This is a genomic window from Cellulomonas xylanilytica (assembly GCF_007989805.1).
GTDB classification, from domain to species: domain Bacteria; phylum Actinomycetota; class Actinomycetes; order Actinomycetales; family Cellulomonadaceae; genus Cellulomonas; species Cellulomonas xylanilytica.
This window is the reverse complement of sequence record NZ_BJUB01000008.1, coordinates 111,561-167,368: the sequence shown is the minus strand read 5'-3', so window position 1 is coordinate 167,368 and position 55,808 is coordinate 111,561. Positions and strand designations below refer to the sequence as shown.

The 55,808-nt window shown below is 73.2% G+C and carries 56 protein-coding genes and 1 pseudogene (2 of these 57 cut by a window edge); 20 read left to right on the top strand and 37 right to left on the bottom strand.

Features of this window, described 5'->3' with window-relative positions; all coding sequences use genetic code 11:
• Positions 1–1,876, top strand: partial view of a collagen-binding domain-containing protein gene (locus CXY01_RS13735; RefSeq protein WP_186813406.1) — the 3' portion only. The gene continues 413 nt to the left of window position 1, outside the view; 1,876 of the gene's 2,289 nt are visible here — the last part of the coding sequence; its start codon lies off the left edge, out of view; it ends in the stop codon at positions 1,874–1,876.
• The gene (gene arfB, locus CXY01_RS13730; RefSeq protein WP_146927980.1) at positions 1,873–2,301 is read left to right on the top strand and encodes an alternative ribosome rescue aminoacyl-tRNA hydrolase ArfB; all 429 of its coding nucleotides are present in this window, start codon (positions 1,873–1,875) and stop codon (positions 2,299–2,301) included. Before CXY01_RS13735 ends, arfB begins: the two co-directional genes overlap by 4 nt.
• Here the strand turns inward: arfB and CXY01_RS13725 are convergent.
• Positions 2,267–3,148 carry an SURF1 family protein gene (locus CXY01_RS13725; RefSeq protein ID WP_246125337.1) on the bottom strand — a complete coding sequence of 294 codons (882 nt, stop codon included), beginning with the start codon at positions 3,146–3,148 and terminating at the stop codon, positions 2,267–2,269. The two genes, arfB and CXY01_RS13725, sit on opposite strands and share 35 nt — an antisense overlap.
• 279 nt (positions 3,149–3,427) lie before the next feature.
• On the opposite strand from CXY01_RS13725, the gene CXY01_RS13720 reads away from it, so the two are divergent.
• From CXY01_RS13720 to CXY01_RS13710, 3 genes are all read left to right on the top strand, one after another.
• Entirely contained in the window at positions 3,428–5,905 is a 2,478-nt protein-coding gene (locus CXY01_RS13720; RefSeq protein WP_146927979.1) for a phosphoketolase family protein, read from the top strand.
• A gap of 76 nt (positions 5,906–5,981) precedes the next feature.
• Positions 5,982–8,054 (top strand): phosphate acetyltransferase, encoded by a 2,073-nt coding sequence (pta, locus tag CXY01_RS13715; protein WP_146927978.1) that lies wholly within the window; start codon positions 5,982–5,984, stop codon positions 8,052–8,054.
• Positions 8,051–9,346 carry an acetate/propionate family kinase gene (locus CXY01_RS13710; protein ID WP_146927977.1) on the top strand — a complete coding sequence of 432 codons (1,296 nt, stop codon included), beginning with the start codon at positions 8,051–8,053 and terminating at the stop codon, positions 9,344–9,346. Before pta ends, CXY01_RS13710 begins: the two co-directional genes overlap by 4 nt.
• Before the next feature lie 82 nt (positions 9,347–9,428).
• Here CXY01_RS13710 and CXY01_RS13705 read toward each other — a convergent pair whose 3' ends face one another.
• From CXY01_RS13705 to CXY01_RS13670, 8 genes are all read right to left on the bottom strand, one after another.
• The gene (locus CXY01_RS13705) at positions 9,429–11,060 is read right to left on the bottom strand and encodes a succinic semialdehyde dehydrogenase (RefSeq protein WP_146927976.1); all 1,632 of its coding nucleotides are present in this window, start codon (positions 11,058–11,060) and stop codon (positions 9,429–9,431) included.
• 40 nt (positions 11,061–11,100) lie between these two features.
• Entirely contained in the window at positions 11,101–12,810 is a 1,710-nt protein-coding gene (gene ptsP, locus CXY01_RS13700) for a phosphoenolpyruvate--protein phosphotransferase (protein ID WP_146927975.1), read from the bottom strand.
• A complete protein-coding gene (locus CXY01_RS13695) occupies positions 12,807–13,085 on the bottom strand; it encodes an HPr family phosphocarrier protein (RefSeq protein ID WP_056023565.1) in 279 nt (92 codons plus the stop codon). Before CXY01_RS13695 ends, ptsP begins: the two co-directional genes overlap by 4 nt.
• Positions 13,086–13,120: 35 nt before the next feature.
• Positions 13,121–14,629: a PTS fructose transporter subunit IIC gene (locus CXY01_RS13690; protein WP_146927974.1), complete on the bottom strand. Its 1,509-nt coding sequence runs from the start codon at positions 14,627–14,629 to the stop codon at positions 13,121–13,123.
• Positions 14,626–15,081, bottom strand: a complete 456-nt coding sequence (locus tag CXY01_RS13685) for a PTS sugar transporter subunit IIA (protein ID WP_146927973.1) — start codon at positions 15,079–15,081, stop codon at positions 14,626–14,628. The genes CXY01_RS13690 and CXY01_RS13685 overlap by 4 nt, the downstream gene beginning before the upstream one ends.
• A gap of 1 nt (position 15,082) precedes the next feature.
• Positions 15,083–16,030 (bottom strand): 1-phosphofructokinase, encoded by a 948-nt coding sequence (gene pfkB / locus CXY01_RS13680; RefSeq protein WP_146927972.1) that lies wholly within the window; start codon positions 16,028–16,030, stop codon positions 15,083–15,085.
• Positions 16,027–16,788 (bottom strand): DeoR/GlpR family DNA-binding transcription regulator, encoded by a 762-nt coding sequence (locus CXY01_RS13675; protein ID WP_146927971.1) that lies wholly within the window; start codon positions 16,786–16,788, stop codon positions 16,027–16,029. Before CXY01_RS13675 ends, pfkB begins: the two co-directional genes overlap by 4 nt.
• A gap of 212 nt (positions 16,789–17,000) precedes the next feature.
• The gene (locus tag CXY01_RS13670; RefSeq protein ID WP_146927970.1) at positions 17,001–18,125 is read right to left on the bottom strand and encodes a GuaB3 family IMP dehydrogenase-related protein; all 1,125 of its coding nucleotides are present in this window, start codon (positions 18,123–18,125) and stop codon (positions 17,001–17,003) included.
• 136 nt (positions 18,126–18,261) lie between these two features.
• On the opposite strand from CXY01_RS13670, the gene CXY01_RS13665 reads away from it, so the two are divergent.
• Positions 18,262–18,981 carry an exonuclease domain-containing protein gene (locus CXY01_RS13665; protein WP_146927969.1) on the top strand — a complete coding sequence of 240 codons (720 nt, stop codon included), beginning with the start codon at positions 18,262–18,264 and terminating at the stop codon, positions 18,979–18,981.
• A 112-nt stretch (positions 18,982–19,093) separates the two neighbouring features.
• Positions 19,094–20,668: a helix-turn-helix domain-containing protein gene (locus CXY01_RS13660; RefSeq protein ID WP_146927968.1), complete on the top strand. Its 1,575-nt coding sequence runs from the start codon at positions 19,094–19,096 to the stop codon at positions 20,666–20,668.
• A gap of 126 nt (positions 20,669–20,794) precedes the next feature.
• Here the strand turns inward: CXY01_RS13660 and CXY01_RS13655 are convergent, their stop codons facing one another.
• Positions 20,795–21,262 (bottom strand): Lrp/AsnC family transcriptional regulator, encoded by a 468-nt coding sequence (locus CXY01_RS13655; protein ID WP_146927967.1) that lies wholly within the window; start codon positions 21,260–21,262, stop codon positions 20,795–20,797.
• Positions 21,263–21,358: 96 nt separating this feature from the next.
• Here CXY01_RS13655 and CXY01_RS13650 point away from each other — a divergent pair, with 96 nt between their 5' ends.
• A complete protein-coding gene (locus tag CXY01_RS13650; RefSeq protein WP_146927966.1) occupies positions 21,359–21,832 on the top strand; it encodes a DUF2000 domain-containing protein in 474 nt (157 codons plus the stop codon).
• A gap of 7 nt (positions 21,833–21,839) precedes the next feature.
• Here CXY01_RS13650 and guaB read toward each other — a convergent pair whose 3' ends face one another.
• The 3 genes from guaB to CXY01_RS13635 all read right to left on the bottom strand — a co-directional run bounded on the left by guaB (position 21,840) and on the right by CXY01_RS13635 (position 25,196).
• Positions 21,840–23,351, bottom strand: a complete 1,512-nt coding sequence (gene guaB / locus CXY01_RS13645) for an IMP dehydrogenase (protein ID WP_146927965.1) — start codon at positions 23,349–23,351, stop codon at positions 21,840–21,842.
• Between the two features lie 41 nt (positions 23,352–23,392).
• Positions 23,393–24,118: a helix-turn-helix transcriptional regulator gene (locus tag CXY01_RS13640; RefSeq protein WP_146927964.1), complete on the bottom strand. Its 726-nt coding sequence runs from the start codon at positions 24,116–24,118 to the stop codon at positions 23,393–23,395.
• A 160-nt stretch (positions 24,119–24,278) separates the two neighbouring features.
• Entirely contained in the window at positions 24,279–25,196 is a 918-nt protein-coding gene (locus CXY01_RS13635; protein ID WP_146927963.1) for a MerR family transcriptional regulator, read from the bottom strand.
• 247 nt (positions 25,197–25,443) lie between these two features.
• Between CXY01_RS13635 and CXY01_RS13630 the strand changes: the two genes are divergently transcribed.
• Entirely contained in the window at positions 25,444–25,740 is a 297-nt protein-coding gene (locus CXY01_RS13630; RefSeq protein ID WP_146927962.1) for a WhiB family transcriptional regulator, read from the top strand.
• Between the two features lie 144 nt (positions 25,741–25,884).
• Here CXY01_RS13630 and groES read toward each other — a convergent pair whose 3' ends face one another.
• On the bottom strand, positions 25,885–26,181 hold the full coding sequence (groES, locus tag CXY01_RS13625; protein ID WP_146927961.1) for a co-chaperone GroES: 297 nt from the start codon (positions 26,179–26,181) through the stop codon (positions 25,885–25,887).
• A 214-nt stretch (positions 26,182–26,395) separates the two neighbouring features.
• Between groES and CXY01_RS13620 the strand changes: the two genes are divergently transcribed.
• The 4 genes from CXY01_RS13620 to CXY01_RS13605 are packed head-to-tail and all read left to right on the top strand — an operon-like array spanning position 26,396 to position 29,642.
• Positions 26,396–27,577: a class I SAM-dependent methyltransferase gene (locus CXY01_RS13620; RefSeq protein ID WP_146927960.1), complete on the top strand. Its 1,182-nt coding sequence runs from the start codon at positions 26,396–26,398 to the stop codon at positions 27,575–27,577.
• The gene (locus CXY01_RS13615) at positions 27,577–28,725 is read left to right on the top strand and encodes a glutamate--cysteine ligase (RefSeq protein ID WP_146927959.1); all 1,149 of its coding nucleotides are present in this window, start codon (positions 27,577–27,579) and stop codon (positions 28,723–28,725) included. The genes CXY01_RS13620 and CXY01_RS13615 overlap by 1 nt, the downstream gene beginning before the upstream one ends.
• Positions 28,726–28,770: 45 nt before the next feature.
• Positions 28,771–29,118 carry a PadR family transcriptional regulator gene (locus CXY01_RS13610; RefSeq protein ID WP_146927958.1) on the top strand — a complete coding sequence of 116 codons (348 nt, stop codon included), beginning with the start codon at positions 28,771–28,773 and terminating at the stop codon, positions 29,116–29,118.
• The gene (locus tag CXY01_RS13605) at positions 29,115–29,642 is read left to right on the top strand and encodes a hypothetical protein (RefSeq protein WP_146927957.1); all 528 of its coding nucleotides are present in this window, start codon (positions 29,115–29,117) and stop codon (positions 29,640–29,642) included. The genes CXY01_RS13610 and CXY01_RS13605 overlap by 4 nt, the downstream gene beginning before the upstream one ends.
• A 3-nt stretch (positions 29,643–29,645) precedes the next feature.
• Here the strand turns inward: CXY01_RS13605 and tsaD are convergent, their stop codons facing one another.
• A complete protein-coding gene (tsaD, locus tag CXY01_RS13600) occupies positions 29,646–30,686 on the bottom strand; it encodes a tRNA (adenosine(37)-N6)-threonylcarbamoyltransferase complex transferase subunit TsaD (protein WP_146927956.1) in 1,041 nt (346 codons plus the stop codon).
• Between the two features lie 87 nt (positions 30,687–30,773).
• Here tsaD and CXY01_RS13595 point away from each other — a divergent pair, with 87 nt between their 5' ends.
• A complete protein-coding gene (locus CXY01_RS13595; RefSeq protein ID WP_146927955.1) occupies positions 30,774–31,415 on the top strand; it encodes a malonic semialdehyde reductase in 642 nt (213 codons plus the stop codon).
• Between the two features lie 10 nt (positions 31,416–31,425).
• Here CXY01_RS13595 and CXY01_RS13590 read toward each other — a convergent pair whose 3' ends face one another.
• The 7 genes from CXY01_RS13590 to CXY01_RS13560 are packed head-to-tail and all read right to left on the bottom strand — an operon-like array spanning position 31,426 to position 37,316.
• Positions 31,426–32,262, bottom strand: a complete 837-nt coding sequence (locus CXY01_RS13590; RefSeq protein ID WP_146927954.1) for a sulfurtransferase — start codon at positions 32,260–32,262, stop codon at positions 31,426–31,428.
• Entirely contained in the window at positions 32,259–32,738 is a 480-nt protein-coding gene (rimI, locus tag CXY01_RS13585; RefSeq protein WP_146927953.1) for a ribosomal protein S18-alanine N-acetyltransferase, read from the bottom strand. Before rimI ends, CXY01_RS13590 begins: the two co-directional genes overlap by 4 nt.
• Positions 32,735–33,478, bottom strand: coding sequence for a tRNA (adenosine(37)-N6)-threonylcarbamoyltransferase complex dimerization subunit type 1 TsaB (tsaB, locus tag CXY01_RS13580; RefSeq protein WP_146927952.1), 744 nt, complete (start codon positions 33,476–33,478; stop codon positions 32,735–32,737). The genes rimI and tsaB overlap by 4 nt, the downstream gene beginning before the upstream one ends.
• A 4-nt stretch (positions 33,479–33,482) precedes the next feature.
• Positions 33,483–34,025, bottom strand: a complete 543-nt coding sequence (tsaE, locus tag CXY01_RS13575; protein ID WP_146927951.1) for a tRNA (adenosine(37)-N6)-threonylcarbamoyltransferase complex ATPase subunit type 1 TsaE — start codon at positions 34,023–34,025, stop codon at positions 33,483–33,485.
• Positions 34,022–35,188, bottom strand: coding sequence for an alanine racemase (alr, locus tag CXY01_RS13570; RefSeq protein ID WP_371862774.1), 1,167 nt, complete (start codon positions 35,186–35,188; stop codon positions 34,022–34,024). Before alr ends, tsaE begins: the two co-directional genes overlap by 4 nt.
• Positions 35,189–35,211: 23 nt before the next feature.
• The gene (locus CXY01_RS13565) at positions 35,212–35,826 is read right to left on the bottom strand and encodes a nucleoside/nucleotide kinase family protein (RefSeq protein WP_146927950.1); all 615 of its coding nucleotides are present in this window, start codon (positions 35,824–35,826) and stop codon (positions 35,212–35,214) included.
• The gene (locus tag CXY01_RS13560; protein ID WP_146927949.1) at positions 35,823–37,316 is read right to left on the bottom strand and encodes a bifunctional ADP-dependent NAD(P)H-hydrate dehydratase/NAD(P)H-hydrate epimerase; all 1,494 of its coding nucleotides are present in this window, start codon (positions 37,314–37,316) and stop codon (positions 35,823–35,825) included. The genes CXY01_RS13565 and CXY01_RS13560 overlap by 4 nt, the downstream gene beginning before the upstream one ends.
• 107 nt (positions 37,317–37,423) lie before the next feature.
• Here CXY01_RS13560 and CXY01_RS13555 point away from each other — a divergent pair, with 107 nt between their 5' ends.
• Positions 37,424–38,410 (top strand): LLM class F420-dependent oxidoreductase, encoded by a 987-nt coding sequence (locus CXY01_RS13555; protein WP_146927948.1) that lies wholly within the window; start codon positions 37,424–37,426, stop codon positions 38,408–38,410.
• A 14-nt stretch (positions 38,411–38,424) separates the two neighbouring features.
• Here the strand turns inward: CXY01_RS13555 and CXY01_RS13550 are convergent, their stop codons facing one another.
• From CXY01_RS13550 to CXY01_RS13540, 3 genes are read right to left on the bottom strand one after another with little or no spacing between them, the layout of a single operon-like run.
• On the bottom strand, positions 38,425–38,778 hold the full coding sequence (locus tag CXY01_RS13550; RefSeq protein ID WP_146927947.1) for a holo-ACP synthase: 354 nt from the start codon (positions 38,776–38,778) through the stop codon (positions 38,425–38,427).
• Between the two features lie 7 nt (positions 38,779–38,785).
• Entirely contained in the window at positions 38,786–40,642 is a 1,857-nt protein-coding gene (glmS, locus tag CXY01_RS13545; RefSeq protein WP_146927946.1) for a glutamine--fructose-6-phosphate transaminase (isomerizing), read from the bottom strand.
• A gap of 44 nt (positions 40,643–40,686) precedes the next feature.
• A complete protein-coding gene (locus CXY01_RS13540) occupies positions 40,687–41,256 on the bottom strand; it encodes a YbhB/YbcL family Raf kinase inhibitor-like protein (RefSeq protein WP_146927945.1) in 570 nt (189 codons plus the stop codon).
• A 77-nt stretch (positions 41,257–41,333) separates the two neighbouring features.
• On the opposite strand from CXY01_RS13540, the pseudogene CXY01_RS21205 reads away from it, so the two are divergent.
• Together CXY01_RS21205 and coaA are read left to right on the top strand one after the other, a co-directional pair.
• Positions 41,334–41,891: pseudogene (locus tag CXY01_RS21205) on the top strand (TetR/AcrR family transcriptional regulator); the annotation flags it as partial.
• A 60-nt stretch (positions 41,892–41,951) separates the two neighbouring features.
• On the top strand, positions 41,952–42,914 hold the full coding sequence (gene coaA, locus CXY01_RS21200) for a type I pantothenate kinase (RefSeq protein ID WP_246125373.1): 963 nt from the start codon (positions 41,952–41,954) through the stop codon (positions 42,912–42,914).
• An 11-nt stretch (positions 42,915–42,925) separates the two neighbouring features.
• Here the strand turns inward: coaA and CXY01_RS13530 are convergent, their stop codons facing one another.
• The 7 genes from CXY01_RS13530 to CXY01_RS13500 form a co-directional block, all read right to left on the bottom strand.
• A complete protein-coding gene (locus CXY01_RS13530; RefSeq protein ID WP_146927943.1) occupies positions 42,926–43,516 on the bottom strand; it encodes a hypothetical protein in 591 nt (196 codons plus the stop codon).
• Between the two features lie 144 nt (positions 43,517–43,660).
• Entirely contained in the window at positions 43,661–44,359 is a 699-nt protein-coding gene (locus CXY01_RS13525; RefSeq protein WP_246125335.1) for a DedA family protein, read from the bottom strand.
• 168 nt (positions 44,360–44,527) lie between these two features.
• On the bottom strand, positions 44,528–45,154 hold the full coding sequence (locus CXY01_RS13520; RefSeq protein WP_246125333.1) for a peptide deformylase: 627 nt from the start codon (positions 45,152–45,154) through the stop codon (positions 44,528–44,530).
• 38 nt (positions 45,155–45,192) lie between these two features.
• Positions 45,193–46,542 (bottom strand): phosphoglucosamine mutase, encoded by a 1,350-nt coding sequence (glmM, locus tag CXY01_RS13515; protein ID WP_146927942.1) that lies wholly within the window; start codon positions 46,540–46,542, stop codon positions 45,193–45,195.
• 136 nt (positions 46,543–46,678) lie between these two features.
• Positions 46,679–47,167, bottom strand: coding sequence for a 30S ribosomal protein S9 (rpsI, locus tag CXY01_RS13510; RefSeq protein WP_056088985.1), 489 nt, complete (start codon positions 47,165–47,167; stop codon positions 46,679–46,681).
• 38 nt (positions 47,168–47,205) lie between these two features.
• Entirely contained in the window at positions 47,206–47,655 is a 450-nt protein-coding gene (gene rplM, locus CXY01_RS13505; RefSeq protein ID WP_055912203.1) for a 50S ribosomal protein L13, read from the bottom strand.
• Between the two features lie 252 nt (positions 47,656–47,907).
• Positions 47,908–48,867: a LysR family transcriptional regulator ArgP gene (locus CXY01_RS13500; protein ID WP_146927941.1), complete on the bottom strand. Its 960-nt coding sequence runs from the start codon at positions 48,865–48,867 to the stop codon at positions 47,908–47,910.
• A 72-nt stretch (positions 48,868–48,939) separates the two neighbouring features.
• Between CXY01_RS13500 and CXY01_RS13495 the strand changes: the two genes are divergently transcribed.
• The gene (locus tag CXY01_RS13495) at positions 48,940–49,536 is read left to right on the top strand and encodes a LysE/ArgO family amino acid transporter (protein ID WP_146927940.1); all 597 of its coding nucleotides are present in this window, start codon (positions 48,940–48,942) and stop codon (positions 49,534–49,536) included.
• Positions 49,537–49,549: 13 nt separating this feature from the next.
• On the opposite strand, the gene CXY01_RS13490 is transcribed toward CXY01_RS13495, so the two are convergent.
• Positions 49,550–51,232 carry an ABC-F family ATP-binding cassette domain-containing protein gene (locus tag CXY01_RS13490; protein ID WP_146927939.1) on the bottom strand — a complete coding sequence of 561 codons (1,683 nt, stop codon included), beginning with the start codon at positions 51,230–51,232 and terminating at the stop codon, positions 49,550–49,552.
• 103 nt (positions 51,233–51,335) lie between these two features.
• On the opposite strand from CXY01_RS13490, the gene CXY01_RS13485 reads away from it, so the two are divergent.
• A complete protein-coding gene (locus CXY01_RS13485) occupies positions 51,336–51,776 on the top strand; it encodes a DUF5709 domain-containing protein (protein ID WP_146927938.1) in 441 nt (146 codons plus the stop codon).
• A 48-nt stretch (positions 51,777–51,824) separates the two neighbouring features.
• Here CXY01_RS13485 and truA read toward each other — a convergent pair whose 3' ends face one another.
• On the bottom strand, positions 51,825–52,760 hold the full coding sequence (truA, locus tag CXY01_RS13480; protein ID WP_246125332.1) for a tRNA pseudouridine(38-40) synthase TruA: 936 nt from the start codon (positions 52,758–52,760) through the stop codon (positions 51,825–51,827).
• A gap of 80 nt (positions 52,761–52,840) precedes the next feature.
• Between truA and CXY01_RS13475 the strand changes: the two genes are divergently transcribed.
• Positions 52,841–53,608: an ROK family protein gene (locus tag CXY01_RS13475; protein ID WP_146927937.1), complete on the top strand. Its 768-nt coding sequence runs from the start codon at positions 52,841–52,843 to the stop codon at positions 53,606–53,608.
• 13 nt (positions 53,609–53,621) lie between these two features.
• On the opposite strand, the gene CXY01_RS13470 is transcribed toward CXY01_RS13475, so the two are convergent.
• From CXY01_RS13470 to CXY01_RS13460, 3 genes are all read right to left on the bottom strand, one after another.
• Positions 53,622–54,380: an alpha/beta fold hydrolase gene (locus CXY01_RS13470; protein ID WP_146927936.1), complete on the bottom strand. Its 759-nt coding sequence runs from the start codon at positions 54,378–54,380 to the stop codon at positions 53,622–53,624.
• A gap of 114 nt (positions 54,381–54,494) precedes the next feature.
• Complete coding sequence (gene rplQ / locus CXY01_RS13465; protein WP_146927935.1) at positions 54,495–55,055, bottom strand: 50S ribosomal protein L17; 561 nt, start codon at positions 55,053–55,055, stop codon at positions 54,495–54,497.
• Between the two features lie 74 nt (positions 55,056–55,129).
• A protein-coding gene (locus CXY01_RS13460; RefSeq protein ID WP_146927934.1) for a DNA-directed RNA polymerase subunit alpha crosses the window boundary here: on the bottom strand, positions 55,130–55,808 show its 3' portion. It continues 332 nt past the right edge of the window; the window shows 679 of its 1,011 coding nt (coding positions 333–1,011); its start codon lies off the right edge, out of view; the stop codon is at positions 55,130–55,132.

Sequence of the window (55,808 nt, the reverse complement as noted above, 5' to 3'; positions counted from 1 at the left end):
GCCGCGGGGCGAGATGTTCGCGGGTGCGCAGACGTGGACGTCCTTCACCCTGCAGGGCCAGGAGGTGTTCGTCTCCGACGCCACCAGCCAGGCGCGTGTCGTGCCGCCGAACCCGCCCGCACCCGCCGACGACCTGGCGGCGTGGGTCGCCGCGAACATCGGACCGGTCGATGTCAGCCCGGTGACCAGCGGCTTCCCGACGCTGGATGCCATGGCGGACGCGGTCGCCGACCTGCCGGGGGCGAACGCCGGGGTCTCGGCCGTGACGCTCACCGGGACGGCACCGGAGAAGCAGCTCGAGCTCGTCGCGGGTGACCTGAACGTGCTGTCCGTGACGCCGGAGCAGCTCGACGGCGTCACCGCGCTGAACTTCACGGGAGCCGTGCCGTCCTCCACCACCGGGCTGGTGGTCCGGATGTCCGGCGGCACCGAGTTCTCCGTCCCGCGGTTCAACGGAGCCAACGACTCGGGGACGAACAACCTCTTCGCACCTTGGGTGCTGTGGAGCTACGACGAGTCCGGCCCGCTGACGATCTCGAGCCAGGACCGGATCACCGGCACGATCCTCGCGCCACGGTCCGACGTCACGATGGAGAACGCCAGCCCGCTCGAGGGCCAGCTCGTCGCGTCGACGCTGACCAAGCCCCTCGGCTCCGGCGAGGTCCACCACTACGCGTATGAGGGCTGCGTGCCGGACGACGCCACGCCGACCGGCACGGTCCAGCTGAGCAAGGTCCTGGTCGTGGACGGGACATTCGACACCCTGCCCCACAACGTGTTCGTGCAGTACTGGGTCGACGGGGTCCGGCAGCTGCCCGACCTGTCGGTCGAGACGGACGGCACCGTGCTGGGCCCGGCGACGGTCCCGTCCGGCACCGAGGTCGAGCTCGGCGAGGTCACCCCGGCGCCCGTGCCGGGTGGTGTCTGGCAGGCACCGGTCTGGGCCGTCACGGGAGCCGCGACCATCCCGCCGACGCAGCCCGGTGCGCAGGTGGCGTTCGTCGTCGCGCCGGACGCCGAGGTGGCCGTCTCGCTCACCGACACCCTGGTCGGTCAGGGGCGGTTCACCGTCGCCAAGTCCGTGGACGACGCCGGTCTCGGCGCCCCGTCCACCGTCTCCTTCCAGTGGTGGGTGGACGGCGTGCAGCAGTCGCCGGATCTGGTCGTGGCCACCGACGGCACGGTGCTGGGTCCGGTCGACGTCGCCCCGGACAGCGTGGTCGAGCTGGTCGAGGTGCTGCCTCCGGACCCGGTCGGCGGCTCCTGGACGGCGCCGATTTTCACTGTCGCGGGCGGCGCGACGGCGACCCCGGAGCACGGCGGCTTCGCGTTCGCGGTGGGCCGCGGCAGCGCCGTCAGCGCGGTGCAGGTGGCCAACGTGGTCGAGCCCGACGTGGCGCCCGCCCAGGGCGGCTTCGCGGTCCGGAAGGTCGTGGCCGGTGCCACGGGCACGGTGCCCGCAGGCGCCGTCTTCACAGGGACCTGGTCCTGCGACGCGGCCGGGGCCACGGGGGCGACCTCCGGTGCGTGGTCGGTGCGGGCCGGCGGGACCGTCGTCGTGGAGGGGTTCCCCGTCGGTACGGTCTGCACCGTGGCGGAGGGTGCGGACCAGCCGGGCGGCGCCTTCACGTCCGCGCTGTCGCCCGCCGGCGGTCGCGTGGTCGTGGCCGCCGGCGACCCGGTGACGACCGGCCTCGTCACGGTGACGAACACGTACACCGCCGTGCCGCCGGACGTCTCCCCGGACGACGGCGCCGAGCTGGCGGCGACCGGCGCGGACGGCGTGGGCAGCACCGCCGTGGGCGCTGCCCTGGTGCTCCTGCTCGGCGCGACGATGATGCTCGCCGCGCACCGTGCGCGCCGGGTCCCCCGATGACCGGTCCGCTCGTCCTGCGCGGCGGTGTCGTCGTCCCCGACGACGCCCTCGCGTGGCGCTTCTCGCGCTCGAGCGGGCCGGGCGGTCAGTCGGTGAACACGACCGACTCCCGCGTGGAGCTCACGGTCGACCTAGGACGCATCGCGTGGACCAGCCCGACGCAGCAGGACCGCGTCCTGGCACGGCTGTCGGGTCGGCTGCGCGGGTCGCTGCTGACCCTGAGTGCCCAGGAGTACCGGTCGCAGCTGCGCAACCGTGAGGCCGCCCTCGCCCGGGCGCACGCGCTGCTGGACGACGCCCTCGCTCCCCCGGGTCCGACCCGCCGCGCCACCCGGCCGAGCCGGGGGTCGCAGGTCCGTCGCGTGCAGGGCGAGCAGAAGCGCCGGGCGGTCAAGGAGCTGCGGCGCCGCCCGCCTCTGGGGTGAGCTCCGGCTCGGCGCCCGAGCCGCGGGCCTCGTCGCGGACCAGCCGCAGCCACAGCAGCACCGCGAACCCGCCGAAGATCCACCACTGCGCGGCGTAGGCGAGGTTCTGGATGCTCAGCCCCGCGCCGGGCTTCGTCGGCGGGTCCAGCAGCGCGACCGAGTCGGCCTGCGCCGGGTCCGACGACGCGACCACGAGATACCCCGTGTAGATCGGGCCGCCCCACGAGTTGAGCAGCTCGGCCGAGCTGATCGCGTCGGTCTGCCCGTCGGCCACCCCGGTGCCCGCCTGCTCGGAGGCCTGCAGATAGCCGGTGACGTCCACGCTGCCGGCGGGCGGGGCGTCGGCGTCCGCGGGCGTCGCGACCCAGCCGCGCACGACGGGCAGGACGGCGCCGTCGGTGGTGGTCAGCGGTGTCAGGACGAGCAGGCCCGTGGTCCCGTCGTGCGCACGGCCCGTCACCAGGAGCTGACCGTCGGCGTCGTAGGTCCCGGTCGTCGTGACCTTGCGGCCGACGAGCTCGCCGGTGAACGTGGTCTGCGGCACCAGGACGTCGTCGAGCGGCACCGCGGGGGCGGCGACGAGCTCGGCGGTGAGGCGTTCCGCGGCCGCGGCTCCGTGCACCTGCGCGCGGTCCAGCTGCCACGCGCCCAGCCGGGCGCACACCGCGGCGGCCGCCAGGAGCAGGACGAGCAGGACGAGCATCCGGGGGCGCACGGCCGCGCGGAGCATCGTGGTGGGCGGGCGTCGCTCCGACTGCTCCCACCCCGGCACCGGGCGTGGCGACCGGTCGTGACCGGGTGCGTCCGCACGCTCGCGCGCGACGGCGGCGGGGGTCGGCTCGGTCACGCCTCACGGTACCCCGCAGCACGTGCCCGGTCGGAACGGGACCGGGCACCCGCAGGGCGCCGACAACCCCGCTGACCTGCGCATCGACCCCGCGCAGCCGCCGCCGGACGTTCGGCGTGCGTTCGCCCACACCTCCTGCGCCGATGCGCAGAGTGCGGTTGTATGACTTGTGGGCGCTCGCACGCGACACGGGACCAAGGACCCTCGTCCGCACGGCGTGCCCGACGGAAGGCTGACACCGCGCCGGTGGCATGCCGGAACGACGACTGGGGAGCGCGCATGAGCACGACGACGTCGGCACGGAGCACGTGGCGGACCGGGAGCGGCACGGTGGTCGACGCCGAGACCGTCGCCCGCATCGACAAGTGGTGGCGCGCCGCCAACTACCTGTCGGTGGGCCAGATCTACCTCCTGGACAACCCGCTCCTGCGTGAGCCGCTGACGCGCGACCACGTCAAGCCGAGGCTCCTCGGCCACTGGGGCACCACCCCGGGCCTGAACTTCCTGTACGCGCACCTGAACCGCGCGATCGCGGAGCGCGAGCAGTCGACCATCTACGTCACGGGACCGGGCCACGGCGGACCGGGGCTCGTCGCGAGCGCCTACCTCGACGGCACGTACTCGGAGTACTACTCGGACATCACCGAGGACACCGAGGGCATCCACCGGCTGTTCCGGCAGTTCTCCTTCCCGGGTGGCATCCCCAGCCACGTGGCGCCCGAGACGCCGGGGTCCATCCATGAGGGCGGCGAGCTCGGCTACGCGCTGAGCCACGCCTACGGCGCCGCGTTCGACAACCCCGACCTGCTCGTCGCGACCGTCATCGGCGACGGCGAGGCGGAGACCGGACCGCTGGCCACCAGCTGGCACTCGAACAAGTTCGTCAACGTCGAGAACGACGGGGTCGTCCTGCCGATCCTGCACCTCAACGGCTACAAGATCGCCAACCCGACGGTGCTGGCGCGCATCCCCGACGACGAGCTCGAGTCGCTCATGGTCGGGTACGGGCACAAGCCGCACATGTTCGTCGCGGGCTTCGACGACGAGTCGCACGAGGACATCCACCGCCGGTTCGCGACGCTGCTGGACGAGGTGCTCGACGAGATCGCGGAGATCAAGCGCAGCGCCCACGCCGGCAACGAGCAGCGTCCGCAGTGGCCGATGATCGTGTTCCGCACCCCGAAGGGCTGGACCGGCCCCGACTACATCGACGGCAAGAAGACGACCGGGTCGTGGCGGGCGCACCAGGTGCCGCTGGCCAACGCGCGGGACACCCCCGAGCACCTCGACGTGCTGCGGCAGTGGCTCGAGTCGTACCGGGTGGACGAGCTGTTCGACGACACGGGCAGGCTGCACGACGACATCCGCGCGCTCGCTCCCACCGGCGCCCTGCGGATGAGCGACAACCCGCACGCCAACGGCGGGGTGCTGCTCAAGGACCTGCGCCTGCCGGACTTCCGCAAGTACGCGGTGGACGTGCCCGTGCCGGGCGGCTCGATGAGCGAGGCACCGCGCGTCCTGGGCGACTGGCTGACGGACGTCATCCGGCTCAACCCGGACAACTTCCGGATCTTCGGGCCCGACGAGACGGCGTCGAACCGGCTGCAGTCGGTGTTCCAGACGACGGACAAGCAGTGGAACGCGGAGTTCTTCGGCGCGGACGTCGACGAGCACCTGGCGCGTGCCGGCCGCGTGCTGGAGATGCTCAGCGAGCACCAGTGCCAGGGCTGGCTGGAGGGCTACCTGCTGACGGGCCGGCACGGCCTGTTCAACTGCTACGAGGCGTTCATCCACATCATCGACTCGATGTTCAACCAGCACGCCAAGTGGCTGAAGGTCACCAACGAGATCCCGTGGCGCCGGCCGGTCGCGAGCCTGAACTACCTGCTGTCCAGCCACGTCTGGCGCCAGGACCACAACGGCTTCAGCCACCAGGACCCGGGCTTCATCGACCACGTGGTCAACAAGAAGGCCTCCGTCGTGCGGGTCTACCTGCCGCCGGACGCCAACACGCTGCTCTCGACGTACGACCACTGCCTGCGCAGCCGTCAGTACGTCAACGTGGTGGTGGCCGGCAAGCAGCCGGCGCCGAACTTCCTGACCATGGAGCAGGCGATCGCGCACTGCACGCGCGGTCTGGGGATCTGGGACTGGGCGGGCTCCGAGGTCGCGGGCGAGAAGCCGGACGTCGTCCTCGGTGCGGCCGGTGACGTGCCCACGCTCGAGGTGCTCGCCGCGGCGGACATCCTGCGGCGCGAGCTGCCCGACCTGAAGGTCCGGGTCATCAACGTGGTCGACCTGATGCGGCTGCAGGACGCGCGGGAGCACCCGCACGGGATGACGGACGCCCAGTTCGACGGGCTGTTCACCTCCGACCGGCCGGTGATCTTCGCGTACCACGGCTACCCGTGGCTCATCCACCGGCTCACCTACCGCCGGCACGGGCACAGCAACATCCACGTGCGCGGCTACAAGGAGGAGGGCACGACGACGACGCCGTTCGACATGGTCATGCTCAACGACCTCGACCGGTTCCACCTGGTGATCGACGTGATCGACAACGTCCCCTCGCTGGGCAGCGCGCAGGCCAACCTGCGGCAGAAGATGGTCGACGAGCGCCTCCGGGCGCGCGAGTACACCCGGGAGTTCGGCGACGACCTGCCGGAGGTCCGCGACTGGGTGTGGCCCGACGCGCAGGACCAGTCGGACTCCGGTCAGGTGGCGGCGACGCTGTCGACCGGCGGAGACAACGAGTAGCACCCCCTCGTCCGTGGGGCGGGCGCCGCTGCCCGCCCCACGGATCCACCGCACTGCCGCATCGGAGACGCCCACCGTGGCCCGCAGCATCTACGTCACGTCCCCCGAGGGGGACTCCGGCAAGTCCATGGTCGCGCTGGGTCTGGTCGACCTGCTGGCCCGCACCGTCCAGCGGGTCGGGGTGTTCCGGCCGGTGGCCCGGTCCACGGACGTGCGCGACTACGTGCTGGAGCTCCTGCTCCATCACGACGGCGTCGACCTCACCTACGACGAGTGCGTCGGGGTGACGTACGAGCACGTGCTGGACGACCCGGAGGCGGCGCTCGCGCAGATCGTGTCCCGGTACCACGACGTCGAGCGGCGCTGCGACGCGGTCGTGGTGGTGGGCACCGACTACACGGACGTCGCCGGCCCGACCGAGCTGGCCTACAACGCCCGCATCGCCGCCAACCTGGGCGCCCCGGTGGTGCTCGTCATCAACGGTGGCCACCGCAAGCCGGCGGTCGTCGCGCAGGTGGCGGACGTCGTGGTCACCGAGATGCAGGCCAACCACGCGCAGGTGGTCTCGGTCGTGGCCAACCGGTGCGCTCCGGGGTCGGTCAGCGGGGTCCGGGACGCCCTGCGCGCCGGGACCGGGCTGCCCGCGTGGGCGGTGCCGGAGAACCCGTTCCTCACCGCCCCGACCGTCCGGCAGCTGTCGGAGGCGGTCCGGGGCACCCTCATCGCGGGCGACGAGGACCTGCTGTCGCGCGAGGTCCTCGACGTCATCGTCGGGGCCATGTCCGTCGAGCACCTGCTGGGCAAGCTGACCGACGGGTCGGTCGTCATCACGCCGGGCGACCGGTCCGACGTGCTGCTCGGCCTGCTCATGGCGCACCAGGCCGAGGGGTTCCCGTCGCTGGCCGGGATCATCCTCAACGGGGGGTTCCGTCCGGCGCCGCTGATCGCCCGGCTGGTGGAGGGCCTCGGGAGCAGGCTGCCGATCCTGTCCACCGAGCTGGGCACCTTCCGGTCGGCGAGCGCCGTCGGGGACACGCACGGGCGCCTGACGGCCGACTCGCAGCGCAAGGTCGACACGGCGCTGTCGCTGTTCGAGCAGCACGTCGACGGGGAGGCGCTGCTCGCGGCCCTCGACGTGGAGCGGCCCGAGGTGGTCACGCCGCTGATGTTCGAGTTCGCGCTGCTGGACCGGGCCCGGTCCGACCGCCAGCACGTGGTGCTCCCCGAGGGCGGGGACGACCGGATCCTGCGCGCGGCGTCGACGCTCCTGCAGCGTGGCGTCGCGGACCTCACGATCCTCGGGGACGAGCCGGCCATCCGCGCCCGTGCCACGGAGCTGGGCCTCGCCCTCGACGACGCCGCGATCATCGACCCGCGCGACGGCGAGCTGCTCGAGCGGTTCGCCGTCGAGTACACCGAGATGCGCAAGCACAAGGGCATGACGGTCGACCGGGCGCGCGAGATCGTCTCGTCGGTGTCGTACTTCGGCACGATGATGGTCCAGCTCGGGCTGGCCGACGGCATGGTCTCCGGCGCCGCGCACACCACGGCCCACACGATCAAGCCGTCGTTCGAGATCATCAAGACCACCCCGGGCGTCTCCAGCGTGTCCAGCGCGTTCCTCATGTGCCTCGAGGACCGGGTGCTGGTCTACGCGGACTGCGCGGTGATCCCCGACCCCACGGCGGAGCAGCTGGCCGACATCGCGATCTCGTCGGCGGGCACCGCCCAGCAGTTCGGCATCGAGCCGCGCATCGCGATGCTGTCCTACTCCACCGGTGAGTCCGGCTCGGGCGCCGACGTGGAGAAGGTCCGCACCGCGACGGCGCTCGTCCGCGAGCGCCGGCCCGACCTGTCCGTCGAGGGCCCCATCCAGTACGACGCCGCCGTCGACGCGTCCGTCGCCAAGACGAAGATGCCGGACTCGGCGGTGGCGGGGCGCGCGACGGTGTTCGTGTTCCCGGACCTGAACACCGGCAACAACACGTACAAGGCCGTGCAGCGGTCGGCGGGTGCGATCGCCATCGGGCCGGTCCTGCAGGGTCTGCGCAAGCCGGTCAACGACCTGTCCCGCGGCGCGCTGGTGCAGGACATCGTGAACACCGTGGCGATCACCGCCATCCAGGCGCAGGCGGAGGACCTCACATGAGCCCGATCTCCCAGCCGACCCCCGGGTCGGCCCTCGGCGCGCACGGCAGCGTCCTCGTCGTGAACTCCGGCTCGTCGTCGATCAAGTACCAGCTGGTCAACCCGGTGGGCGGTGAGGCGATCGCGTCGGGCCTCGTCGAGCGGATCGGCGAGGACGAGGGCTCGGTGCGGCACACGTACGGCGGCAACACCACCGAGCGCACGGACCCGGTCGCCGACCACGGCGCCGGTCTGCGGGCGGTGCTCGCCCTGTTCGAGGAGGTCGGCCCCGACCTCGGCCAGGCGCACGTGGTCGCGGTCGGCCACCGGGTGGTGCACGGGGGGTCCGTGTTCGGGGCCCCGGTCATCGTGGACGACGAGGTGGTCGCCCAGATCGACGCGATCTCCCCGCTGGCTCCCCTGCACAACCCGCCCAACCTCACCGGCATCCAGGTGGCCCGTGAGCTGCTGCCGGACGTCCCGCACGTCGTCGTGTTCGACACCGCGTTCTTCCGTACCCTGCCCGAGGCCGCGGCCACCTACGCGATCGACCGGGACGTCGCCCGGGAGCACGGCGTGCGGCGGTACGGGTTCCACGGGACGTCGCACCAGTACGTGTCCGGCAAGGTCGCGCGCGTGCTCGGCCGCCGGCTCGAGGACCTCAACCAGATCGTGCTGCACCTGGGCAACGGCGCGTCCGCGTCGGCGGTCCGCGGGGGCGTCGCGGTGGAGACGTCCATGGGCATGACCCCGCTGGAGGGCCTCGTCATGGGCACGCGGTCGGGCGACCTCGACCCCGCGGTGCTCATCCACCTGCAGCGCAACGCCGGGCTGTCGGTCGACGAGGTGGACGACCTGCTCAACCGGCGCTCGGGCCTGAAGGGGCTGGCGGGCGAGAACGACTTCCGTGAGCTGCGCAAGCTGATCGACGCCGGCTCCGCCGACGCCTCGCTGGCGTTCGACGTCTACATCCACCGGCTGCGCAAGTACATCGGCGCCTATCACGCCGTCCTCGGCCGGGTGGACGTCATCACGTTCACCGCCGGGGTCGGCGAGAACGACCCTGTGGTCCGCGCCCGCGCGCTCGAGGGCCTGGAGTCGATGGGCATCGCGGTCGATCCCGACCGCAACGCCGGCCGCAAGACGGAGCCGACGATCATCTCGCCGGACTGGACCAGCACCCTCGTGATGGTCGTCCCGACCAACGAGGAGCTCGCCATCGCCCGCCAGGCGGTCGCGACGATCGAGGCCGCCGGCTACGAGGGCACGAGCGACGAGTCGGACCCGGCGCCGGCAGCCACGGGCCACGCCTGACGGCGACGCGGCGCCGAACCCGGCACCGGTGTCGTCACCGGCCCCGGGAACGGGAACGGGAACGGCACCCACGTCGGGTTCGCTACGGGAGGCGGAGCCTCTTCATGGTGCGCAGGACCTCCGTGTAGACGCGGGGCCAGGTGTCGGTGCCCAGGTCGAACAGGCGGTGCAGGCCCACGCCGGGGCCGCCGAGGACGCCGTGCGCGCCCCGCTGGACCGCGACCGTCTGCACCCGCGTCGTCTCCCACAGGCCCTCACGGCCGTGCCGGCTGCCGATCCCCGAGGCACCGACACCACCCTGCGGCGCCGCGACGGAGCCCCAGGTCGCGGCGTACCCCTCGTTGACGTTCACGGTGCCGGCCCGGACCCGGGCGGCGATCGCGGCGCCACGGCGGGTGTCCGCGGTCCAGATGCTCGCGTTGAGCCCGAGGTCGCTGTCGTTCATCGCCGCCACGGCCTCGTCGTCGGAGGCCACCCGGTAGAGGCTCACGACCGGCCCGAAGGTCTCCTCCCGTCCCAGCCGTGCCTCGGCGGGCACGTCGGTCAGGATGGTCGGCTCGTAGAACCACGGGCCGAGGTCGGTGCGGTGGACACCTCCCGCGAGGACGGTCGCGCCGTGCCCGATGGCGTCCTCGACGTGCTCGACGACCGTGGCCAGCTGCGCGGCGGACGTCAGCGAGCCCATGTCCGACCGGTAGTCGAGGCCGGATCCGAGACGCACCTCGCGCGTGCGCCGGACGAACGCGGCGGTGAACTCGTCGGCCACGTCCTCGTGCACGTAGATCCGCTCGATGCTCACGCAGACCTGCCCGGCGCCGACGAAGCAGGCGCGGACGGCCCCCTCGGCGGCGACCTCGACGTCCACGTCCTCGGCGACGTACATCGGGTTCTTCCCGCCCAGCTCGAGCGTCGCGGGCACCAGCCGCTCCCCCGCCTGCGCCGCGACGACCCGGCCGGTGCGCGTGGAGCCCGTGAAGCTCACGTGGTCGACGTGCTGGACGACGGCGGCCCCGACGGTCGGTCCGTCGCCGACGACGACCTGCAGCAGCCCGTCGGGCAGCCCGGCTTCCTCGAGCAGCTCCGCGGCCCACAGGGACGTGAGCGAGGTCTGCGGGTCGGGCCGCAGGAGGACGGCGTTGCCGGCGACGAGGGCCGGCAGCACGTCGCCCAGCGTGAGCGTCAGCGGGAAGTTCCAGGGGGCGACGATCCCGACGACGCCGACCGGGTGCCGCAGGACGCGGACGCTGGTCAGGCCCGGGAGCAGGCCCGGCACCCGACGCGGTGCGAGGTACCGGCCGGCGCGCGACGCGTAGTGCCGGGCGACCAGCGCGATGTCGCAGACCTCCTCGAACGCCGAGACCCGCGCCTTGCCGGACTCCAGCTGGATGAGGTCCAGCACGTCGCTCTGGCGCTCGAGCACGAGGTCGTGGACGCGGGACAGGACCGCGGTGCGGTCGCGCAGCGGGCGGGCCGCCCAGAGTCGTTGCGCTGCGCGCGCGTTCTTCGCGGCACGGGCCACGTCGTCAGGCGTGGACAGCGGGATCGCCGCGATCGGGCTCCCGGTGAACGGCGCGTGCGACGTGGTCGTCCCCGCCCCGGGCGAGGAGACCACGCGTCTCAGCAGCGGGCGGACGTCGTCCGGCTCGAGGACGTACGTCGCGAGCGGGTCGGTCTCGGGGTCGTGGAGCTCGATGTGTCCCGGGTCGTGCGCCATAACCGCGAGGGTACGCGCGCGATCGCCGGATCCCGCGCGCCTACACGCCCAGCGTCTCGCGCACGTCCGCGTGCAGCAGCCCGACGACCGCGGCCCGGCCGTCGGCCGCCGACGGTGCCGCGAGCGCGGCGGCCGCCATGGTCGCGCACTCCGCCGTGGTGTGGTGCCGCAGCGCGTACCGGACGGCCGGGACGGCACCTGCGGACATCGACAGGCTGGTCACGCCGAGGCCGACGAGCACCAGCGCGAGCACCGGGTCGGACGCGGACTCCCCGCAGACGCCGACCGGCTTGCGCGCCTGCAGCCCCGCGCGGGCGGTCGCGTCGACGAGGTCGAGGACGGCCGGCTGCCACGGGTCGAGGAGGTCGGCCAGCTCACCGCGCAGGCGGTCGGTCGCCATCGTGTACTGCGCGAGGTCGTTGGTCCCCAGGGAGACGAAGTCGACCTCGGCGAGGATCTCCTGCGCGCGCAGGGCGGCTGCCGGGACCTCGATCATCACGCCGACCGTCGCGACGCCCGCCGCACGCGCCCGGGCGGCGAACGCCCGGGCCTCCGCGGCCGTCGCGATCATCGGCGCCATCACCCAGGGGGTCGTCCCCGTCGCGGACTGCGCGTGCGCGAGCGCCTCGAGCTGCGTCTCCAGGAGCTCGGGGTGCGTCCGCACCAGCCGGTAGCCGCGCACGCCGAGCGCCGGGTTCTCCTCGTCGGGCTGCGTCGCGAAGGCGAGCGGCTTGTCCGCGCCGGCGTCGAGCGTGCGCACGACGACCTTGCGGTCCCCGAACGACCGCAGGACGCGCGCGTAGACCGCCGCCTGGTCCTCCTGGGTGGGCGCCGTCGTGCTCTCCAGGAACAGCACCTCGGTCCGGAACAGGCCGACGCCCTCGACCCCGCCGCCGGCGACGCGGGCGGCGTCCTCGGCCGTGCCGATGTTGGCCAGCAGCGCCACCGCGCGGCCGTCGGCGGTCGCACCGGGCGCCGTGTCCGACTCGAGGGTCCGCTCGACGGTCGCGCGCCGCTCCAGCTCCGCGCGCTGCGTCTCGTCGGGATCCACGGTGACGGTCCCGTCGGCCGCGTCGACGGCGACGTCGGCGCCGTCGGGGAGCGCCGTGGCGCCCGCCACCCGCACGATGCAGGGCAGCCCCAGCTGGCCGGCGATGATCGCGGTGTGGCCCGTCGGGCCGCCGAGCTCCGTGACGATCGCGAGGACGTTCGCCAGGTCGAGCGCGGCGGTGTCGGCGGGGGCGAGGTCCTTGGCGACGACGACCGACGGCCGGTCCAGCGCGGGGACGCCCGGTGCGGGCAGGCCCATCGCCGCGGCGACGACGCGGTCGCGGACCGAGCGCAGGTCGGTGACCCGCTCGGCGAGGTAGCCACCCGCCTGCTCGAACATCGTCGCGAACATCTCGACGATGCCGTCGATCGCGCTGACGACCGGCTCTCCCGCGTCGATGCGGGCGAGCACCTGCGTCCGGAGCGCGCGGTCGTCGGCCATCTGCGCGGTGGCCGCCAGGACGTCCTTCACCGTGCCCGTGGACCGGCCCGACTGCTCCCGCAGCCGCGCGGCGACGTCGGCGAACGCCTGCTCGACCACGGCGTGCGCGGTCGGCGCGTCGGCAGGAAGCCCGTCGACGAGCAGCGGTGCGTCCGCCGCGACGTGGGGCGCCGGCCGGACCTGCGCGACGGGCCCGACGACCGCCCGCCGGCCGACACCGACTCCCTGCAGCACGCGCGCGGTGCTCGTCGTGCTCATGACGCCTCCTCCGCGTCCAGGTCGGTCGCCAGCAGGTCGACCAGGCCGTCGAGCGCCGCGTCGGCCCCCTCGCCCTCCGCGGTCAGCGTGACCTCCTCGCCGCTGGGCACGCCGAGCGACATGACGAACAGGATGCTGCCGGCGTCGACCGGCTCACCGCCCGGGCGGGCGATGGTGACCGGCAGACCCGTCTCGGCGACGGCCTGCGTGAAGAGCATGGCGGGGCGGGCGTGCAGACCGACGCGGGAGGCGACGGCAACGGTGCGCTGAGGCATGGCGATCTCCGATCAGAGGTTCGGTCGAGGGCAGGTCAGGCGGCGACGAGCGCCTCGGCATCGGCGGCCTGCTCGGCCTGGACGATCTCGTTGGGCTTGGCGCTCTTGAGGACGACGACGAGCCCGGTGGTGACGACGACCCCGATCGCGACGGCCATGACGAACCCGAGAGGGTTCGAGATGAGCGGGAGGACCCAGATGCCGCCGTGCGGGGCGCGCACGCCGGAGCCGGCCGCCATGACGATCGCCCCGGTGACGCTCGAGCCGACGAGCGAGGACACGATGACGCGCCACGGGTCTGCCGCCGCGAACGGGATGGCGCCCTCGGAGATGAAGGAGAGCCCTAGCAGCCACGCGGCCTTGCCGTTCTCCTGCTCGGCGTGCGTGAACAGCTTCTTGCGCACGGTCGTCGCCAGCGCCATGGCCAGCGGGGCCACCATGCCGGCCGCCATCACCGCGGCCATGATCTGGTACTGGACGGCGTCCGTGGCCAGGCCCTCGGTCGCCAGGCCGGTCACCGCGAAGGTGTAGGCGACCTTGTTGATCGGACCGCCGAGGTCGAAGCCCATCATCGCGCCGAGGAGGGCACCGAGCAGCAGCAGGTTGGCCCCGGACAGGCCGTTCAGCCAGTCGCTCAGTCCCGTCATGAGGCTCGCGATCGGCTGGCCGATGATGAGGAACATCACGAGGCCGACGACGAACGTCGACAGCAGCGGGATGACGACCACCGGCATCACGCCGCGGACGCCCTTGGGCACCTTCCAGCGGCTGATCCACAGCGCGAGGAACCCGGCCATGAAGCCGGTCACCAGGCCACCGAGGAAGCCGGCGCCGACGGCCACCGAGATCGCGCCGCCGACGAAGCCGGGCACCAGGCCGGGCCGGTCGGCGATCGCGTAGGCGATGAAGCCGGAGAGCACCGGGACGAGGAACCCGAAGGCGACCGCGCCGGTCTGGAAGAGGAGCGCGGCCCAGTCCATGCCGTTCGTCGCGTTGAAGTCGTTCAGCAGGTGCGACACGGGGATGTCGGTGACCTCGATGACGCCGTCGGAGCCGCCCGCGAACTGGGCGACCATGAACCCCAGCGCGATGAGGATCCCGCCCGCGGCGACGAACGGGATCATGTACGAGACCCCCGTCATCAGCCACTGCCGGATCCGGGTGCCGGCACCGGCGTTCCGGTCGACCTTGGTCACGGGAACGGCCGAGGGTGCCGCGGGACCGCCGGCGGGCACGCCTGCCTCGACGGCCGCGACAGCCGCCGCGATGACGCCGGGTGCGTCGTGCACGGCCTTCTTCACGCCGACGTCGACGAACGGCTTGCCGGCGAAGCGGTCCTTGTCCTTGACCTCGAGGTCCGCGGCGTAGATGACGCCGTCGGCGGCCGCGATGATCGCGGGGTCGAGCGGCGTCGAGCCGGCCGCGCCCTGCGTCTCCACGTGGACCTCGTGCCCGGCGGCCTTGCCGGCCTGCTCGAGCGCCTCGGCGGCCATGTACGTGTGCGCGATGCCCGTGGGGCAGGAGGAGACGGCGACGAGCTTCATGAGGGCACGACCTCTCGGGTGACGATCTCGGCGACCGTCTCGGCGTCCCCGGCCTCCTTGAGGGACGTGCGGAACGACTCGTGCACGAGGCGGCGGGCGAGCGCCGCGAGGATCTTGAGGTGGTCGCCGTCGCCCGCGTCGGGGGCGGCGATGAGGAAGACCAGCGTCGCCGGGCCGTCGGGCGCCCCGAAGTCGACGCCGGCCGCGACCTTGCCGACCGCCAGGCTGGGCACGGTGACGTGGCTGGACCGGGCGTGCGGCAGGCCGATCCCGCCGGGCATGCCGGTGGCCATCTGGGCCTCGCGGGCACGCACGTCGGCGTGGAAGCCGTCGGCGTCGGTCACGCGGCCTGCGGCGGCCAGGAGGTCGATCAGCTGGCGGGTCGCGTCGTCGCGGTCGGTGGCGACCAGGTCGACGGCGACCAGGTCCGGGGTGATCAGCGGGGTGCTCACGTCACAGCTCCTTGAGGGCGAGTCGGGGATCAGGGCTCTCCACGACCCGGACGGCGTCCAGGTCGATGTCGGTGGGGTCGGGGACGGCCGTGCCGGGCAGGAGGACTGCCGCACGACCGAACGCGACCGCGGTGCGCAGACGGTCGCCGGGCGACCCGTCCGCGGTGAGGAAGCCGGCGAGGGTCGAGTCCCCCGCGCCGACCGTGGACTGCGGGACGAGCGGCGGACCGCCCGCCCACCACGCGCCCTCGGCGAGGACGAGCAGCGCCCCGTGGGCGCCGAGGCTGACGAGGACGGCCCGGGTGCAGGCCGCGATGACCTCGCGCGCGGCGTCGATGACGTCGCCGACGGTCGTGAGCTCACGCCCGACCAGCTCGGCGAGCTCCTCGTCGTTGGGCTTGACCAGGGTCAGCCCGCCCTGCCGGACGGCGCGGGTGAGGGGCACCCCGGAGGTGTCGAGGACGAACGGCACGCTGTAGCGAGCCGCGAGACCGGCCACCTGCACGAAGAACGTCTCGGGTGCGCCCAGCGGGAGGCTGCCCGCGCAGACCAGCGCTGCGGGGCGCGTCGCCAGCTGCGTCTCGAGCGCGGCGAGCAGCGCACCCACCTCGTCGGGCGTGAGCTTCGGGCCGGGAGCGTTGATCTTCGTGGTCACGCCGGAGCCCTCGACGACGGTCAGGTTGCTCCGGGTGTGGTCGACGAGCGGGACGGCCAGCGTCGGGACGTCGATCTCGGCGAGCATCTCGACGAGGCGGGCACCGTCGGCGCCGCCCGTCGGCAGCACCGCGAGCGTGGGGACGCCGTGGCGGACCAGGACGCGGGAGACGTTGATGCCCTTGCCGCCGGGGTGCAGGTGGCCGCCGTGCGCCCGGTTGACCTCGCCGACGCGCAGGCGGTCCAGCTCCAGCGCCCGGTCCAGGCTGGGGTTCGGGGTCAGGGTGACGATCACGCGGTCACCACCCGGGGGCCGGCGGCCTCGAGCTCCTCGACGAGCTCCGGCTCCACCCCGCTGTCCGTGATGATCGTGTCCACCTGGGCCAGCGGCACCACGTGCGCGAACTCCACGCGGCCGATCTTGGAGTGGTCGGCGAGCACCACGGTGCGCCGGGCGTTGGCCACGAGCGCCCGCTTGACGGCCGCCTCCGCGAGGTCGGGGGTGGTCAGCCCGTGCTCGACGCTCAGGCCGTTGGTGCCGAGGAACGCGACGTCGGCGTGGATGTCCGCCAGCTCCCGCTCCGCCCACGACCCGACCGCGGCGAGCGTCCGGCCGCGCACCGTGCCGCCGACGAGGTGCAGCGTCAGGTTCGGCCGCATCGCCAGCACCATCGCGACGGGCAGGGCGTGGGTGACCACCGTGAGCTCGCGGTCCGACGGCAGCAGCTCGGCCAGCCGGACGGTCGTGGTGCCGGCGTCGAGGATCACGGCGCCACCGTCGGGCAGCTCGTCGAGCGCCGCCTTGGCCACCCGCTCCTTCTCCCCCGCGAACCGCGTCTCGCGGTCGGCGACACCCGGCTCGAAGCCGAGGCGCTCGACGGGGATGGCACCGCCGTGCACCCGGCGGACGAGCCCGTGCCGCTCGAGGACGGTGAGGTCACGGCGGATGGTCTCGGGGGTGACGTCGAGGTCCTCGGCCAGCCGGTTCACGTCGACCCGGCCGTCGGCGCGTGCCGTGGCGAGGATCTGCTGGTGCCGCTCGGGTGCGTACACATCGACTCCGTCGTCCTGCGCGCCGGCCCTGGCTCCGACGTCCACTTCGTCCAGAGTGCGCCCCGTCACACCGCATGTCAAGCGATACGGACATATTCGGCGGTAAACAGATGTCCGAACGGGCCTGCAGTCTGCCCGCGGGCATCCCGCGGACACAGAAAAGACGCCCGCCCGTGCCCGTTTCGGGCACAGCCGGGCGTCGAGTCAGAAGGTCAGTGCGGCTGGTACGGGCTCACGACGACCTCGACCCGCTGGAACTCCTTGAGGTCCGAGTAGCCGGTCGTGGCCATCGCCCGCTTGAGGGCGCCGACGAGGTTGAGGGTGCCGTCCGCGGTGTGGCCAGGGCCGAACAGGATCTGCTCGAGCGAGCCCGCCGTGCCCACCTCGACCCGCTCACCGCGCGGGAGCTGGGGGTGGTGCGCCTCAGGTCCCCAGTGCCAGCCGCGACCCGGCGCCTCCGTGGCCCGGGCGAGCGCCGCACCGAGCATCACGGCGTCGACGCCGCACGCGACCGCCTTGACCAGGTCCCCGGACCGACCGACGCCGCCGTCGGCGATGACGTGGACGTACCGGCCGCCGGACTCGTCGAGGTAGTCGCGACGAGCGGCCGCGACGTCGGCGACAGCGGTCGCCATCGGCGCGTGGATGCCCAGCGAGAGCCGCGTGGTGTGCGCCGCGCCCCCGCCGAAGCCGACGAGCACGCCCGCCGCGCCGGTGCGCATGAGGTGGAGGGCCGCCGTGTACGTCGAGGCGCCGCCGACGATGACGGGGACGTCGAGCTCGTAGATGAACCGCTTGAGGTTGAGCGGCTCGGCGCGACCCGAGACGTGCTCGGCCGACACCGTGGTGCCCCGGATGACGAAGAGGTCCACGCCCGCGTCGACGACCGTCCGCCAGAACTCGTTGGTCCGCTGCGGCGACAGGGCACCGGCCACCGTGACGCCCGCGGCACGGATCTCCTTGAGCCGGGCGGTGATCAGCTCGGGCTGGATCGGGGCCGCGTAGATCTCCTGCATCCGGGAGGTGGCCCGGGCGCTGTCGAACGTCGCGATCTCCGCGAGCAGCGGCTCGGGGTCCTCGTAGCGGGTCCACAGGCCTTCGAGGTCGAGGACGCCCAGCCCGCCGGCCCGGCCGAGAGCGACCGCCGTGGCGGGGCTCATCACGGAGTCCATCGGCGCCGCGATGATCGGCAGCTCGAAGTGGTAGGCGTCGATCTGCCAGCCGACCGAGACCTCCTCGGGGTCGCGGGTCCGGCGCGACGGCACCACCGCGACGTCGTCGAAGGAGTAGGCGCGGCGTCCGCGCTTGCCGCGGCCGATCTCGATCTCGTTGCTCACCGGGCAAGGCTACCGGGGCGCGGACCACCGACCCGAACCCCGCCCGATACTGCGGCACGCGGCCCTCAATCCCCGGCGATGTCGGACCTCGGTGCGACTCTGGCTGCAGCACGCACCACCGAAGGAGCACGACGCGATGAGCTGGACGGACGGACCCCTGCTCGGCTTCGACACCGAGACCACGGGTGTCGACGTCGACAACGACCGCATCGTCACCGCCGCGCTCGTCCGCCGGGACGCCTCCGGGACGCACGTCCGCAGCTGGCTGATCGACCCGGGCGTGCCCATCCCGGAGGAGGCCGCGGCCATCCACGGGGTCAGCTCCGAGCACGCGCGCGAGCACGGGCGCCCGCCGCGCGAGGCTCTCGAGGAGATCGCGGCCGACCTCGCGGAGGCCCTGCGCGGCGGGGTGCCGGTGGTCGCGTACAACGCCTCGTTCGACCTCTGCCTGCTCGACGCCGAGCTCCGCCGGCACCGCCTCAAGACCCTGCCGGACCGCCTGTGCAGCGACGCCCGCCCGGTGATCGACCCCCTGGTGCTCGACCGTGCCGAGGACCAGGAGCGACGCGGCAAGCGCAAGCTCGTCGACCTCTGCGGCTACTACCAGGTGGTCGAGTCCGGCACCCTGCACACCGCCGACGTCGACGTCGTCGCCACGCTCGACGTGCTCGACCGGATCGTCGGCCGCTTCCCGCACCTCGCCACGCTCGACCTGGACACGCTGCACGAGTACCAGTCGACCGCGCACCAGGCGTGGGCGGAGAGCTTCAACGCCTGGCGCGCCGAGCAGGGCTTCGACGGCCCCGGAGCGTCCGACGTCTGGCCCACGCGGGAGCCCGTCGGCACGCTCTGGTGAGACGTGCGTCATATCGTCGCTGAGTTCGACTTGGGGTCGAGGGTTACCTCTTAGCGGCCTCCTGGCATGTCGGGGGGTGCCGATATCTCATCCATGAGTTAACGTCGTCCGCATGACGACGATCACCACCCCGGTCCCCACGGCCTCGGGCTCGTTCCCGGTCATCCAGGACCCGCTCGCGCACGTCGGCTCCCTCGTCCGGTCGGCCCGCCAGCACCGGGGCCTGACCCAGGCCCAGCTCGCCGAGCGCCTCGCCACGAGCCAGTCGGCCATCCACCGCATCGAGCAGGGCGCGCAGAACGTCAGCCTCGAGATGCTGACCCGCATCGGCGCCGCCCTCGACTCCCCCATCGTCACGCTCGGCGGCCCGCAGCGCACCCACCTGCGCGTGCAGGGCGGCCAGACGCTGAGCGGCCGGATTGACGTCAACACCAGCAAGAACGGCGCCGTCGCGCTGCTGTGCGCGTCGCTGCTCAACCGCGGCACCACGCGGCTCAAGAACGTGGCGCGCATCGTCGAGGTCGACCGGATCGTCGAGGTGCTCCGGTCCGTCGGCGTCCGCGCCACCTGGTCGACGGACGGTCGCGACCTCGAGATCGTCGTCCCGCAGCACCTCGACCTCGACGCGATCGACGTCGACGCGGCCCGCCGCACCCGGTCGATCATCATGTTCCTGGGTCCGCTCCTCGGGCTCCAGGACGAGTTCCGGCTGCCGTACGCGGGCGGGTGCGACCTCGGCACGCGCACCGTCGAGCCGCACCTCATCGGCCTGCGACCGTTCGGGCTGGACGTCACCGCGACGGCCGGCGACTACCACGGGCTGGTCACCCGCGGCGGTGGGCAGGACCTCGCGATCGTCCTCACAGAGCGTGGCGACACCGTGACGGAGAACGTCATCATGGCCGCCGCCGGCCGCGACGGCGTCACCACCATCCGCAACGCGAGCCCCAACTACATGGTCCAGGACCTGTGCTTCTACCTCGAGCTGCTCGGGGTGCGCATCGACGGCATCGGGACGACGACCCTGCGCGTGCACGGGAGGGCGGCCATCGACGCGGACGTCGAGTACGCGGTGTCCGAGGACCCGGTCGAGGCCATGAGCCTGCTCACCGCCGGCATCGTGACCGGCTCCGAGATCACGGTCGGCCGGGTGCCCATCGAGTTCATGGAGATCGAGCTGGCGACGCTCGCCGAGATGGGCCTGCGCTACACCCTCTCCGACGAGTACGCCGCCGCCAACGGGCGCACCCGGCTGGTCGACGTCACCGTGCACCCCAGCGACCTGCGGGCACCGATCGACAAGATCCACCCGATGCCGTTCCCGGGGCTGAACATCGACAACCTGCCGTTCTTCGTCGCGATCGCCGCGTGCGCCGAGGGCTCGACCCTCGTCCACGACTGGGTCTACGAGGGCCGGGCCATCCACCTCACCGACCTCACCCGGCTGGGCGCCGACGTCCGGCTTCTCGACGCCCACCGCCTGCAGGTCAGCGGGCCCACGCACTGGTCCGGCGCCGAGGTCTCCTGCCCGCCCGCGCTGCGTCCCGCCGTCGTCATCCTGCTCGCCATGCTCGCCGCCAAGGGCACGTCCGTGCTGCGCGACGTCGACATCATCGCCCGCGGCTACGAGCAGCTGCAGGACCGCCTCGTGGAGCTCGGCGCGCAGATCGAGACGTTCCGGGACTAGCGCCCGTCGCCGGCGTCGGCCAGGTGCGCGGTCAGCTCGGTCATCGTCCGACCGAACGCCGCCTCCAGGTCGACGCCGTACGCGTCCGCGAGCGACATCACCGACCGGACCCAGTGTTCGACGGGCCTAGTCCGGGACGGGCTCGACGCGATTGCTGCGCAGGTGCTCGTACACGATCGACGTGCGGACGTCGGCGACCTCGGGCCGCTCGGTGAGCCTGTCGATGACGAACGCGTAGAGCCGGTCGTTCCCGGACACCGCGACGTGCAGCAGGAAGTCCTCCGACCCGCTGGTGACGAACACGCCGAGGACGTCCGGGAGCCCGGCGGCCCACGTGCGGAACCCCTCGATGTTCTGCCGTGTGGGCGGCCTGATGCTGAGCGCGATCATGGCCTGGACGGGCCGGCCGATCTGCGCGAGGTCGACGTCGAGTACCGCGCCCCGGATGATCCCGCGCTCCCGGAGGGACCGGGTCCGGTCGAGTGCGGTGGTCGGTGAGACCCCGACGGCCGCCGCGACGTCCCGGTTGGTGCGCCGTGCATCGCGCTGGAGCTCCCGCAGGATCGCCGTATCAAGTGCGTCGAGATGCGCCATCCGGTCATCGTATCCGTATGACGTACGGGCTGCTTGCATGGCGCTCGCACACCTGCATACCGTCTCCGCGTCACGTCGTACGAACGAGGAGAAAGCATGTCTGTCGACACATCGACGCGGGTCGGTTTCGAACCCCAGGAGATCCGCACGGGCGAGCCGACCCGATCGGCCCGGCTGAAGTGGGTGGTCGTCGTGGACGAGTCGCTGCCCGCCGGACGCGCAGCCAATGCGGCGGTGTGCGTGTCGGCAGCCACCGTCGGCGGCGTCGACGGCCTGCTCGGCCCGGACGCCCGGGACGCCTCCGGGTCCCCGCACCCCGGGCTGCCGTGGGCCGGATGCTCGATCCTCGCGGCGTCGACCGACCAGCTCGCACAGATCCGCGCGAAGGCCGTCGCGTCCCTCGGGGTGTTCGTCGCCGACATGCCGGCGTCCGCGCAGCACACCCGCGTCTACGACGAGTACCTGACCGAGGTGTCCACCCAGGACGCCCCGTCGTACTACGCGGTCAGCATCGTCGGACCGCGCAACCGCGTGGACAAGATCGTCGGGAAGCTCCCGCTGCTGCCCTGAGGGACGGTCAGCGACCGGTGTAGTTGGGCGCTTCCACCGTCATCTGGATGTCGTGCGGGTGGGACTCCTTGAGCCCGGCCGCGGTGATCCGGATGAACTGCCCGCGGTCCTGCAGCTGCGGGATGGTGTGCGCGCCGACGTAGAACATCGACTGGTGGAGCCCACCGATGAGCTGGTGCGCGACCGCGGACAGCGGCCCGCGGTACGGGACCTGCCCCTCGATGCCCTCGGGCACGATCTTCTCGTCGGACGCCACGTCGGCCTGGAAGTAGCGGTCCTTGGAGTAGGAGATCCGGCCGCGGGAGGCCATCGCGCCCAGCGAGCCCATGCCGCGGTAGTGCTTGAACTGCTTGCCGTTGACGAACACGAGCTCACCGGGCGACTCGTCGCAGCCGGCGAGCAGCGAGCCGAGCATCACGGTGTCGGCGCCGGCGACCAGGGCCTTGGCGATGTCCCCGGAGTACTGGAGCCCACCGTCGCCGATGACCGGCACACCGGCGGGCTTGCAGGCGAGCGCGGCGTCGTAGATGGCGGTCACCTGCGGCACCCCGATACCGGCGACGACGCGGGTGGTGCAGATGGAGCCCGGGCCGACGCCCACCTTCACGGCGTCGACGCCGGCGTCCACGAGCGCCTGCGCGCCCGGCGTCGTGGCGACGTTGCCACCGATGACCTGCACGTGGCGGGTCGACGGGTCGGACTTGAGCTTGCGCACCATGTCGAGCATGAGCCGGGCGTGGCCGTTCGCGGTGTCGACGACGAGCACGTCGACACCGGCCTCGACGAGCGCGGAGGCCCGCTCCCAGGCGTCCCCGAAGAACCCGATGGCGGCCCCGACGACGAGCCGCCCCTCGCCGTCCTTCGTCGCGTCGGGGTACTGCTCGGACTTCACGAAGTCCTTGACGGTGATGAGCCCGCGCAGGATCCCGGCCTCGTCGACGAGCGGCAGCTTCTCGATCTTGTGCTTGGCGAGCAGCGCCGCGGCGTCGTCGCGCGCGATGCCGACCGGCGCGGTGACCAGCGGCATCGGCGTCATGATGTCGCGGACCCGACGCGTCTCGAAGTCGCCCGGAGGCACGAAGCGCAGGTCGCGGTTGGTGATGATGCCGAGCAGCAGCCCGTTCTCCGCGATGACCGGCAGGCCGGACACCCGGTAGATGCCGCAGAGGTGGTCCAGCTCGGCGAGCGTCGCGTCGGCCGACACGGTGACCGGGTCGGTGATCATCCCGGACTCCGAGCGCTTCACCAGGTCGACCTGGTGGGCCTGGTCCTCGATGGACAGGTTGCGGTGCAGGATCCCGATGCCGCCCTGGCGCGCCATGGCGATGGCCATGCGCGACTCGGTGACGGTGTCCATCGCTGCGGACAGCAGCGGGACGCGCACGGTGATCTCGCGCGTCAGGCGCGAGGAGGTGTCCACCTCGCTGGGGATGACGTCGGTCTCCCCCGGCAGGAGGAGCACGTCGTCGTAGGTGAGCCCGATGCGGGCGAACGGGTCGGCAGGCGAGTGCTCCGTCATCCGGCAAGGATACGCGGGCGCGCGCGTGGCGGTGGCCCCGCCTACTGGATGAGACCCCGGCGCAGACCGATGGCGACCGCCTGGGCCCGGTCGTTGGCCCCGAGCTTGCGGAACAGCCGCCGCGCGTGGGTCTTGACCGTGTCCTCGGAGAGGTAGAGCTCGGCACCGATCTGGGCGTTCGATCGGCCGTGGCTCATGCCCGTCAGGACCTCGATCTCGCGCTTGGTCAGCGGCACCCCGGGGATCGCGCCGGTGGTCGGCACGCCGACCGGTGCGCCGTTCGCGTCGGGTGCGGTGACCGCGGGGTTGCCGTTGGACGGGGTGCGCAGGTCGCTGGCCCGGAAGCTGCCCTGGCTGGGCACGTCGACCGACGACCGCGACGGGGGCTGCACCGGGAGCACCGGGCTGGCCAGCACGTGGGCGGCCACGGCGGACAGCTCGGCGCGGCCGACGTCGGGCGCGAGGAAGCCGCGGGCGCCGAGCGCGAGCGCCCGGTCGAGCGCCACGGTGTCGTCGGGCAGCGCGAGCAGCACGATGGCCGCCGACGGCGCGACCGCACGCAGGCGTCGGATCGCCTCGATGGCGCCGGGCGCCCCGAGGTGGGCGTCCAGCAGCACGACGGTCGGCGGCATGCGCCGCGCGAGGCTCAACAGCTCGTCCACCGACGACGCCGCTCGCACCGGACCGAGCGCGGGCACCCCGATGGAGGTCACGACGAGCCGCTCTCGAACGACCGCCGAGCCGTGACAGACCACGACTCCCGCCATGTTGTTTCCCCTCTCGGGCCCCGTGCGGGCCACCCTGAGTCCTATCGGCCGAGGATCACGTCGAAGTTAGCCGCAGTGGCGAACCGCACCCCGCGCGAGCGGGGCTTCGTCCGCCTGTGCGCCGCCTGGGGTGGAATGTCTCCCCCGCCGGGCGGCGATCTCACCCGTCCACGCTCGCCGTCGCCACGGCGACCACCTCGTGCAGCAGACCGGTGAAGGTCCGTGCCCGGTGGACGGAGCGCCCGAGCGGGACCGCTGCCGCGGCCGCGTCGGGCACCATCACGAACTGGGGCAGGTCCGGCTGCTCGCGCGCCAGCCGGTCCACGACGTCGAGGTCGACGTCGACCCGCTCCCCGAGAGTGACCACCGCGCGCGCCCGCGTCATGGCCGTGAGCTCGACCGCGTGGTGCGGTCCGACGGGGCCGCCGACGATGCGCGCGTCGACACCCTGCTCGGCCAGCGCCCCGGCGAGGACGTGCGCGACGAGCGGCCGGGACTCGCGCGCGGCGACGAGCACCAGGACGACGGGTCGACGACCGGCGCCCGGTGCCCCCGGCCGCTCCCGCAGCGCAGCCAGCACGCCCGCGTGGACCGCGAAGGTCGCGTCGACACCGGGCAGGTCGACGACGGTGCGCCGGGCGAGCGCGGCGAGGACCGGCTCGACCAGGCTCGTCCACCACACGACGACGTCCGGGCCGCCCTCGAGCGTGAGCAGCCGGGCGCAGCGCAGGACGTCGCCGGCGAGCGCGGCGTCGACCACGGCGGTCGGCGTCGTCGGTGCCGCGTCCTGCACGTCCGCGGCCGGTCCGGCGACGACGTCGGTGGCGAGCGCGATCCGCGCCGACTCCGCCGGCGCGACGCCGTCGAGCGTCAGCCGGCGCATGATCAGCAGCCGTTCGACGTCGGTCGCCGAGTAGCGGCGGTGGGCGCCGGCGGAGTGCTCGGACGGACCGAGGCCGTACCTGCGGTCCCACGTGCGCAGCGTGGCGGGGGCGACCCCGAGCCGACGGGCGACGGCGGCGACGGCGAGCGCCGGCGTCGGCGTCGCCGCCGGTTCGTCGTCGTCGCGCGTCACCATGGCGCGATTGTGCCAGGCCGACGCGATTCGGCCCGATCTATGCGTGTCGCTCCCGACACGCCGACCTGCGACGACATCGCCAATCGCGCCATCACAGAAAGTTGTGACACGGTCTTGAACAACTTCTGGCGCGGTTGTAACGTCCTCTCCAACGCGTCACCCGGTGAGCAAACACCGGTCCCCGTGTTCACACTTCCCGGCGCTGCCGCCACCGCGGCACTGCGGCGGATCGACTGAGGAGGAACCCATGGCCGAGATCTCGCGCCTTCCCGGACCCGTGATGGACCTGTGGGAGTGGCAGTTCGACGGCGCCTGCCGCGATGCGGACCAGGACCTGTTCTTCCACCCCGAGGGCGAGCGCGGCTCAGCCCGCCGCCGGCGCGCCGAGGCCGCCAAGGCGATCTGCGCGACGTGCCCCGTGATCAAGGAGTGCCTGAAGCAGTCGCTCGCCGTCCGCGAGCCGTACGGCGTCTGGGGCGGCCTCTCCGAGGACGAGCGCGCCGCCGTCCTCGCGGAGCGGGGCCGCGCCAGCCGCGTCGGCTGACCAGCACTCGACCAGAGCCCCCCTCCCCGTCGGCACGACCGGGGAGGGGGGCTCTGGTATGTCCGGACCTTCAGACGCCGGAAGGCCCCCACGGCGGCTGCCGTGGGGGCCTTCCGAGCGAGCGGGGCGCGGGCGCCCCTCAGCTCACTTGACGACGATCGCGAGGATGTCGCGGGCCGAGAGGATGAGGTACTCCTCGCCGGAGTACTTCACCTCGGTGCCGCCGTACTTGGAGTAGATGACCTTGTCGCCGACGGCGACGTCGAGCGGGATCCGGTTGCCGTTGTCGTCGACACGGCCGGGTCCGACCGCCAGGACCTCGCCCTCCTGGGGCTTCTCCTTGGCGCTTTCCGGGATGACGAGACCGGAAGCGGTCGTCGTCTCTGCCTCGAGCGTCTTGACGACGATCCGGTCCTCGAGGGGCTTGATGGAGACCGACACAGCGGACCTCCCCTTCGCATGTGAGTAGTTCTCTGAGGTTCGTGCGCGCCGTCAGGCCGCGTCGTCGCGGGTGCCGTGGCCTGGAGCGCAGCTGGCACACTCACCGGGAGAGTGCCAGCCATCACTCTAGGAAGCGGTTAGCACTCGGTCAAGGCGAGTGCCAACGAACCGCCGGTCCCCCGCTCGAGGGCCCACTGCGTGCGAGGATCGCGACATGGACCGCGACGGCATCGCCCAGCTGCTCAGCCCCGCCGGCTGGGCCCTGCTGTCGGCGCTGCCGCCCTACGACGAGAGCCGCACGCTCGCCCTGTCGGAGCGCATGCGCGACGAGGGCATCGACCCCGCCCTGGTGGCCGCCGCGCTGACGCAGTCGCGGCTGCGCGCGAAGGCCGCGGGGAAGTTCGGCACGTTCGCGGACGGCATGCTCTTCACGTCGGCCGGGCTCGAGCAGGCCACGCGGCTCAGCGTCGCGGCGCACCACGCCCGCCGGTATCGGGACGCGGGCAGCACCCGGGTGGCGGACCTCACCAGCGGGATCGGCGCGGACGCGATGGCGTTCGCCGGGATCGGCCTGCGGGTCCTCGCGACGGACGTCGACGAGGCCACGGCCGCGATCGCCACCGTGAACCTGCGCCACTTCCCGGAGGCCGAGGTGCGGCACGGTGACGGTCTGGCGCTGGACCTCGAGGCGGAGGGCATCGACGGGGTCTACGCGGACCCGGCCCGCCGGACCTCGTCGGGAAGCCGCGTGTTCGACGTGGCCGCCTACGAGCCGTCGCTCGACGCCGTCCTCGCGGTCCGCGACCGGGTGCCCGCGCTGGGCCTGAAGCTCGGTCCCGGCATCCCGCACACGGCCCTGCCCGCCGACGCGCAGGCGCAGTGGGTCTCGGTCGACGGCGACGTCGTCGAGGTCGGCCTGTGGTTCGGCCCGCTGGCACCCGAGGGTCCGGGACGCTCGGCGCTCGTGCTGCGCGACGGTGAGGCCCACGTCGTGCAGCAGACGTCGGAGGAGCGGCCACCGACGGGCGCGCTCGGCGGCTACCTCTACGAGCCGGACGGGGCCGTGATCCGCGCGGGCCTGGTGGGCGAGATCGCCGCGCAGGTGCACGGCCGGCTGCTGGACGCCACGATCGCCTACGTGACGTCCGACGCCCTCACCCCGGTCCCCACCGCCACCGCCTACCGGGTGCTCGACTCCATGCCGTTCGGCCTGAAGCGGCTCCGCACCTACCTGCGGGGACGCGACGTGGGCCGCCTGACGATCAAGAAGCGCGGCACCGCGGTCGTCCCCGAGCAGCTCCGACGCCAGCTCGACCTGCGGGGCAGCACCACCGCGACGATCATCCTCACCCGCGTGGCGGGCAGCCAGCAGGTGCTCGTGGTGGAGCCGGTCTGATGGCCGCGCCGGTCACCGTCCCGTTCGGCCGCTCGGAGCGGTCCTCCGTGGGCATCGAGTGGGAGGTCGCGCTCGTCGACGCCGACTCCGGTGACCTGCGGCAGGCCGCCGAGGCGATCCTCGCCGCCGTCCGCCCGGCCGGCGGCGGAGAGCATCCGCTGATCACCCAGGAGCTCCTGCTCAACACGGTCGAGATCCGGTCCGGCAAGTGCCGCACGATCGCCGAGGCGACGGCCGACCTGCAGCGGGCGCTCGACGAGGTCGAGTCGGTGGCGACCCCGCTGCGCATCCAGCTCATGGGCGGCGCGACGCACCCGTTCGCCAACTGGGCCCAGCAGAAGGTCACCGACAAGCAGCGGTACGCCACGCTCATCGACCGGACGCAGTGGTGGGGCCGGCAGATGCTGATCTACGGCGTGCACGTGCACGTCGGCATCGAGGACCGTGCCAAGGTGCTCCCGCTGTCCCGGGCCATGCTCACCGTCTTCGGGCACATCCAGTCGCTGTCGGCGTCGTCGCCGTTCTGGGGCGGTCGGGACACCGGCTACGCCTCGAACCGCGCCCTGCTGTTCCAGCAGCTGCCGACGGCGGGGCTGCCGTTCGCGTTCGAGGAGTGGTCGCAGCTCGAGCAGTACGTCGGCGACATGATGCACACCGGGGTCATCGACCAGTTCGACGAGGTCCGCTGGGACGTGCGCCCGTCGCCGCGGTTCGGCACCCTGGAGATGCGGATCGCCGACGGCGCCTCCAACCTGCTGGAGGTCGCGGCCATCTCCGCCCTGACCCACTGCTTCGTCGAGCACTTCTCCGCGATGCTCGACCGCGGCGAGACCCTGCCGACGCTGCCGCCGTGGTTCGCGCAGGAGAACAAGTGGCGCTCCGCGCGGTACGGCATGGACGCGATCGTCATCACGAACGCGGCGGGCGACGAGGAGCTGGTGACGGACTCCGTCGGCCGCTGGCTGGTCGAGCTGGCACCCGTCGCGGAACGCCTGGGCTGTGCGGCCGAGCTCGACCAGGTGCGGGTGATCCTGCGCCGGGGTGCCTCCTACCAGCGGCAGCGCGCGGTGGCCCGTCGCCATGCGGGCGAGCTGGACGCGGTCGTCCGGTCGCTGGTCGCCGAGCTGAAGGCCGGACGGCCCCTCTAGCGATCACTACTTGGCAAAACCAACTAGCAGGCATAGCCTGCAGGCATGGACGCGCCCCGCGACCCGCAGCTCCTCAAGGGAGTGCTCCCGATGCTCGTGCTCGCCCTCCTCACCGAGCGGGAGTCCTACGGCTACGAGCTGGTCACGCGCCTGCACGAGGGCGGCCTCGACGACCTGAGCGCGGGCACCCTCTACCCCGTGCTCAACCGCCTCGAGCGCGACGGGCAGATCTCGTCGCGCCTCGTGGCCTCCTCCGCGGGCCCCGCCCGCAAGTACTACCTCCCCACCGAGACGGGCGCCGAGCAGCTCCGGCGCACCGCGCGCGCCTGGCAGCAGCTGGCCGCCACCGCCGAGCGCATGCTCGCCCGCGCCACCACGAAGGAGCCGTCATGAGCACGACCGTCCGAGACACCCTGGTCCGCGAGCGCTACCTGCTGCGCTTCAGCTGGGCCATGCAGGACTACCCGAGGTACAAGCCGGTCGTGCGCGAGCTGCGCACCGAGCTGACCGCCACGGCGTCGGAGGTCGGCATGCGCCAGGCCGTCGCCGACCTGGGGCACCCGCGGGTGCTGGCCGACGCCTACCTGAGCGAGCTCGGCCGGCCCGTCCCCCGCTGGACCACCGGCGCGGTCTGGGGTGCGCTGGCCGTCGGCGCCGTGGCGTACCTGGCGATCGCGTACGGCATCGGGACCCTCGACACCATCGGGCAGATGGGCGGCGGCACGCTCGAGCGGGTGTTCCTCGGCGCCACCACCGTGTTCACCAACGACGACGACGCCCTGTCGGTGTCCTCGTCGCTCACCTGGCAGGTGCTGGCGTTCTACGCGTGCGTCTTCACGGTGCCGTTCCTGCTCGGCGCGCGCGTGTGGCGGGCGTGGTCCGGGACGCCGACCGCCGCCCGCGCCGCGCACGCCTGACCGTCAGACCAGCACCTGTGTCAGGGGCATCGACGAGTCGACGGGCAGGTCGAGCGACGAGGGCGGCAGCCCGCGGCGCACCACGGCCGAGCCGAGCGCGGCGATCATCGCGCCGTTGTCGGTGCAGTACCGGATGGGCGGGATGCGCAGCGTGATGCCGGCCTCGGCGCAGCGCTTCGCGGCCATGTCGCGCAGCTGCGAGTTGGCGGAGAACCCACCACCCACCACGAGCGTGCCCACGCCGTGCGCGCGGCAGGCGGCGATCGTCTTGGCGGTCAGCACGTCGGCCACCGCCTCGGCGAACGACGCGGCGACGTCGGGCAGCGGCACCTCCTCGCCGGCGTCCTGCCGCGCCTCGACCCAGCGTGCGACCGCGGTCTTGAGCCCGGAGAACGAGAAGTCCGCGGCGTGCGCGGCCTGGTCCTTGGCCGCGGTCAGGCCGCGCGGGAAGCGGATCGCGGTGGGGTTCCCCTCCCGCGCCAGACGGTCGATGTGCGGTCCGCCGGGGTACGGCAGGCCGAGCAGCCGGCCGACCTTGTCGAACGCCTCCCCCGCCGCGTCGTCCAGGGTCGAGCCGAGCTCGGTCACGTTCACCGTGTCGTCGATCATCAGCAGCGACGAGTGCCCGCCGGAGACGACGAGGGCCATGACCCGCTCGGGAAAGGCGCCGTCGACCAGCTCGTCGACGACCGCGTGCCCGATCACGTGGTTCACGCCGTACAGCGGCTTGTCCAGGGCCAGCGCGAGCGCCTTCGCGGCGGCGGCGCCGACGGTCAGCGGCCCGACGAGCCCCGGGCCCGCGGTGACGGCGACGGCGTCGACCGCACCCAGGGAGACGTCCGCGGTGGCGAGGGCCCGCTCGATCGTCGGCACCATGGCCTCGAGGTGGGCGCGGGAGGCGATCTCCGGGATGATGCCGCCGAACCGGGCGTGCTCGTCGACCGAGCTGGCGACGGCGTCGACCAGCAGGTCGTAGCCGCGCACCAGGGCGACGCCGGTCTCGTCGCACGAGGTCTCGATCCCGAGGACGAGGGGGTCTGCCATGCGCACCAGGATAGGTGGCCGCGGCGGTGTGACGACCGCCACCCCGCTGCGGGGAACACCGCCCACTGGTTGACGCTTCAACCACTTATGACCACTGACACCACCGTCCTCGACGGCCTCGACTTCCCCACATCCGGACTCGCGGTCGGCGACGACGTCGCGGACCTGCTCTTCCGCGAGGCCCGCACCGCAGCCGCGTTCACCCCCGACGAGGTCAGCGACGAGCAGATCGCCGCGGTGTACGACCTGGTCAGGTGGGGCCCGACCGCCCTCAACACGATCCCGCTGCGCCTCCTGGTCGTGCGCACGCCCGAGGCCCGTCAGCGGCTCGCTGCGCACATGAACGAGGGCAACCGCGACCGCGTGCTGGCCGCGCCCGTCTCGCTCGTGCTGGCCGCCGACACCGGGTTCCACACGCACATCCCGACGCTCGCGCCGCACATGGCCGCGCTCGCCGACGCCCTCGAGGGCCAGCCCGAGCAGCGCGAGTCGATGGCCCGCACCAACGCCCTCATCCAGGCCGGGTACCTCATCGTCGGCCTGCGCGCCGCAGGCCTGGCGGCCGGTCCGATGGGCGGCATGGACGCGGACGGCATCGACCGCGAGTTCTTCGCCGACAACGGCTGGAAGTCGCTGCTGGTCGTCAACGTCGGCCACGTCGAGGGCGCCGGGACGCACCACCCCCGCGCCGAGCGCCTCGCCTACACGCAGGCGTCGCTGACCGTCTGAACCGACGCCGCTACGACCCGGACGCGGCCGGTCCCGTCTCCACCGGCCGCGCCGGGTCGTTCGACCACTGTGACCACGACCCCGGGTACAGCGCTGCCTCGACGCCGATCGACGCCAGCGCCGCGACCTCGTGCGCCGCCGTCACCCCCGAGCCGCAGTAGACGGCGACCGGCCCGTCGACCGCCGCGAACCGCTCGCGCAGGGCCGCGTCGGGCAGGAACTTGCCGTCGGGTCCCACGTTCCCCGCCGTCGGCACCGAGAGCGCCCCGGGGATGTGGCCCGCGCGCGGGTCGACGGGCTCGACGTCACCGGCGTACCGCTCGGCCGCGCGGGCGTCGAGCAGCGCGCCGTCCCAGCCCGCGGCCTGGTCGGCGTCGATCGTCGGCAGCGCCCCGGGGCGCAGCACCACGTCCCCCGGCTCCGGAGTCACGGATCCGGTCTCGAGCGGGAGCCCGGAGTCCGTCCACGCCGCGAGGCCACCGTCGAGCAGCCGCACGTCCCGCACGCCGGCCCAGCGCAGCAGCCACCACACGCGCGCCGCCGACATCCCGCCGACGGCGTCGTAGGCGACGACCGGCCGCTCCCCCGTGACGCCCCAGCGCCGCGCGGCGGCCTCGAGCTGCGCGAGGTCCGGCAGCGGGTGGCGCCCCTCCTGCGCGGAGGCCGGGGCGGCGAGCTCGGTGTCCAGGTCCACGAACACCGCGCCCGGCAGGTGCCCCTCGCGGTAGCGGTCGTAGCCGTCCGTCTGCCCCAGCGCCCAGCGGACGTCGAGCAGCACCGGCGGCTCGTCGCTCCGCAGCGCCTGGTCCAGCGCCGTGGCGTCCACGATGACCGCGTCCCTCGTCATGCGGTCTCCTCCCGACCACGCAGGTCCAGCCGCATGGTCCACGCGTCGATGTTCCCCGGTTGGTAGTACGCCCGGCGCATGCCGAGCCGCTCGAAGCCCACGCTCTCGTACAGGTGGATCGCGGGGTCGTTGTCCACCCGCACCTCCAGGAGGACGACCGCGGCGCCGACCGTCCGAGCGCGGTCGAGCAGGGCGTCGAGCATCCGCCGGCCGAGCCCGCGCCCCTGGAACCGCTCGTCCGTGCCGATCGTCATCACCTGCGCGTCGAACCCGTCGAACCACAGGCCCGCGTACCCGACCAGCTCACCGCCGACGACCACGCCCACGTACCAGCGTCCGGGACCCTCGATCTCCGCGGCGAGGCTCTCCGGCGACCACGCGGCCGCCCCGAACAGGTCCACCTCCATGCGCTCGAGGGCCGGGAGGTCCGCCGGGGTGAGGGGTCGGACGACCACGTCGTCGAGGGGACCCGTCATCCGAGCACGCGCTTGCGCGCGGCCTGCGGCACGGCGTCGGGCCGACGCAGGTAGAGCGGCTCCGTGCCCAGCGCCCGCCCCGCCGCCAGCCGCTCGTGCGCCAGCCGCGCGAGCTCGGCCGGCTCCGGGTCGAGGAGCCCGAGCCCGTCCAGGTCCGGGCGGGCATCGGCGACGAGCGGGGCCACCGCCTCGCCGGGGAGGACGCCCGCGCCGGCGTCGAGCACGTCGGCGTACAGCAGCGCCCCCCGACCCACGGCGAGCGTCCCGGCGGTGCGGGGGTCCGCGGCGACGTCGGCGGCTGCCGCGACCGCGGGTGCGGCGAGGACCTCGATCCGCCCGGCGTCGACCAGCCGGTACAGCGACCAGTACACCTCGCGGCGCCGTGCGTCCGTCGCGACCAGCACGTCCGTCCCGGGTGGCAGGACGCGCGACGCACGGAGGGCCACGGCGTCGAGGCTCGGGACGCCGTGCACCGGGATGCCGAGCGCGAGCGCGAGCGTGCGTGCGGTGACCAGCCCGACGCGCAGGCCGGTGAACGGCGCGGGACCCGTGCCGACGACCACCGACGTGAGCTCGCGACGGTCGACGCCGGCGTCGGCCAGGACGGCCGCGACCATGGGGGTCAGCAGCTCCGCGTGGTGGCGCTGCTGCTGGTCCGAGCGCTCGGCCAGCAGCACGCCGGAGTCGTCGGTCAGGGCCACCGCGACGGCGGCGGACGTGTCGAGGGCGAGGACGGGCACGGGGTCAGCCTCCCACCGGCTCGGCGTCGGGCAGCGCCACGTCCGCCCACCGTGCACCGACGGCCCGGACGGTGACCACGCGCTCCCCCGCGGCGGCGTCGTCCAGGTCGTCGTCGGCCAGCGTCCCGCCGCGAGGACGTTGCAGCGTGACCTCGAGGCGGTCCTGCGCGAGCGACTCGACCCACCCCTCGCCCCACTCGACCACGGTCACGGCCTCGTCCAGGCTCGCGTCGAGGTCGAGCGCGTCCACCTCCTCGAGAGAGCCCAGCCGGTAGGCGTCGACGTGCACGAGAGACGGACCGCGGGAGCCGTCGGGGCGCACGAGCGGCGGGTGCTCGCGCGCGATGATGAACGTCGGCGAGGCCACCTGCCCGCGCACCTGCAGGCCGGCGCCGATGCCCTGCGTCAGCGTCGTCTTGCCGGCCCCCAGGTCCCCCGTGAGCACGACGAGGTCGCCCGGCCGGAGGACGTCCGCGAGCGCGCGACCGTACGCCCGGGTGGCCTCGGCATCGCGCAGCGTGACCGTCGTCGTCGCTGTCGTGGTCATGACGTCACCGCCTCGCTGTCGACGTGCACCCGCGGCACCCGTGCGCCGACCCGCGTGACGATCTCGTAGGAGATCGTGCCGGCGGCGACCGCCCAGTCCTGCGCGGTCGGTCCGCCGTCGCGACCGCTGCCGAACAGCTCGACGCGGTCCCCGGCCTGCTCCGTGGCACCGGGCCCGAGGTCGACCACGACCTGGTCCATGCACACGCGTCCGGCGACGCCCAGCGTGCGACCACCGACGCGCACGGGACCGCCGGGCTGCTCCTGCGTGCCCGAGGCGTGCCGCGGGATGCCGTCGGCGTAGCCCAGCGGCACCAGCCCCAGCACCGTGTCCTGCGTCGTGACGTACTGGTGCGCGTACGAGACGCCGTGCCCGCCGGGCACCGCCTTGACGTTCGCCAGCTCGGCCTCGAGCGTCATCGCCGGCACCAGGCCGTACTCGTCGTGCCCGCCCAGCTGCGGGACGGGCGACAGGCCGTAGACGGCGATGCCGGGCCGCACCAGGTCGTAGTGCGAGGCGGGCGTGGTCAGGGTCGCCGCCGAGTTGGCCAGGTGCCGCACCTCGAGCCGGACCCCGGCGCGCTCGACCGTGCGCAGCGCGTCGGCGAACACCTCACCCTGGTGCTTCACGGTCGGGTGCTCGGGCTCGTCGGCGAACGCGAGGTGGCTCCACAGGCCGACGACGTCGACCGCCCCCTCGGCCTGCAGCCGCAGGACCTCCGGAAGCAGCTCCGCCAGGTCCGCCGGCGTCAGCCCGTTGCGGCCCAGCCCGGTGTCGACCTTGAGGTGCGCGCGCGCCGGACGACCGGCCGCGCGTGCGGCGGCGGCCAGCTCGTCGAGCGCCCACCGCGCGGACACGGACACGTCCACGTCGGCGTCGACCGCCTCCCTGAGGGGCGCACCGGGGGCGTACAGCCACGTGAGCACCCGGGTGCCGGCGATCCCACCGCGCCGCAGCGCGAGCGCCTCGTCCATCTGGGCGGCGCCCAGCCAGGTGGCACCACCGGCGACGGCGGCGGAGGCGGTGGGCAGCAGACCGTGGCCGTAGCCGTCGGCCTTCACGACGGCCATGACCTGCGCGGTGGGCGCGTGCGCGGCCAGCGACCGGACGTTGGAACGGACGGCCGCGAGGTCGACGACGGCACGTGCGGGGTACGAGCTCACGGCGCCCAGTCTCGCACCGGTCGTCACGCCAGGTGGACGACCACGTCGGCGCGCGCCGCCGTCGCCGCGACCAGCCGGGCGTTGCGCTCGTCGGGCCCGTGCGACCACGCGCGCGCGGCCTCCGGCGACTTGCCGAAGGCCTCGTGCCGGGCTACCAGCCGGGTCAGCCGCACGCCGTCGTCGGGCGCGAGGAACCACGACTCGTCGAGCAGCCCGGCCACCGGGCCGAAGCCGTGCTCGTCGAGCAGCAGGTAGTTCCCCTCGACGACCACCAGCCGGACCTCGGGCGGGACCGCGATCGCACCGGCGACGGGGTTGCGCAGGTCGCGACGGTACTCGGGCGCGTACACCGTCCGGCCGGGGTCCCGCAGGCGCGTCAGCAGCGCGACGAACCCGTCGGCGTCGAACGTGTCCGGTGCACCCTTGCGCTCGGCACGACCGATCCGCTCGAGCTCCGTCTGCGCGAGGTGGAACCCGTCCATGGGCACGACGACCGCCGTCGGCCCGACGGCGGCGACCACCTGCGCGGCGACGGTGGACTTGCCGGCCCCGGGTGCGCCGGCGATGCCCAGCAGCCGCCGGGGACCGCCGGTCAGCAGCGCCTCCACGCGGGCGACGAGATCGGGCGTCAGCGTCACGCGCCCAGCAGCTCCGCGATCGTGGCCGGCAGCGCGTCGGCGACGGCTCGCGCCGAGATCGGCCCGCCGGGGTTGGCGCGGTGCGCGGCGCGGCCGTGCACCAGCGCCGCGGTGGCCGCGAGCGCGGCCACCAGCGACGGGTCCTCGTGGACCGCGTCGACGCGACCGGCCAGCAGCGCGCCCAGCAGACCGGCCAGGACGTCGCCCGCCCCGGCGGTCGACAGCCACGCCGGGGCGTCCGCCTGGGCGTAGGCGGCGCCCTGCGCACCGGCGACGACGGTCACCGGACCCTTGAGCAGGACGGTCGCACCGGTGAGCTCGTGCACCCGGCGCGCCCAGCGCAGCGGCTCCGCCTCGACCGCGGCCCGGTCGACGTCCTCGCCCCGCTGGGCCAGGAGCCGCGCGAGCTCGCCCGCGTGGGGGGTGAGCACCGCGTGCGGGCCGACGTGCGCGGGGAGCAGCTCGAGCGCGCCGGCGTCGACGACCGCCGCCTCGCCGCGCTCGCGCACGTGCTCGAACGCGTACCCGATGCGTCGTCGCTGCCCGGCGTCGTCCGGGGAGACCCCCGGCCCGAAGACCCACGACTGCACGCGACCGTGCCCCACGACGACCTCCGGGTGCGCGGCGACCACGACGTCCCCGACGTCACCCAGGTACCGGACCATGCCCACGCCGGCCTGCACGGCCGCGCTCGTGGCCAGCACCGCGGCGCCCGGGTAGGCACGCGAGCCGGCCACGACGCCGACGACGCCGCGCGTGTACTTGTGCGCGTCGGGCGCCGGCACGGGCCACAGGTCGGCGACGTCACCCGGCTCGAGCCGCACCACGGCCGGCGAGCCCGCGAGGTCGAGCCCGAGGTCGACCAGCTCGACGCGACCCGCCGCACCGGTGCCCGGCGGCAGCACGAGGCCGGGCTTGAGCCCGCCGAACGTGACCGTCAGGTCCGCGTCGAGGACCGTCCCGTCCCGGCGCCCGTCGTCGACCCCGAGGCCCGACGGCACGTCGACCGCGATGACGTAGGGACGACCACGAGCGACCAGTGCGTCCACCAGCGCGCCCGCCGTGCCACGCAGACCGGACCCGTCCGACCCGATGCCGAGCAACCCGTCGAGCACCAGGTCCGCGCCCGCGGCCAGCGCGACCGCGTCGTCGACAGGCCCCTCGACCCGCAGCACGCGCCCTCCGGCCCGCAGCAGCGCCGCGAGCCCGCCCTCGTGCACCCGCGCCCCGGTCAGCACCGCGTGCACGTCCACCCCGCGCCGGGCGAGCAGCGCACCGGCGTGCAGGGCGTCGCCGCCGTTGTTCCCCGGACCGGCGAGCACGGCGACCCGCGCACCGCGGACTACTCCGCGTCGCTCGCGCAGCACGGCGGCCGTGCGGACGTGCAGCGCGAACGCGGCCCGTTCCATCAGCGGGACGCCGAGCGCCAGGAGCGGCTCTTCGGCCGCCCGCACCTGCGCGGAGGTCCAGGTCTGCAGCACGCTCCTCATCCTGACGGGTCAGGGCTCATCCGCACGAGGACACGTCCTGCGGATGCCCGATCGCATCGATTCGATCTCGGGACGCGCCCACGCCCGAGCGCGGGTAACGTGCCCGCATGCGCTTCGGACTCTTCATCCCCCAGGGCTGGCGGCAGGACCTCACCGGCATCGAGCCCCGCGACCACTGGCAGACCATGAGCGGCCTGGCCACGCACGCCGACGAGGGCGACGCCTTCGAGTCGATCTGGGTCTACGACCACTTCCACGCGGTCCCCGAGCCCAACGGCGAGGCGACCCACGAGGCCTGGAGCCTCATCAACGCGTTCGCCGCGAGCACCAGCCGCGTGCGGCTCGGCCAGATGTGCACCTGCATGGCGTACCGCAACCCGGCCTACCTCGCGAAGGTGGCCACGACGGCCGACATCATCTCGGGCGGTCGCGTCGAGATGGGCATCGGCGCCGGCTGGTACGAGCACGAGTGGCTCGCGTACGGCTACGGCTTCCCGTCGGCGGGCCAGCGGATCGCGATGCTCGACGAGGGCGTGCAGATCTTCAAGCAGATGTGGACCAACGGCACGGCGACCCTCGCCGGCGAGCACTACAAGGTCGACGGCGCCCAGCTGTCGCCCCTGCCCCTGCAGGTCGACGGCCCGCCGCTGTGGATCGCCGGCGGCGGCGAGAAGAAGACGCTCCGGATCGCCGCCGAGCACGCCGCCTACACCAACTTCGCGGGCGCGCCCGAGGCGTTCACGCACAAGTCGGAGATCCTGCGCGGCCACTGCGACGCCATCGGGCGCCCGTTCGAGGAGATCACCCGCTCGGCCAACTACAACGTGGTCATCGGCGCCACGGAGGCCGAGGTCGACGACCGCATCGCCTGGGTCGAGGAGCACCTGAGCAACACCGTCCCCGGCAAGGCGGCCGAGGTCGCGGAGGACTTCCGCAACGGTCCCCTGGTGGGCACGCCCGAGCAGATCGTCGAGAAGCTCCAGGAGCTGGAGAAGCTCGGCATGACCTACGCGATCACCTACTTCGCGGAGGCGGCCTACGACCGCTCCGGCATCGAGCTGTTCGAGTCGCAGGTCGTCCCGGCGCTGCGCTGAGGCCTGCGACCGGTTCAGTCGCGCTCGGCGATGACGACGGCGGACGCGATGCCGGCGTCGTGGGAGATCGACAGGTGGAACCGGTCGACACCGGCGGCGGCTGCGGCGGCCGCGACGGTGCCGACCACCTCCACCACCGGCTGCGCCCCGGCCACCCGGCGCACGGTCGCGTCCTGCCAGCTCATGCCGGCAGGCGCGCCGAGGGCCTTGGCGATGGCCTCCTTGGCCGCGAACCGCGCGGCCAAGGAGGTCTCGGGCATCTCCTGCTCCTCGGGGGTGAACAGCCGCGTGCGCAACGCCGGCACCCGGTGCAGGGTGTCGACGAAGCGCGCGACGTCGACGACGTCGATGCCCACTCCGACGATCACGCGACGATCACTCGACGGTGACGGACTTCGCCAGGTTGCGCGGCTGGTCGACGTCGAGACCCTTGGCGGTCGCCAGCTCGCACGCGAAGACCTGCAGCGGCACGACGGCCAGCAGCGGGGCCAGCAGCGTGGGTGACTGCGGGACGAAGAAGACCTCGTCGGCGTACGGCAGCACGTCGTCGTCGCCGTCCTCCGCGATCACGAGGGTGCGGGCGCCGCGCGCCCGGATCTCCTGGATGTTGGAGACGACCTTCGAGTGCAGCGAGTCCCGTCCGCGCGGCGACGGCACGACGACGAAGACCGCCTGCCCCTCCTCGATGAGCGCGATCGGCCCGTGCTTGAGCTCCCCGGCCGCGAACCCCTCGGCGTGGATGTACGCGAGCTCCTTGAGCTTGAGCGCGCCCTCCATGGCCACCGGGAACCCGACGTGGCGGCCGAGGAACAGCACCGACGTCGTGTCCACCATGGACCGCGCGGTCTCGCGCACGCGGTCGGCCCGGTCGAGCACCTGCTGGATCTTGTCCGGCATGGCACGCAGCTCGGTGAGGATGGTGGAGACCTCGTCGGCGTACTTGTTGCCGCGCAGCTGCGCGAGGTAGAGGCCGAGCAGGTAGGCCGCGGTGATCTGGGCCAGGAACGCCTTGGTCGACGCCACCGCGATCTCCGGGCCGGCGTGGGTGTACAGCACCGCGTCGGACTCCCGCGGGATGGTGGAGCCGTGGGTGTTCACCAGCGCGAGCACCTTGGCGCCCTGCTCGCGCGCGTGCCGCACGGCCATGAGCGTGTCCATGGTCTCGCCCGACTGCGACACCGCCACGACCAGAGTGCGCTCGTTGACGACCGGGTCGCGGTAGCGGAACTCGTGCGCCAGCTCGACCTCGACGGGGATCCGGCACCAGTGCTCGATCGCGTACTTCGCGACGTGCCCGGCATAGGCGGCGGTGCCGCACGCGACCACGATGATCTTGTCCACCGACCGCAGGACCGACTCGTCGATCCGGATCTCGTCCAGCACCAGCCGCCCGTGCACGTCGGTCCGGCCGAGCAGCGTGTCCGCGACGGCGTGCGGCTGGTCGTGGATCTCCTTGTCCATGAAGGACGCGAAGCCGCCCTTCTCGGCGGCGGCGGCGTCCCAGTCGACCGTGTAGCGACGGGCCTGCGCGGGCCGGCCGTCGAAGTCGGTCACGGCGACGGAACCCGGGGTGATGGTGACCACCTGGTCCTGGCCCAGCTCGAGCGCCTCGCGCGTGTGGGAGATGAACGCCGCGACGTCGGAGCCGAGGAAGTTCTCGCCCTCGCCGATGCCGACCACCAGCGGGGAGTCGTGCCGCGCGCCGACCACGACGTCGGGCGCGTCCTCGTGGACGGCCAGCAGCGTGAACGTGCCGTGCAGGGTGCGCGCGACCGCCGCCATCGCGGCGGTCAGGTCCCCCGTCGTCTCGTAGGCCCGCGCGATGAGCTGGGCGGCGACCTCGGTGTCGGTCTCGGACGTGAACGTGACGCCGTCGGCCTCGAGGCCCGCCTTGAGGACGGCGAAGTTCTCGACGATGCCGTTGTGGATCACGGCGAGCTTGCCGGCCACGTGCGGGTGCGCGTTCACGTCGGTGGGGCCGCCGTGGGTGGCCCAGCGGGTGTGGCCGATCGCGGCGGTCGACTCCGGGAGCGGCCGCAGGTCGAGCTCCTCGACGAGGTTCGCCAGCTTGCCGGCCTTCTTCGCTGTGGCCAGCGTGCCCGTCGGGCTGACCAGCGCGACCCCCGCCGAGTCGTATCCGCGGTACTCGAGGCGTCGCAGACCCTCCAGCACCACGTCCAGGGGGCGGTCGCTGGCTACCTGGCTACCGACGTAGCCGACGATTCCACACATGACCGCGAGTCTAGTCGGCGACGGTCGCGCGCCCTGTCGCCCCGTTAGGACGCGGCGCGCAGCACCGGCAGCTCGGCCTCGTCCAGGACGTGGCCCTCCATGAGCGCCAGCGCGTCGCCCAGCGTGGTGCTCGGCGTGCCGGTGACCTCGTCGTCGAGCGCGTAGACGGTGTACACGTACGTGTTCCCCTCGACGCACGGCCCGCCGTAGCTCCCGGTGCCGCGGAAGCTGTCCCCGACGATCCCGCCCTCGACCATCCCGTCGTCCGCGGCCGCCAGCCCCGTGGCGGCCGGGTCGATCCCGGTGACCACCCAGTGCACGTAGCTCGGGTGCGCGGGATCCGTGAACGTCACGACGAGCGACCGGGTCCCCGCCGGCACCCCCTCCCAGGCGAGCGTGGGCGACCGGTTCTCCCCCGCGCAGGTGCTGCCGTAGACGCCGGTGGCCCACGCCGGGAGGGCCCCTGTGTCATCGAGGTCGGGGCTCGTCAGCACGAGGTCGGTGGTCGGCGTGGGGATCGGTTCCCGGGCGTCCGCCGCACAGCCACCCAGCGCACACGCCGCGACGAGGGCGAGTCCTGCACGTGCTCGTCGCGCGGCCCGGACCGTGACCATGTCGCCTCCTCGGGCGTCGACCGCCCCGGAACGTCCCCGGGCACGGCATTACATTGTTATGGCCATAACGTAGTGATGTGACCACAGCGACGTCAACGCTGCCCCTGCGCGACCGGATCCTCGCCGAGACCGTCAAGATCCTCGGCACCGAGGGCCCGGCCGCTCTCACCGTGCGCCGCATCGCCGCGCTCTCCGGCTGCTCGACCATCGGGGTGTACACCCACTTCGGCAGCAAGTCCGCGCTCGTCGACGCGGCGATCATGGAGGCGTTCGCGGGGCTCGACCGGGCCCTGGCGCCGATCGACACGCTGCACGGCGTCGACCGGCTGCTCCGCGGCGCGCACGCGTACCGCGACTGGGCGCTCGAGCACCCGCTGGAGTACACGGTGATGTTCACCCCGAGCATCACCGCCGGAGAGGCGACCGACGCCTCCGCACAGCGCGGGGGCCTGTCGCTCGACGACCACGTCGCCCGGACGCAGGACGCCGTGAACCGCGGCGAGCTCACGGGCGACACCGAGACCATCGCCCGCACGCTCTGGTCCCAGGTCCACGGCTGGGTGATGACGGAGATCCTGCAGGCCGGGCCCGGCAGGGGCACCCCGACCGACGCCGCCCGCCGGGAGTTCGACGCCGGGGTGCGTGCGGTGCTCCTGGGCTTCGGCGCGCCCACCACCGCCGATCCCGTCCCTCCCGTGCACACGCCCCGGCCCGCCGCCGTGGCACCGGCGTCGCCCTACGTCGACCTCGACCGCGCCGCCTGGACCCGGCTCTCCGCGTCCACGCCGCTGCCGCTCACCGACGCCGACGTCGAACGCCTCGCGGGCCTCGGGGACCCGATCGACCTCGCCGAGGTCGACGCCATCTACCGCCCCATCTCCCGGCTGCTCGACCTGCACATCGAGGCCACCCGCGGGCTGCACGCCGCGTCGAGCACGTTCCTGCGCGAGGACGTCGGCGGGACGCCGTTCGTGATCGGCGTCGCGGGCTCCGTCGCCGTCGGCAAGTCCACCACCGCGCGACTCCTGCGCGAGCTCCTGGCGCGGTGGCCGGCGACGCCACGGGTCCAGCTGATCACCACCGACGGGTTCCTCTACCCCAACGCCGAGCTCGAGCGCCGCGGGCTGATGGACCGCAAGGGCTTCCCCGAGTCCTACGACCGCCGCGCGCTGCTCCGGTTCGTCTCCAAGGTGAAGGCCGGCCGGCCCGAGGTCAGCGTCCCTGTCTACGACCACCTGACCTACGACATCCTGCCCGGCCGCGAGATTGTCGTGAACCGCCCCGACGTGCTCATCGTCGAGGGGCTCAACGTGCTCCAGCCCGCCCGGCCGACCGCCGAGGGCACGTCCAACCTGGCCGTGAGCGACTTCTTCGACTTCTCGATCTACGTCGACGCCCGCACCAGCGACGTGCGGCGCTGGTACGTGGACCGCTTCCTGGCGCTGCGGCAGACGGCGTTCGCCCGACCCGAGTCGTACTTCCACCGGTACGCCGCGCTGAGCGACGACGAGGCCGTGGAGCGCGCCGAGCGGATCTGGGACTCGATCAACCAGCCCAACCTCGTGCAGAACATCCTGCCCACGCGCAGCCGCGCCACCCTCGTCCTGACCAAGGACAGCGACCACGCGGTGGAACGGGTGCGGCTGCGCAAGCTGTAGCGCTCAGCGGCTCACCGCTGCGCCGTCGGCTCCGCGGGGATCACGAGCCGGACCGGGTACTGCTCGCTGTCCGTCTCCTCGAGCGCCTCCAGGGCGACCGAGACCGCCTCCTGCGGGGACCCGCAGCGGTCCGTCGGCCACACCGGACGGACGGCGCGACCCAGGGCGTCGACGAGCCAGAGCGAGGGAGCCGTGACGGAGGCGCTGCTGCACGTCCCGCCACGCTGCGCCGAGGGCCGGCGCAGTGCCGCGACGAGCGGGTCGAGGTCGCCCTCACGGCGGCTCGCGGTCAGCGCCACCCACGTGCCGGACGAGTCCTGCAGGGTCCCTCCCGGCGCGCAGACGACGACGCTGACGGGGAGGAAGTCGTCCGGCACGCGACCGGCGTCGGGGGCGTCCGCGTGCGGGGTCCCTGTGTCGCTGGTCGCGCCGGCCGCCACCAGACCCAGGTCGGTGAGGACCTGCGACGAGAGGCAGTCGGCGTCGTTGACCACCACCGCGGTGGGCGCGTCCTGCGCCTGCTCACCCGGGCTGCTGCACGCGGTGACGCCCAGGAGCAGCGCAGGGGGCAGCATGAGGCCGACGACCCACCGTCCACGCACGCCCATCTCGCCCCCTGTCTGCATCCGGCCATGCCGGACCACACCCCCGGGGGTGTGATCAGGCACGGGAGCGCCGACCGCGACGTCGACACAGTCAGAGAGTAAGCACAGTCATGGGCGAAATGACACGGTGATACCGGATCGTTAGGCGGCGGGGTCGGATCGTGAGCGTCCTGTGACCGGAGCGCTCGCCTGCGCCTGCGGGACGACCTCCTCGCCGGCCACCCGGGGCGCCTGAGCGCCCTCCACGACCGGACGGTGGTGGGTCAGCTTCCGCAGCACCCAGTCGACGACCAGGCCGATCGCGAGCCCCCCGACGACGCCGACCGCGACCGCGACGAGCGTGTGGTCGTGCAGCCAGGCACCGGCGCCGATCCCGATGAGCGCCGAGTAGCAGCCCCACGTGACGGCGGCGATGGCGGTGAGTCCCATGAACCGGCGCCGGCTGTAGCCGACCGCCCCCGCGGTCATGTTCACCGCGACGCGGCCGATCGGGATGTAGCGGGCGGCGATGATGAACGCCGCGCCGCGGTTCTCCAGAGCGTTCTCGGCCCAGTCGACGGCCGCCTGACCCTTGGCGGACCGCAGGAAGCGCAGGTCACGCACCTTGACCTTGGTGCCGATCTGGTACGCGATCTGGTCGCCGGACCAGGCGCCGGCCGCCGCGACCAGCATGATCAGGGCCAGGTTCGGCGTGCCCTCGGCCATGGCCACGGCGGACAGCGCGATGACGATCGACTCGCTCGGGACCGGCGGGAAGAACCCGTCGATGGTGGCGAACAGATAGAGCACGACGAAGATCCACGGGGAACCTACGAGGGCCAGGGCCCACCCCTCCAGCACGTGACATCAGCTCCTGCGTCGTGCACCCGGCGGTGGTCCGCCCGATGTCGTGCCCCCACGGTAAGTCGCCACAACACCCGGACGACATAGGGGTGACCCCCGGTTCATCCCTGGTGCAGCCCCGATTCATCCCGGGGTCGGACGCCGGCTCCACCCGGGGTCTGGTGCTCAGTCCAGCCCGAACCCCAGTGCGCGCGCAGCGGCGGCGGGCGTAGGCTCCGCCGCCCACCGCGCACCGAAGTCGTCGGTGGCCGCGAGCGAGCGCAGCTCGGCCCGGTCCAGGTACAGCGTCCCGGCGAGGTGGTCGGTCTCGTGCTGGACGATGCGCGCGGACCAGCCGCCCACGATCTCGTCCACAGCGGCGCCGCTCTCGTCCGTACCGGTCAGGTGCACGTGCCGCGCGCGGGCGACGACCGCCTGGTAGCCGACGACGCTCAGGCAGCCCTCGTAGAACGCGGCACGCTCGTCGCCGACCGGGGTGTACCGCGGGTTCACCAGGACCCGGTACGGCAGCGGCTCGCGCTCCCGGACCTGCGCGTGCTCCTCGAGGACGGTGCCCGGGTCCTCGAGCACCGCGATCGCCACCGGCAGCCCGAGCTGCGGCGCCGCCAGCCCGACGCCGGGTGCCGCCCGCATCGTCCGGTGCATCACGTCGAGGAGCGCGGTCAGCTCCTCGTCGGACAGCTGACCGTCGTACGGCGTGGCCACGGTCCGCAGCGCCGGGTGCCCGGCCTGGACGATGGGCGCCACACCCTCGGGCGAGCGCGTGCCGGACTCGATGATCCACAGCGCCACGTCACGCAGCGCCTGGTCCCACTGCGGCCCCGACGGCACTACAGCGCCAGCCGGTCCAGGACGACGTCGGCCAGCTCGTGCGCCACCCGGTCCGCCTCCGTCTGCGTCCCGGCCTCGACCATGACCCGGACGAGGTCCTCGGTGCCCGACGAGCGCAGCAGCACCCGGCCCGTGCTGCCCAGCACGGCCTCCGCCTCGCGCACCGCGTCCAGCAGCGACTCGTCCGACGACGCGCGGCGCTTGTCGACGCCCGGCACGTTCACGAGAGTCTGCGGCAGCCGCCGGACGACCCCGGCGAGGTCGGCGATCGTCGTCCCCGTCGCCGCGACCCGCGCGGCCAGCTGCAGCGCGGTGAGGACACCGTCGCCGGTGGTCGCGTGCGCGGCCATGATGATGTGCCCCGACTGCTCGCCGCCGAGGGAGTAGCCGCCCGCCCGCATCGCCTCGAGCACGTACCGGTCGCCGACCGCGGTGTCGATCGTCGCGATCCCCGCCTCGGTCATCGCGATCTTGAGGCCGAGGTTGCTCATGACGGTGGTGACCAGCGTGTCGGCCACCAGGTCGCCGCGGTCGCGCATCGCGATCGCCAGGATCCCCATGATCTGGTCGCCGTCCACCAGCGCACCGGACGCGTCGACGGCGAGGCACCGGTCGGCGTCCCCGTCGAACGCGACGCCGAGGTCGGCCTCGGAGGCCACGACCGCGGCCTGCAGCTGCTCGGGGTGCGTCGAGCCGCACTTCTCGTTGATGTTGCGGCCGTCGGGCGAGGCGTTGATGACGACGACATCGGCGCCGGCTGCCCGCAGGGACGCGGGACCGACCTCGCTCGCCGCGCCGTTCGCGCAGTCGACCGCGATGCGCAGACCCGTCAGCGGCACGTCGATGGTGCCGACGAGGTGCTCGATGTACTGCTCGCCGGCACGGCCGGTGTCGACGCGGATGCGGCCGACGTCCCCGCCGAGCGGGCGCTCCCAGCTCTCACCCATGCGCGCCTCGATGGCGGCCTCGAGCTCGTCGTCGAGCTTGTGCCCGCCCTTGGCCAGGAACTTGATGCCGTTGTCGGGCATCGGGTTGTGCGAGGCCGACAGGACGACCCCGATGTCGACGCCGAGCTCGGCGGTCAAGAAGGCCACGGCGGGCGTCGGCAGCACGCCGACGTTGTTGACGTCCACGCCCGCCGAGGCGAGGCCGGCGGACACGGCAGCGGCGAGGAACTCCCCCGAGGCGCGGCTGTCCCGCCCGACGATCGCCCGGGGCCGGTGCCCCTCGAACTCCCCCAGCGAGCCGAGCACGTGCGCGGCCGCCACCGAGAGGTCGAGCGCGAGCTCAGCAGTGACGTCCCGGTTGGCGAGCCCACGCACGCCGTCGGTCCCGAACAGTCGACCCATGGTCAGGCTCCTTCGTCCTTGCGGGGCGCGGCAGCCGTGGCGCGCCCCCCGTCGTGCTCGATGTCGATGGTTGCAGACATGCCGATGGCCCCGCTGGTCGAGAGACCGGCAGGGCCATCGGGCCGAAGCGCGACGATCAGCGCTTCGAGTACTGCGGAGCCTTACGGGCCTTCTTGAGGCCGGCCTTCTTGCGCTCCACGACGCGGGCGTCGCGGGTCAGGAAGCCGGCCTTCTTCAGGGCCGGGCGGTTGTGCTCCTCGTCGATCGCGTTCAGCGCACGGGCGATGCCCAGGCGCAGCGCGCCGGCCTGGCCGCTCACGCCACCGCCGGTGATGCGGGCGACGACGTCGAAACGGCCCTCGACGTCGACCAGCTTGAACGGGGAGTTCACGAGCTGCTGGTGCACCTTGTTCGGGAAGTAGTCCTCGAGCGTGCGCCCGTTGACCTTCCACTGACCGGTGCCGGGGACCAGGCGCACGCGCGCGATGGCCTCCTTGCGACGGCCGAGCGCGTTCGCCGGTGCCGTGATGCTCTGACCGCGGCCCGTGGGGGCAGCCGTCTCGGAGGTGTAGCTGGTGGGGGTGTCATCGCCCTCGAGGTCGATGTCGACCGTGGTCTCTGCCACTGGTGTCCTCGCGTCCTTGTTCTCTGTACTCAGCCGGCTCACGCCTGCTGAGAGACCTGGGTGATCTCGAAGGGCTTCGGCTGCTGCGCCGCGTGCGGGTGCTCGGCACCGGCGTAGACCTTGAGCTTGGTGAGCTGCTGGCGCGCGAGCGAGCTCTTGGGGAGCATGCCGCGGACAGCCTTCTCGATCGCGCGCTCGGGGTGCTTCTCCAGGAGGTCGGAGTAGGCCACGGCCCGCAGGCCACCCGGGTACCCGGAGTGGCGGTACGCGAGCTTGTTCTCGCGCTTGTTGCCGGTCAGTGCCACCTTGCTCGCGTTGATGACGATGACGAAGTCACCGCCGTCGACGTGGGGAGCAAAGGTTGCCTTGTGCTTGCCGCGCAGCAACGTGGCCACATGTGTGGCCAGGCGACCCAGGACGACATCGTTCGCGTCGATGATGTGCCAGGTCCGCTCGACGTCGCCGGGCTTCGGGGTGTACGTGCGCACGGTCGTCAGCCTTCGTTTCGTTGCGAATCTTGTCGCGGCGGGACTCCGCAGGGTGCGGGTCCGCCGATGAATGCTCTCGTCGGCATCCAGGCGGCGAGCGGGAACGCACCGGCCCTGCCGTCCTGGCTCGGTGCTGGGTGCTGAGAAGGCACCAGCAGCCGCCGGGACGGGGACGCACAACGACTCACAAGATTACCTGGCGGCGGACCGAGGGGTCAAAACGCGGAACTCCGACGCCGGGCCCCGCTTCCGTCAGCCGCGGTCGGCGACCGCCGTGCGGCCCGCGGTCGACGGCGGGCCGTGCCGGCGCACCGGTCGCAGCGCCGCGGACGCTGCGCGCACGACGCGCTCCGTGAGGTCGTCGAGCGTCGGGGTCCGCAGCGCCCAGTGCTGCCAGTAAAGCGGGACGTCCAGGGAGCGCCCGGCCCGGATCTCGACGAGCGCGCCGGCGGCGATCAACGGGGCGGCCGCGACCTCGGGCACCATCCCCCAGCCGAGCCCCGCCTGGACCAGCCCCACGAACGCCGACTGCGACGGCACGTAGTGGACGTGCGGTGTCACCGTGCGACGCCCCACGACCGACGCCACGAAGCGTTCCTGCAGGCCATCCTCCCGGTTGAACGCCAGCAACGGCGCCGCCGCGAAGGCCTCCGCCCCCAGCCCGTCCGCGAACCAGCGGTCCCGGCGGTCCGGTGCCGCGACGGCGAGGTACCGCATCGCGCCCAGCCGCCGGACCCGACAGCCCTGCACGGCGCGCGGGTCCGCGGTGACCGCCGCCATCACGGTGCCGTCGCGCAGCAGGTCCGCGGACAGCTCCTGGTCCTCGCGCCGCAGGTCCAGCAGGACGTCCGCGGGGAGGTCCGCGACGGCCGCCGGGAACCACGTGGACATCGAGTCGTCGTTGACCGCGACGGGCAGCCGTCGCTTCGACGGTGCGGCGCGCGACGCACCCGGTGCGGGCACCAGCTGCGCCATCGCATCGCGTCCGAGCAGCTCCTGCTGGCCGGCCAGCCGCACCAGGACCTCACCGTCGTCGGTGGGTCTGCACGGCCGCGTCCGGAGCACCAGCACGCGTCCCACCTGCTGTTCCAGCGCCTTGATGCGCTGGCTCACCGCCGACGGAGTGACGTGCAGACGCTGCGCGGCGGCGTCGAAGCTGCCCTCGTGCACGACGGCGGCGAGGGCGCTGAGCTGATCCGAGTCGAAGGCCACATGAATGATCCTAATGCTTCGCCAGGATCATGAACTGGACTACAGATGGACCCGGCGCCTAGCGTCGTCGTCATGCCCGCCGCTGCCCTCTCGGGCTACCTCACCGCGCTGTCCCTCATCGTCGCCATCGGTGCCCAGAACGCCTTCGTGCTGCGCCAGGGCATCCGGCGAGAGCACGTGCTGCCCGTCGTCGCGGTCTGCGCCGTCGCGGACGCGCTGCTGATCGCCGCCGGGATCGCCGGGCTCGGCGCGCTCGTCACCGAGAACCCCGCCGTCCTGACCGTCACCCGGTACGCGGGTGCCGCCTTCCTCCTCGTGCTCGCCGTCGGTGCGGCGCGTCGGGCACGACGGCCCGAGCGCCTCGACCCCGCGACGGAGGGGCCGGCCTCGCTCGGGGCCGTCCTCACCACGTGCCTCGCGCTGACGTTCCTCAACCCGCACGTCTACCTGGACACCGTCGTGCTGCTGGGCTCGCTGGCCCACCAGCACGACCCCGGCGCGTGGGTGTTCGGCGCCGGGGCCGTGCTCGCGAGCATCACGTGGTTCACCGCCCTCGGGTTCGGCGCCACCTACCTGCGCCCCGTCTTCGCCCGGCCGCGCGCCTGGCAGGTGCTCGACATCGTCATCGCGGTCGTCATGGCGACGCTCGCCGTCACGCTGCTGCTCTGAGCAGGCCGACGCCTCAGCGCACCCGGTCCACGCGCCCGGCGTCCCAGACGGGCTCGGGCGTCTCGACGACCTCCCCGTCCGCGCCGAACACGAGGAACCGGTCGAACGTCCGGGTGAACCAGCGGTCGTGCGTGACCGCCAGGACCGTGCCCTCGAAGGCCGCGAGCCCGGTCTCCAACGCCTCGGCGGAGTGCAGGTCCAGGTTGTCGGTGGGCTCGTCGAGAAGCAGCAGCGTCGCTCCCCCGAGCTCGAGCAGGAGGATCTGCAGACGCGCCTGCTGCCCGCCGGACAGCGTCTCGTACCGCTGCTCGGCCGCGGCGACCAGCTCGTACCGGTCGAGCGCCTTGCTGGCCTGCTCGCGTCCCAGACCGGCGCGGTGCCCCTCGCCCCGGTGCAGGATCTCCAGCAGCGTCCGGCCGACGAGCTCCGGGTGGCCGTGGTTCTGCGCGAACCAGCCGGGCCGGACCCGCGGGCCGAGGACGACCCGTCCGGTGTGCTTGACGGGCGCGACCGGAAGGTCGTCGGCGGGCGCGTGCTCGGGGCTCGGGTCGCTGCCGCCGGCCGCGAGCAACCGCAGGAAGTGCGACTTGCCGGAACCGTTGGAGCCCAGCACCGCGACGCGCTCGCCGAACCAGACCTCGAGGTCGAAGGGCTTCATGAGGCCCGTGAGCTCCAGGTCGCTCGCCACGACCGCGCGCTTGGCGGTCCGACCGCCGCGCAGCCGGACCTTGACGTTCTGCTCGCGCGCCAGCAGCGTCGGCGGCCCCGCCTCCTCGAACTTGCGCAGGCGCGTCTGCGCCGCGGAGTACCGCGACGCCAGCCCGTCGTTGAAGGCGGCCTTCGTCTTGAGGGTGAGCACCAGCTCCTTGAGCTTCGCGTGCTCCTCCTCCCACCGTCGCAGCAGCTCCTCCAGCCGCGAGCGCCGGTCCTCGCGGGCCTGGTGGTACGTGGCGAAGCCGCCGCCGTGCACCCACACGGCTGCACCGTTGACTCCAGGCTCGAGCGTCGCCACCTGGGTGGCCACCCGGGCGAGCATCTCGCGGTCGTGGCTGACGAAGAGCACGGTCTTGCTCGACGCCCGCAGCTTGTCCTCGAGCCAGCGCTTCGTCGGCACGTCCAGGGCGTTGTCGGGCTCGTCGAGCAGCAGCACCTCGTCCGGGCCGCGCAGCAGCGCCTCGAGCACCAGCCGCTTCTGCTCGCCCCCGGACAGCGTGCGGACCTCACGGTGCTGCGCGGCGTCGAACGGGATGGACAGCACGGCGTCGGTGACGCGGTCCCAGCCCGCCTCCGCCTCGTACCCACCGACGTCTGCCCAGTCGACCAGCGCCTGCGCGTACCGCATCTGCGCAGGCTCGTCGTCGACCTCCATGATGCCCAGCTCCGCCGCCGCCAGCTCGACCGCGGCGTCCCGGACGGCCGGCGAGGCGAGCGACGCCAGCAGGTCCCGGATCGAGCGGTCGTCGTCGATGCGGCCGATGTCCTGCCGCATGATGCCCAGCCCCCCGCTGCGCCCCACGGACCCCGCGTGCGGCGCCTCGTCCCCGGCGACGATCCGCAGCAGCGTCGTCTTGCCGGCCCCGTTGGGTCCGACGAGCGCGACGCGGGCGCCGTCACCGACCTGGAACGACACGTCGTCGAGGAGCGGACGGCCGTCGGGCAGGAAGTACCCGATGCCGCCGATGTCGAGGTGGCCCATGCGCCCAGTGTCCCTGGCCCGCCGTGCGCGAGGACAACGGATTGATCGTGGCGTTGGCCACGACCTCTGGCGCCGGGCCGCGCTCGGTGCGAGGGTCGGACGCATGAGTGACACACCTGCCACCAGCACCGATCCCGAGCTCGACAGCGAGGGCGACACCGACCAGCTCACGAGCGAGGACACCCTGCTCGACCGCGGTCTCGACGACGCGCTCGACGAGGGCTACACCGTCCCCGAGCGGCCCCGGTCGAACCACTACGGCGAGACGCCGTGGGAGGAGGCGCACCGGGAGACGATCGACCAGCGGATCGGTCAGGAGGAGCCCGAGATCTGGGAGGCGCGACCGCGTCCTGACCGCGACGAGTACCGCGCCGGTCGGTTGGTCGAGGACGACAACGCCGTCGAGGCCGGTGGGACCGACGGGTTCGCCATCGACGCGGGGATCTCCGGCGGTGCCGCGAGCGCCGAGGAGGCCGCCGTGCACCTCATCGAGGAGGAGTACGTCGACGACCGCCGCTACCGCGACGACGTCGACGAGGTCTGACCGCACCGCACCGCCCCGGCCGGCTCGCCCGGCCGGGGCGTCGTGCTGTCAGCCGCAGCAGCTCGCCGCGTGCTGCAGGTCGTCAGCGGCCCGCCGCGCCCTCGTCTGGACGGCCCGGGCGGCCAGCTCGTCGTCCGGCGGGTAGCCCACCTCCTCGAGGGTGAGCCCGTGGGCCGCGACGACGTGCACGCCCTCGCCACGGCGCCGGGCGGCGAGGAGCTCCGCCGGCCAGCCGGACCCACGACGTCCCTCCCCGACGGCCAGGCTCGCGCCGACCAGCGAGCGCACCATCGAGTGGCAGAACGCGTCCGCCTGCACCGTCGCCACCACCAGGCCGGCGTCGGGCCCGTCGACCGGGCGGGACCACGCGAACGCCTCGAGCGTCCTGATGGTCGTCGCGCCTGCCCGCGGCTTGCAGTACGACGCGAAGTCGTGGCGGCCGACGAGGGGCCGCGCCGCGGCCGCCATCGCGTCGACGTCGAGCCCTCGGCGGTGCCACAGGACGTGCGCGCGCGACAGCGGGTCGCGTCGCGCGCTGTCGTCGCAGATCCGGTAGGTGTAGCGGCGGCTCAGCGCGGAGAACCGGGCATCGAATCCCTCGGGCGCCCGCACGAGCGTGTGCACGACGAGGTCCGCCGGGAGGATCCCCCCGAGACGCGTGAGCAGGACCGCGTCGACCGGTCGCGTCGACCGGCCCCTGCTCTTCTCGATGAGGCCCGCAGGGATGTCGACGTGCGCCACCTGCCCGCGTGCGTGCACGCCGGAGTCCGTGCGACCGGCCACCGTCACGCGCGGCGGCCCGTCGGTCCGCAGGACGGTGCCCAGGGCGGCCTCCAGCACCCCCTGGACGGTCCGCAGACCCGGCTGGATCGCCCAGCCGGCGAACCCCGTGCCGTCGTACGCCAGCTCGAGCCGCAGCCGGACGGCCGGCTCCTGCTCCTGCGTCGGCGCACCCGTCGGCACGCCGTCCTTGCTCTCGCTCACGGGTCCACACGGTAGTCGGCCGGTGCGTCCCTCCGTGCGTCAGCGCCGACCACCCGCCGACCGTCGCCTACCGTGGTCCCGTGCCCGCCTCCGGCTCCGACCCGTTCACGCTCGCCGTCGACTGCGGCGGCGGGGGGATCAAGGCGTCGGTGCTCGACGCAGCCGGCACGCTGCACGCGCCGGCGGTCCGGGTGCCGACTCCCTACCCGCTCCCCCCGGAGCGCCTCGTCGCGACGATCGCGGACATCGCCGCCGACCTGCCGGCCGCCCACCGCGCGACCGTCGGGATGCCCGGGATGATCCGGCACGGGGTCGTCGTCGCCACCCCGCACTACGTGACCCGCTCCGGACCCCGGACCTCGATCGATCCCGCGCTGGTCGCCGCCTGGGCGGGCTGCGACATCCGCGCGGCGATCGAGACGCGCCTGGGCCTGCCCACCCTCGTCCTCAACGACGCCGAGGTGCACGGTGCCGGGGTGATCTCCGGGACCGGGGTGGAGCTGGTCCTCACGCTCGGCACCGGGCTCGGCACCGCGCTGTTCGACGGCGGCGTCCTTGCGCCGCACCTCGAGCTCTCGCACGCCCCCGTGCGCTGGGGCACCACCTACGACGCGTACGTCGGGCAGGTGGAGCGTGCGCGGCTCGGTGACGCGCTCTGGTCCCGACGGGTCCGCCGCGTCGTCGACGGCTTCCGGCCGGTGTTCGTGTGGGACCGGCTGTACCTCGGCGGCGGGAACGCGCGTCAGGTCACCGCGACGACGCTCGCGCGGCTCGGCGACGACGTCGTGGTCGTCCCGAACCAGGCCGGCATCGTCGGCGGCGTCCGGGCGTGGTCCTTGGCGCGCTGACCCCGACCGCCGGTCAGCCCTGTCGCCGACCGCCTGCGTCCGTCGACGCGGCCACCGCCTGCGACCTCGCCTCGACCTCGTCCAGCGCCTCGAGCAGGACACGCGTGAACCGCGCCGGCTGGACCAGGCTCACCAGGTGCGTCGCCCGCGGCACCACGACCAGCCGCCCGTCCCGGCACGCGGCCAGGAACTGCCGCTCCTCGCCGCGGAAGTGGTCGAACGCGCCGTTGACCAGCCACACCGGCGCCTCGACCCGCGCCAGGTCCGCCAGCGGTGTGGCGATCGACATCTCGGCCAGGACCTCGTTCGTGGCGTCGAGCGCGAAGCCACCGGCGCCGACGTCGGCCGCGCCGACGGGGGGCAGTGCGAGGTCCACGAAGAACTGGTTGAGGCGCGCTCCTCTGTCCGACAACCGCGCGATCCCCCGGGCACCGAACGACCACCCCGCCAGCAGGACCCTGTGGGGGCGCGTCGAGCAGGACGCGGCGATCAGCCCGGCCACCTGCTGCGGGTGGCGTGCTGCGTGCCGGATCGCCACGTACCCGCCGAGGGAGAGGCCCACGACGAACGCCCGCCCACCGAGCTCGTCGATCGCGTCCGCCACCGTGCCCACGGCCGCGTCCAGCGTGAACGGCTCACCGATCCGGGTGCCGTGGCCGGGCAGGTCCACCGCGACCGCGCGGCGCCCCACCCGCTCCAGCGCCTCGACCTGCGCCCGCCACATCGTGCGGGAGGTGCGCAGCCCGTGCACGAGGACGACCGGCATGCTCATGCCTCCGACTCTAGGCTCGCTCGTCGACCGTCGCCCCGTGCACGAGGGAGCGGGACCGGGACGACGGAAGGCCCGGGACCAGCGGGTCCCGGGCCTTCTCGACGTGCTGTCGGATCACGCCTTGTCGGCGTCGTCCTTCGACTCGGCGGGCGCGTCCTCGGCGGGCGCGTCCTCGACGGGGGCGTCCTCGACGGCGGCGTCCTCGACGGGCGCGTCCTCGACCGGCTTGTCCTCGACCGCGTCGGCCTTCTTCGCCTTGGGCGCGGCCTTCGAGGTGGCCTTGGTGGCCTCCTTCACGACGGCCTGCTTCGGGGAGAGCGGCTCGAGCACGAGCTCGATGACGGCCATGGGGGCGTTGTCGCCCTTGCGGGGGCCGATCTTCGTGATGCGCGTGTAGCCACCCTGACGCTCGGCGACAGCCGGGGCGATCTCGGTGAACAGCGCGTGCACGACGGACTTGTCCTTGACGACGGTCATCACGCGGCGGCGGGCGTGCAGGTCTCCACGCTTGGCGAACGTGATGAGGCGCTCGGCGAGCGGACGCAGGCGCTTGGCCTTCGTCTCGGTCGTCGTGATGCGCTTGTGCTCGAACAGCGACGTCGCGAGGTTCGCGAGGATCAGCCGCTCGTGCGCCGGTCCGCCACCGAGCCGGGGACCCTTGGTGGGCGTAGGCATGGTTATTACTCCTTGAGTTCCAGTGATGGGCTGGAGACGGGCCGGTGTGGAGCGGCCCGTCTACGTCCCCGGCGTCAGTACTGCTCGTCCTCGACGAAGTCGCCCTCGTCGTCGCCGTAGTAGGCGGTGGAGGACGGGTCGAAGTCGAGCGGGCTGTCCTTGAGCGTCAGGCCGAGCTCGGCGAGCTTCTCCTTGACCTCGGTGATGGACTTCGCACCGAAGTTGCGGATGTCCAGGAGGTCCGCCTCGGACCGGGCGACGAGCTCACCCACGGAGTGGATGCCCTCACGCTTGAGGCAGTTGTACGAGCGGATCGTGAGCTGCAGGTCCTCGATCGGCAGAGCGAGGTCCGCGGCGAGCGCAGCGTCGGTCGGCGACGGGCCGATCTCGATGCCCTCGGCCTCGATGTTCAGCTCGCGCGCCAGGCCGAACAGCTCGACGAGGGTCTTGCCGGCGGAGGCCAGCGCGTCACGCGGGCCGATCGCCGACTTGGTCTCGACGTCGACGACCAGCTTGTCGAAGTCCGTGCGCTGCTCGACACGCGTCGCCTCGACCTTGTAGGTCACCTTGAGGACCGGCGAGTAGATCGAGTCGACCGGGATACGGCCGATCTCGGTGTCGAACGACTTGTTCTGGTTCGCCGACACGTACCCACGACCGCGCTCGACGGTCAGCTCGATCTCGAGCTTGCCCTTGTCGTTGAGCGTGGCGAGGTGCAGGTCGGGGTTGTGCACCTCGACACCGGCCGGCGGC

Coding starts and splice junctions, on each gene's coding strand:
- arfB (WP_146927980.1), top strand. CDS start 1,873: ATGACCGGTCCGCTCGTCCTGCGCGGCGGTGTCGTCGTCCCCGACGAC.
- CXY01_RS13720 (WP_146927979.1), top strand. CDS start 3,428: ATGAGCACGACGACGTCGGCACGGAGCACGTGGCGGACCGGGAGCGGC.
- CXY01_RS13710 (WP_146927977.1), top strand. CDS start 8,051: ATGAGCCCGATCTCCCAGCCGACCCCCGGGTCGGCCCTCGGCGCGCAC.
- CXY01_RS13705 (WP_146927976.1), bottom strand. CDS start 11,060: ATGGCGCACGACCCGGGACACATCGAGCTCCACGACCCCGAGACCGAC.
- ptsP (WP_146927975.1), bottom strand. CDS start 12,810: ATGAGCACGACGAGCACCGCGCGCGTGCTGCAGGGAGTCGGTGTCGGC.
- CXY01_RS13695 (WP_056023565.1), bottom strand. CDS start 13,085: ATGCCTCAGCGCACCGTTGCCGTCGCCTCCCGCGTCGGTCTGCACGCC.
- CXY01_RS13690 (WP_146927974.1), bottom strand. CDS start 14,629: ATGAAGCTCGTCGCCGTCTCCTCCTGCCCCACGGGCATCGCGCACACG.
- CXY01_RS13665 (WP_146927969.1), top strand. CDS start 18,262: ATGAGCTGGACGGACGGACCCCTGCTCGGCTTCGACACCGAGACCACG.
- CXY01_RS13660 (WP_146927968.1), top strand. CDS start 19,094: ATGACGACGATCACCACCCCGGTCCCCACGGCCTCGGGCTCGTTCCCG.
- CXY01_RS13655 (WP_146927967.1), bottom strand. CDS start 21,262: ATGGCGCATCTCGACGCACTTGATACGGCGATCCTGCGGGAGCTCCAG.
- CXY01_RS13650 (WP_146927966.1), top strand. CDS start 21,359: ATGTCTGTCGACACATCGACGCGGGTCGGTTTCGAACCCCAGGAGATC.
- guaB (WP_146927965.1), bottom strand. CDS start 23,351: ATGACGGAGCACTCGCCTGCCGACCCGTTCGCCCGCATCGGGCTCACC.
- CXY01_RS13640 (WP_146927964.1), bottom strand. CDS start 24,118: ATGGCGGGAGTCGTGGTCTGTCACGGCTCGGCGGTCGTTCGAGAGCGG.
- CXY01_RS13635 (WP_146927963.1), bottom strand. CDS start 25,196: ATGGTGACGCGCGACGACGACGAACCGGCGGCGACGCCGACGCCGGCG.
- CXY01_RS13630 (WP_146927962.1), top strand. CDS start 25,444: ATGGCCGAGATCTCGCGCCTTCCCGGACCCGTGATGGACCTGTGGGAG.
- CXY01_RS13620 (WP_146927960.1), top strand. CDS start 26,396: ATGGACCGCGACGGCATCGCCCAGCTGCTCAGCCCCGCCGGCTGGGCC.
- CXY01_RS13615 (WP_146927959.1), top strand. CDS start 27,577: ATGGCCGCGCCGGTCACCGTCCCGTTCGGCCGCTCGGAGCGGTCCTCC.
- CXY01_RS13610 (WP_146927958.1), top strand. CDS start 28,771: ATGGACGCGCCCCGCGACCCGCAGCTCCTCAAGGGAGTGCTCCCGATG.
- CXY01_RS13605 (WP_146927957.1), top strand. CDS start 29,115: ATGAGCACGACCGTCCGAGACACCCTGGTCCGCGAGCGCTACCTGCTG.
- tsaD (WP_146927956.1), bottom strand. CDS start 30,686: ATGGCAGACCCCCTCGTCCTCGGGATCGAGACCTCGTGCGACGAGACC.
- CXY01_RS13595 (WP_146927955.1), top strand. CDS start 30,774: ATGACCACTGACACCACCGTCCTCGACGGCCTCGACTTCCCCACATCC.
- CXY01_RS13590 (WP_146927954.1), bottom strand. CDS start 32,262: ATGACGAGGGACGCGGTCATCGTGGACGCCACGGCGCTGGACCAGGCG.
- rimI (WP_146927953.1), bottom strand. CDS start 32,738: ATGACGGGTCCCCTCGACGACGTGGTCGTCCGACCCCTCACCCCGGCG.
- tsaE (WP_146927951.1), bottom strand. CDS start 34,025: ATGACCACGACAGCGACGACGACGGTCACGCTGCGCGATGCCGAGGCC.
- CXY01_RS13560 (WP_146927949.1), bottom strand. CDS start 37,316: ATGAGGAGCGTGCTGCAGACCTGGACCTCCGCGCAGGTGCGGGCGGCC.
- CXY01_RS13555 (WP_146927948.1), top strand. CDS start 37,424: ATGCGCTTCGGACTCTTCATCCCCCAGGGCTGGCGGCAGGACCTCACC.
- glmS (WP_146927946.1), bottom strand. CDS start 40,642: ATGTGTGGAATCGTCGGCTACGTCGGTAGCCAGGTAGCCAGCGACCGC.
- CXY01_RS13540 (WP_146927945.1), bottom strand. CDS start 41,256: ATGGTCACGGTCCGGGCCGCGCGACGAGCACGTGCAGGACTCGCCCTC.
- glmM (WP_146927942.1), bottom strand. CDS start 46,542: ATGGGTCGACTGTTCGGGACCGACGGCGTGCGTGGGCTCGCCAACCGG.
- CXY01_RS13495 (WP_146927940.1), top strand. CDS start 48,940: ATGCCCGCCGCTGCCCTCTCGGGCTACCTCACCGCGCTGTCCCTCATC.
- CXY01_RS13490 (WP_146927939.1), bottom strand. CDS start 51,232: ATGGGCCACCTCGACATCGGCGGCATCGGGTACTTCCTGCCCGACGGC.
- CXY01_RS13485 (WP_146927938.1), top strand. CDS start 51,336: ATGAGTGACACACCTGCCACCAGCACCGATCCCGAGCTCGACAGCGAG.
- CXY01_RS13470 (WP_146927936.1), bottom strand. CDS start 54,380: ATGAGCATGCCGGTCGTCCTCGTGCACGGGCTGCGCACCTCCCGCACG.
- rplQ (WP_146927935.1), bottom strand. CDS start 55,055: ATGCCTACGCCCACCAAGGGTCCCCGGCTCGGTGGCGGACCGGCGCAC.